The organism is Achromobacter veterisilvae, assembly GCF_037619525.1.
GTDB classification, from domain to species: domain Bacteria; phylum Pseudomonadota; class Gammaproteobacteria; order Burkholderiales; family Burkholderiaceae_B; genus Achromobacter; species Achromobacter veterisilvae.
The window spans coordinates 6493718-6549044 of record NZ_CP148753.1; the positions used below are offsets into that span (position 1 = coordinate 6493718).

The 55327-nt window shown below is 67.8% G+C and carries 48 protein-coding genes and 1 tRNA gene (1 of these 49 only partly in view); 18 read left to right on the forward strand and 31 right to left on the reverse strand.

What is annotated here, in order from left to right:
• Positions 1-660, reverse strand: the 5' portion of a protein-coding gene (locus WHX56_RS30235) for a LysR family transcriptional regulator (protein ID WP_287752995.1). 303 nt of this gene lie to the left of the window's left edge; the window shows 660 of its 963 coding nt (coding positions 1-660); the start codon lies at positions 658-660; the stop codon falls past the left edge of the window.
• Between the two features lie 88 nt (positions 661-748).
• Between WHX56_RS30235 and WHX56_RS30240 the strand changes: the two genes are divergently transcribed.
• The 3 genes from WHX56_RS30240 to WHX56_RS30250 are packed head-to-tail and all read left to right on the forward strand — an operon-like array spanning position 749 to position 3992.
• Positions 749-1963, forward strand: coding sequence for a CoA transferase (locus WHX56_RS30240; protein ID WP_338879831.1), 1215 nt, complete (start codon positions 749-751; stop codon positions 1961-1963).
• Positions 1963-3027 carry an NADPH:quinone oxidoreductase family protein gene (locus tag WHX56_RS30245; RefSeq protein WP_338879832.1) on the forward strand — a complete coding sequence of 355 codons (1065 nt, stop codon included), beginning with the start codon at positions 1963-1965 and terminating at the stop codon, positions 3025-3027. Before WHX56_RS30240 ends, WHX56_RS30245 begins: the two co-directional genes overlap by 1 nt.
• The gene (locus WHX56_RS30250; RefSeq protein WP_338879833.1) at positions 2976-3992 is read left to right on the forward strand and encodes a tripartite tricarboxylate transporter substrate binding protein; all 1017 of its coding nucleotides are present in this window, start codon (positions 2976-2978) and stop codon (positions 3990-3992) included. Before WHX56_RS30245 ends, WHX56_RS30250 begins: the two co-directional genes overlap by 52 nt.
• Here the strand turns inward: WHX56_RS30250 and WHX56_RS30255 are convergent.
• The gene (locus WHX56_RS30255) at positions 3979-4911 is read right to left on the reverse strand and encodes a LysR family transcriptional regulator (RefSeq protein ID WP_338879834.1); all 933 of its coding nucleotides are present in this window, start codon (positions 4909-4911) and stop codon (positions 3979-3981) included. The genes WHX56_RS30250 and WHX56_RS30255 overlap by 14 nt on opposite strands.
• A gap of 68 nt (positions 4912-4979) precedes the next feature.
• Between WHX56_RS30255 and WHX56_RS30260 the strand changes: the two genes are divergently transcribed.
• From WHX56_RS30260 to WHX56_RS30270, 3 genes are read left to right on the forward strand one after another with little or no spacing between them, the layout of a single operon-like run.
• Positions 4980-5705: an RraA family protein gene (locus WHX56_RS30260; RefSeq protein WP_338879835.1), complete on the forward strand. Its 726-nt coding sequence runs from the start codon at positions 4980-4982 to the stop codon at positions 5703-5705.
• Positions 5706-5744: 39 nt separating this feature from the next.
• Positions 5745-6725, forward strand: a complete 981-nt coding sequence (locus WHX56_RS30265; RefSeq protein ID WP_338879836.1) for a tripartite tricarboxylate transporter substrate binding protein — start codon at positions 5745-5747, stop codon at positions 6723-6725.
• 1 nt (position 6726) lies between these two features.
• Positions 6727-7359: a 4-carboxy-4-hydroxy-2-oxoadipate aldolase/oxaloacetate decarboxylase gene (locus WHX56_RS30270; RefSeq protein ID WP_338879837.1), complete on the forward strand. Its 633-nt coding sequence runs from the start codon at positions 6727-6729 to the stop codon at positions 7357-7359.
• Between the two features lie 83 nt (positions 7360-7442).
• On the opposite strand, the gene ychF is transcribed toward WHX56_RS30270, so the two are convergent.
• The 10 genes from ychF to WHX56_RS30320 all read right to left on the reverse strand — a co-directional run bounded on the left by ychF (position 7443) and on the right by WHX56_RS30320 (position 17325).
• The gene (gene ychF, locus WHX56_RS30275) at positions 7443-8534 is read right to left on the reverse strand and encodes a redox-regulated ATPase YchF (protein ID WP_129245382.1); all 1092 of its coding nucleotides are present in this window, start codon (positions 8532-8534) and stop codon (positions 7443-7445) included.
• A gap of 97 nt (positions 8535-8631) precedes the next feature.
• Complete coding sequence (locus WHX56_RS30280; RefSeq protein ID WP_338879838.1) at positions 8632-9417, reverse strand: type II CAAX prenyl endopeptidase Rce1 family protein; 786 nt, start codon at positions 9415-9417, stop codon at positions 8632-8634.
• Positions 9417-10013 (reverse strand): aminoacyl-tRNA hydrolase, encoded by a 597-nt coding sequence (gene pth / locus WHX56_RS30285; protein ID WP_287756326.1) that lies wholly within the window; start codon positions 10011-10013, stop codon positions 9417-9419. Before pth ends, WHX56_RS30280 begins: the two co-directional genes overlap by 1 nt.
• A 97-nt stretch (positions 10014-10110) precedes the next feature.
• Positions 10111-10728, reverse strand: coding sequence for a 50S ribosomal protein L25/general stress protein Ctc (locus tag WHX56_RS30290; RefSeq protein ID WP_129245376.1), 618 nt, complete (start codon positions 10726-10728; stop codon positions 10111-10113).
• A gap of 146 nt (positions 10729-10874) precedes the next feature.
• On the reverse strand, positions 10875-11825 hold the full coding sequence (locus WHX56_RS30295; protein ID WP_006227587.1) for a ribose-phosphate pyrophosphokinase: 951 nt from the start codon (positions 11823-11825) through the stop codon (positions 10875-10877).
• 140 nt (positions 11826-11965) lie between these two features.
• Positions 11966-12042: transfer RNA gene (locus WHX56_RS30300), tRNA-Gln, on the reverse strand.
• Position 12043: 1 nt separating this feature from the next.
• Entirely contained in the window at positions 12044-12955 is a 912-nt protein-coding gene (gene ispE, locus WHX56_RS30305) for a 4-(cytidine 5'-diphospho)-2-C-methyl-D-erythritol kinase (RefSeq protein ID WP_338879839.1), read from the reverse strand.
• 88 nt (positions 12956-13043) lie between these two features.
• A complete protein-coding gene (locus WHX56_RS30310; protein WP_338879840.1) occupies positions 13044-14642 on the reverse strand; it encodes a methyl-accepting chemotaxis protein in 1599 nt (532 codons plus the stop codon).
• Between the two features lie 200 nt (positions 14643-14842).
• Positions 14843-15385, reverse strand: coding sequence for a lipoprotein insertase outer membrane protein LolB (lolB, locus tag WHX56_RS30315; protein WP_338881854.1), 543 nt, complete (start codon positions 15383-15385; stop codon positions 14843-14845).
• Positions 15386-15438: 53 nt separating this feature from the next.
• On the reverse strand, positions 15439-17325 hold the full coding sequence (locus WHX56_RS30320) for a tetratricopeptide repeat protein (RefSeq protein WP_129245369.1): 1887 nt from the start codon (positions 17323-17325) through the stop codon (positions 15439-15441).
• Between WHX56_RS30320 and mutM the strand changes: the two genes are divergently transcribed.
• The 4 genes from mutM (at position 17324) to WHX56_RS30340 (ending at position 21253) form a co-directional block, all read left to right on the forward strand.
• Positions 17324-18151, forward strand: coding sequence for a bifunctional DNA-formamidopyrimidine glycosylase/DNA-(apurinic or apyrimidinic site) lyase (gene mutM / locus WHX56_RS30325; protein WP_338879841.1), 828 nt, complete (start codon positions 17324-17326; stop codon positions 18149-18151). The two genes, WHX56_RS30320 and mutM, sit on opposite strands and share 2 nt — an antisense overlap.
• Before the next feature lie 138 nt (positions 18152-18289).
• On the forward strand, positions 18290-19243 hold the full coding sequence (locus WHX56_RS30330) for an MBL fold metallo-hydrolase (protein WP_287753785.1): 954 nt from the start codon (positions 18290-18292) through the stop codon (positions 19241-19243).
• 117 nt (positions 19244-19360) lie between these two features.
• Entirely contained in the window at positions 19361-21040 is a 1680-nt protein-coding gene (locus WHX56_RS30335; RefSeq protein ID WP_129245363.1) for an FAD-dependent oxidoreductase, read from the forward strand.
• Between the two features lie 18 nt (positions 21041-21058).
• Positions 21059-21253, forward strand: a complete 195-nt coding sequence (locus WHX56_RS30340; protein ID WP_129245361.1) for a DUF2783 domain-containing protein — start codon at positions 21059-21061, stop codon at positions 21251-21253.
• A 176-nt stretch (positions 21254-21429) separates the two neighbouring features.
• Here the strand turns inward: WHX56_RS30340 and WHX56_RS30345 are convergent, their stop codons facing one another.
• On the reverse strand, positions 21430-22341 hold the full coding sequence (locus WHX56_RS30345; RefSeq protein WP_129245358.1) for a LysR family transcriptional regulator: 912 nt from the start codon (positions 22339-22341) through the stop codon (positions 21430-21432).
• A 166-nt stretch (positions 22342-22507) separates the two neighbouring features.
• On the opposite strand from WHX56_RS30345, the gene hmgA reads away from it, so the two are divergent.
• Together hmgA and fahA are read left to right on the forward strand one after the other, a co-directional pair.
• On the forward strand, positions 22508-23806 hold the full coding sequence (gene hmgA / locus WHX56_RS30350; protein WP_338879842.1) for a homogentisate 1,2-dioxygenase: 1299 nt from the start codon (positions 22508-22510) through the stop codon (positions 23804-23806).
• Positions 23807-23900: 94 nt separating this feature from the next.
• Positions 23901-25220 (forward strand): fumarylacetoacetase, encoded by a 1320-nt coding sequence (gene fahA, locus WHX56_RS30355; RefSeq protein ID WP_129245354.1) that lies wholly within the window; start codon positions 23901-23903, stop codon positions 25218-25220.
• Between the two features lie 25 nt (positions 25221-25245).
• Here the strand turns inward: fahA and WHX56_RS30360 are convergent, their stop codons facing one another.
• The 8 genes from WHX56_RS30360 to WHX56_RS30395 form a co-directional block, all read right to left on the reverse strand.
• Positions 25246-26148, reverse strand: coding sequence for an acyltransferase (locus tag WHX56_RS30360; protein ID WP_422393678.1), 903 nt, complete (start codon positions 26146-26148; stop codon positions 25246-25248).
• Between the two features lie 196 nt (positions 26149-26344).
• Positions 26345-28240: an LTA synthase family protein gene (locus WHX56_RS30365; protein ID WP_338879844.1), complete on the reverse strand. Its 1896-nt coding sequence runs from the start codon at positions 28238-28240 to the stop codon at positions 26345-26347.
• A 148-nt stretch (positions 28241-28388) separates the two neighbouring features.
• Positions 28389-29117, reverse strand: a complete 729-nt coding sequence (locus WHX56_RS30370; protein ID WP_129245350.1) for a FadR/GntR family transcriptional regulator — start codon at positions 29115-29117, stop codon at positions 28389-28391.
• Between the two features lie 89 nt (positions 29118-29206).
• Complete coding sequence (locus WHX56_RS30375) at positions 29207-29956, reverse strand: phosphatase PAP2 family protein (protein ID WP_287751508.1); 750 nt, start codon at positions 29954-29956, stop codon at positions 29207-29209.
• Between the two features lie 62 nt (positions 29957-30018).
• Positions 30019-31371, reverse strand: coding sequence for a sensor histidine kinase (locus tag WHX56_RS30380; protein WP_129245346.1), 1353 nt, complete (start codon positions 31369-31371; stop codon positions 30019-30021).
• The gene (locus tag WHX56_RS30385; protein ID WP_129245344.1) at positions 31368-32084 is read right to left on the reverse strand and encodes a response regulator transcription factor; all 717 of its coding nucleotides are present in this window, start codon (positions 32082-32084) and stop codon (positions 31368-31370) included. The genes WHX56_RS30380 and WHX56_RS30385 overlap by 4 nt, the downstream gene beginning before the upstream one ends.
• Positions 32085-32094: 10 nt before the next feature.
• Positions 32095-33510: an FAD-binding oxidoreductase gene (locus tag WHX56_RS30390; protein WP_338879845.1), complete on the reverse strand. Its 1416-nt coding sequence runs from the start codon at positions 33508-33510 to the stop codon at positions 32095-32097.
• A 79-nt stretch (positions 33511-33589) separates the two neighbouring features.
• The gene (locus WHX56_RS30395) at positions 33590-34219 is read right to left on the reverse strand and encodes a BPTD_3102 family carboxylase-like protein (RefSeq protein ID WP_129245340.1); all 630 of its coding nucleotides are present in this window, start codon (positions 34217-34219) and stop codon (positions 33590-33592) included.
• A 321-nt stretch (positions 34220-34540) separates the two neighbouring features.
• Between WHX56_RS30395 and WHX56_RS30400 the strand changes: the two genes are divergently transcribed.
• Positions 34541-35947 (forward strand): phosphomannomutase/phosphoglucomutase, encoded by a 1407-nt coding sequence (locus WHX56_RS30400; RefSeq protein WP_338879846.1) that lies wholly within the window; start codon positions 34541-34543, stop codon positions 35945-35947.
• Between the two features lie 7 nt (positions 35948-35954).
• Positions 35955-37517, forward strand: coding sequence for a glucose-6-phosphate isomerase (gene pgi, locus WHX56_RS30405; RefSeq protein ID WP_338879847.1), 1563 nt, complete (start codon positions 35955-35957; stop codon positions 37515-37517).
• A gap of 241 nt (positions 37518-37758) precedes the next feature.
• On the opposite strand, the gene WHX56_RS30410 is transcribed toward pgi, so the two are convergent.
• From WHX56_RS30410 to coq7, 10 genes are all read right to left on the reverse strand, one after another.
• The gene (locus tag WHX56_RS30410) at positions 37759-38919 is read right to left on the reverse strand and encodes a glycosyltransferase family 4 protein (protein WP_338879848.1); all 1161 of its coding nucleotides are present in this window, start codon (positions 38917-38919) and stop codon (positions 37759-37761) included.
• Positions 38916-40073: a glycosyltransferase family 4 protein gene (locus WHX56_RS30415; protein ID WP_287753560.1), complete on the reverse strand. Its 1158-nt coding sequence runs from the start codon at positions 40071-40073 to the stop codon at positions 38916-38918. The genes WHX56_RS30410 and WHX56_RS30415 overlap by 4 nt, the downstream gene beginning before the upstream one ends.
• Complete coding sequence (locus WHX56_RS30420; protein ID WP_287753561.1) at positions 40070-41182, reverse strand: glycosyltransferase family 4 protein; 1113 nt, start codon at positions 41180-41182, stop codon at positions 40070-40072. Before WHX56_RS30420 ends, WHX56_RS30415 begins: the two co-directional genes overlap by 4 nt.
• Before the next feature lie 3 nt (positions 41183-41185).
• Positions 41186-43117, reverse strand: coding sequence for an asparagine synthase (glutamine-hydrolyzing) (gene asnB / locus WHX56_RS30425; protein ID WP_338879849.1), 1932 nt, complete (start codon positions 43115-43117; stop codon positions 41186-41188).
• Positions 43118-43163: 46 nt separating this feature from the next.
• Positions 43164-44306: a glycosyltransferase family 4 protein gene (locus tag WHX56_RS30430; RefSeq protein ID WP_338879850.1), complete on the reverse strand. Its 1143-nt coding sequence runs from the start codon at positions 44304-44306 to the stop codon at positions 43164-43166.
• The gene (gene murJ / locus WHX56_RS30435) at positions 44307-45656 is read right to left on the reverse strand and encodes a murein biosynthesis integral membrane protein MurJ (RefSeq protein WP_338879851.1); all 1350 of its coding nucleotides are present in this window, start codon (positions 45654-45656) and stop codon (positions 44307-44309) included. It abuts the gene before it with no gap.
• A gap of 1 nt (position 45657) precedes the next feature.
• The gene (locus tag WHX56_RS30440; RefSeq protein WP_287756229.1) at positions 45658-46683 is read right to left on the reverse strand and encodes an SDR family oxidoreductase; all 1026 of its coding nucleotides are present in this window, start codon (positions 46681-46683) and stop codon (positions 45658-45660) included.
• Between the two features lie 12 nt (positions 46684-46695).
• On the reverse strand, positions 46696-47973 hold the full coding sequence (gene tviB / locus WHX56_RS30445; RefSeq protein WP_338879852.1) for a Vi polysaccharide biosynthesis UDP-N-acetylglucosamine C-6 dehydrogenase TviB: 1278 nt from the start codon (positions 47971-47973) through the stop codon (positions 46696-46698).
• A 98-nt stretch (positions 47974-48071) separates the two neighbouring features.
• The gene (locus tag WHX56_RS30450; protein WP_129239997.1) at positions 48072-49178 is read right to left on the reverse strand and encodes an MraY family glycosyltransferase; all 1107 of its coding nucleotides are present in this window, start codon (positions 49176-49178) and stop codon (positions 48072-48074) included.
• Positions 49179-49944: 766 nt separating this feature from the next.
• On the reverse strand, positions 49945-50622 hold the full coding sequence (coq7, locus tag WHX56_RS30455; RefSeq protein ID WP_129239998.1) for a 2-polyprenyl-3-methyl-6-methoxy-1,4-benzoquinone monooxygenase: 678 nt from the start codon (positions 50620-50622) through the stop codon (positions 49945-49947).
• 123 nt (positions 50623-50745) lie between these two features.
• Here coq7 and WHX56_RS30460 point away from each other — a divergent pair, with 123 nt between their 5' ends.
• From WHX56_RS30460 to WHX56_RS30475, 4 genes are all read left to right on the forward strand, one after another.
• Entirely contained in the window at positions 50746-51186 is a 441-nt protein-coding gene (locus tag WHX56_RS30460; protein WP_287754789.1) for an OsmC family protein, read from the forward strand.
• Between the two features lie 6 nt (positions 51187-51192).
• On the forward strand, positions 51193-52164 hold the full coding sequence (locus WHX56_RS30465) for a thymidylate synthase (protein WP_338879853.1): 972 nt from the start codon (positions 51193-51195) through the stop codon (positions 52162-52164).
• A 438-nt stretch (positions 52165-52602) separates the two neighbouring features.
• On the forward strand, positions 52603-54666 hold the full coding sequence (locus WHX56_RS30470; RefSeq protein WP_129240001.1) for a putative bifunctional diguanylate cyclase/phosphodiesterase: 2064 nt from the start codon (positions 52603-52605) through the stop codon (positions 54664-54666).
• A gap of 78 nt (positions 54667-54744) precedes the next feature.
• Positions 54745-55230, forward strand: coding sequence for a dihydrofolate reductase (locus WHX56_RS30475; RefSeq protein ID WP_338879854.1), 486 nt, complete (start codon positions 54745-54747; stop codon positions 55228-55230).
• The last annotated feature ends 97 nt before the right edge of the window (positions 55231-55327 follow it).

Sequence of the window (55327 nt, forward strand, 5' to 3'; positions counted from 1 at the left end):
CGCCACGCGCAGCAGCAGGGGATCGCCATGAGCGCGCTTGCAGCGCAGATCGAAGCGCCTGCCCAGCGATTGGGGCGCAATCAGCGTGCAGCGGCCCAGTTGCTCCAATTGCACGATGGGGCCGTAGTCGCCCAGGAAAGCAGGCGTGGCGCACAGACACCATTGCACGTCGCAGATGCGGCGCGCGACATGGTCTTCCGGCGGCGCGGAGGTGATCTTCAACGCCATGTCGACCTCGGCCGACACCAGGTCGCCGATGGCGTCATTGATGTGTACGCGCAATGAAATATCCGGATAGCGGCGCGTGAAATCGAGCAGCACGGGCGCCAGGTACAAATGGCCCAGGCCCGTCGGCAAGCGGATGCGGACATCGCCGCGCACGCTGCCGTCCAGGCTGTGGATGGAGGCCTGGGCCGCGCGCATTTCGTCCAGCAGGCGCACGCCGTGCTGGTAGAGCAACTGGCCAGCCTGCGTCAGTTCGACATGCCGGGTCGTGCGGCGCAGCAACTGCGACCCCATTGCCAGTTCCAGCCGTTTCAGCCGATGCGACATGTTCGAACGCGTCATGCCGCAGCGATCGGCGGCGGCGCTGAGATTGCGCGACTCGACCATTGCGACGAACAGCCTCACCAGATTCAGGTCCAGCTCTTTGTCAATCATGGTTCACCATTCAAGGCACAACTACGCAGATTGTCCAGCCGACGGGCCGAGTCTACCATCGGCTCATCGACTCTTTCCCCGGAATGCCATGGACTCCGCCGTTGCCGCCGAAGTGAACCACGGTCCTTTTTCCGGCCTGCGCGTGCTCGATATCAGCCAGGGCATCGCCGGCCCGTATTGCGCGCAGATGCTGTGGCAGCACGGGGCGGAGGTCGTCAAGGTGGAGCCTCCCGCCGGCGACTGGGGCCGCCACGTGGGCACCGTGGCCGGCGCGCACAGCGCGCTGTCCACGGCCTATAACGCAGGCAAACGCGGCGTCTGCCTGGACGCCCGCCACCCAGCAGGGCGCGAGGCGCTGCGCCGCCTGGCAGACAGTGCCGACGTATTGATCCAGAATTTCCGGCCGGGCGTGGCCGCCCGCATGGGCGTGGGTTACCAGGACCTGGCGCCCAGGGCGCCCGGCCTGGTGTACGTATCGATCAGCGGCTACGGCGAAGACGGCCCCTACGCCAACGCCCCCGCGTCCGATTCCGTCATGCAGGCCGACAGCGGCCTGATGTACGCCAACCAGGACGAGGCGGGCGTGCCGCGCCGCATCGGCGTGCTGATGGCCGATATCGCCACCGCGCTTTACGCCGCGCAGGCGGCCATGGCGGCGCTGTACCGGCAGGCCCGGACAGGGACGGGCGGACACGTCCAACTGAGCCTGTTCCAGGCTTGCGCCGCGCTGCAGGCCAACGACATCCTGGCTTACGGCATGGCGGGCGCGCGCCGCGCCGGACCGGTGAGCGCGCCCAACGGCGTGTTCGACACCACCGACGGACGCCTGTCGGTGCTGGCGCTGAACAACGACCAGTTCGCCCGGCTCTGCCGCGCCCTGGAACGCCCGGAATGGCTGCTCGACCCCGCCTATGCGGACAATGCCGGCCGCATGGAGCGGCGTGAGGAACTGCACCGGGAGCTGGCCGCGCAGCTCGCCACCCGGCCGTCCTCCCATTGGACCGAACGGCTGACGCGCGAGGACGTGCTGCATGCTCGCGTGCGCGACTACGACGATCTGGCCTCCCATGCGCAGGCCGCGCACGTGGGCCTCCTGCAAACGCTGGTCCAGCCCGGCGTGGGCAATCTACCTTACGCGCCGCTTCCAGGCCTGGCGCAACGCCGCCCGCTCGCCGCCTCGCCCGCGATAGGCCAGCACTCCCGCGAAGTCCTGGGCGATTGGGGCTGGAGCCCGCCCGAGATCCAGGCGCTGCTGGCGGCCGGCGCGCTGGTGCAGGGCTGCGCCCAGAAGGAGCCCCGCTGATGCGCGCCCTGCTCTGCGAACGATTCGGCCCGGTGCGGGACGTGGCGCTGCTCGACACGTCCGACGCGCCATCCCCCGGCCCCAGCGAAGTCACCATCGCGGTGCATTACGCCAGCGTCAGCCATGCCACCAAGCTACTGATAGAAGGCCGCTACCAGACACGCCCGCCGATGCCTTTCGTGCCAGGCACCGAAGCCGTCGGCCAGGTGCTTGCCTGCGGCAGCGCGGTGACGCGCCTGCGTCCCGGCGACAGGGTCGTGGCGCTGGCGCGCTGGGGCTGCTACGCCGAACGGCTGACGCTGCCCGAGCACACCGTCTACGCCGTGCCGGACGGCCTCGATCCGCTCCAGGCGTTGCCCGTTCCCATATCCTACGGCACGGCGTACTGCGGCCTGCTGTGGCGCGCGGCCATGCAGCCCGGCGAGACCGTGCTGGTACTGGGAGCGGGTTCGGGCGTCGGCCTGGCGGCGGTGGAACTGGCCGCCCTGCTGGGCGCGCGTGTCATCGCCTGCGCCAGCACCGAGGCAAAGCGCCAGGCCGCGCGTAACGCGGGCGCCTTCCACGCCATGGCGGCCGACGACGGCATGGCCGCCGCCGTCAAAGCGCTGACCGCCGGCCGCGGCGCCGACATCGTGTTCGATCCCGTGGGCGGCGCCGCGTTCGGCCGGGCAATCCGGGCCGCGGCGGCCAACGCGCGCATGCTGTCGGTGGGATTCGCCAGCGGCGACGTACCGCAGGCGCCATTGAACCTGCTGCTCGTGAAGAACATCGCGTTGCACGGATTCTTTTTCGGGCGCTATATCGGCTGGACCCCGGCAGACGAGCGCGTGGTCCACGCGCCCGCCATGCAGCGGGCCATGGCGACCCTGTTCGACTGGACGCGCAGTCAGCGCATCCATCCCGCAGTAACGGCGGTCTATCCGATCGCCGAACTCGCCGCCGCGCTCCAGGCATTGGAGAGCCGTCAGGTCGTGGGCAAAGTGGCGCTCAAAATAATATCGGAGACTAGCCCATGCAATCCATTACCGCCCATCGCGGCAGCAGCACGAGACGCAACATCCTGAATCTGCGCGCGGCGCTTGCCCTGGCCGTCGCATGCACTGGCGCGCTGGCCATCGCTCCCGCCTGCGCCGCGGACGACTATCCCAGCCGTCCGATCACGATGGTGGTGCCCTACCCCCCGGGCGGCCCCACCGACATCGTCTCCCGGTTGGTCGCGGCCGAGATGTCCAAGACCATCGGCCAGAACATCATCGTCGACAACAAGCCCGGCGCCAGCGGCATGATAGGCGCGGACCTGGTGGCCCGCGCCGCGCCGGACGGCTATACCTTCCTGGCGAACGCATCGCTCCACGTCATCAATCCGTATATCTACCGTTCCATGCGGTATGACGCGTTCAAGGACTTCACGCCGATCACGCAGCTAGCCGATGTACCGCTGGTGCTGGTGGTGCCGCAGACCAGCCCCGTGAAAACCCCGCAGGACCTGGTGGCGCTGGGGAAAGCCCAGCCATTGAATTTCGGCTCGGCCGGCAGCGCCTCGGCCCAGCAGCTTGCCGGAGAATCCTTCAAGGCGCGCACTGGCTTGCCAATGCAGCACGTGCCCTACAAGGGCAGCGCGCCGGCGCTGACGGACCTCGTCGGCGGACAGATCCAATTCATGTTCGACTCGATGCCGTCGGCCACCCCATTCATCAAATCGGGCAAGCTGCGCGCGGTGGCGGTCACGGTCGCGCAGCGGGTGGCGGAATTCCCGGATGTGCCGACCATGGCCGAATCGGGTTTCCCCGGCTTCGACATCAGCACCTGGTACGGCCTGTGGGCCCCCAAGGGCACGCCGCCGGCCATCGCCGCCAAGCTCGCGGAACACGCGGCGATGGCGTTGCGCCAGCCGAACGTGATCAGCCAGTACGCCTCCATGGGCGCCAAGCCCGTCGGATCCACGCCCGAGGCCTTCGCCCGGTTCAACGCGGCCGAAGGCGAGAAATGGCGGGGTATCGTGACGGCGGCGGGTATTACCCCGCAATAGCGGACCGGGTTGCCCCGGCCCGGTCCCGCGCGCCCGATTGCTCCACGATGATCTTCATGAAATCGTCGGCCAGGCGGTGCGAGACGCCTTTGGCGCGCACCGCGTAGACCTGGGCCGTCGCCGTCAGGCCCTGGACGGGTAGAAACAGGATATCGCTGCGGCTGTCGTCGGCAACCGACCTGCCGACCAGCGCATACCCCAGGCCGGCGGCGACCAGGCCCAGCGCGGTGTGGATCTCCTTCGCCTCGTATCCCACGCGCACCCTGGCGCCCGCCTGCTCCAGCGCCTGGATGGTGGAGCGGGCAAAGCTGCTTTCCGGATCCTTCGGATAGCTGATGAAAGGCATGCCGGCCAGATCGCCGGGCGTGAGGCGCTTGCGCTTTGAAAACGCCCCCGCGGAAGGCACCGCCGCAACCAGCGCATCATCGAACAGCGGGAAATAATCCAGGTCGTCCTCTTCGGTACGCGGCCCCATGGCGCGCGACAGCCCGACGTGGATGAGCCCGCTGCGCAAGGCCTCGCCCTGGTGTTCGCTGAGGATCTCGGTCAGGTCGATGCGCACCTTGGGCAGGTCCACCTTCATCCGGCGCACCGCATCGGGCAGCACCGAAAAAATAGTCGAACGCGTGAACCCGATGCTGAGCCAGCCGAAATGGCCCGAGGCCATGTCCTGGGCTTCGTCGAACAGCCGCTGGGCATCGGCCAGCAGCGCCTTGGCCTTGGGATAGAGGAAGCGCCCCAGCGGCGTCAGCGTCATGGGCCGCGTAGAACGGTCGAACACTTTCGCGCCCAGCATGGCCTCCAGTTGCCCAAGCTGCATGCTGACCGCCGTGGGCACCACATGCAAGCGCTGCGCCGCCAGATTGGCGTTGCGGGTCTCGACCACTTCGCAAAAGAATTGCAGGGATTTCAGGTTCATGGAAATTGATCTTACGCTCAAAAATGCTTGATTGCTTTCCACTTTTCATTAGCTGAACATGGGATCACATGCACGCATTCCTGCGCCGGAACCTGGAGACCCTGTTGATTCCCGATATGAACGAACCCGAATGGCTGCGCCTGAGCCGCGGGCTTTCCACCGCCGAAGTATCCGACGCCCTCGACTACTTCAACCTGCCCGGCAGCGCGCCAGGCATCCGGCCCGTCGCAGGGCCGGCCAAGCTCTTCGGCCGCGCCTACACCGTCCGCTTTGCGCCGATAGACCACGCCCAGCCCGGAACCGTGGGCGACTTCATCGACCGGCTTGCTCCCGGCACCGTCGCCGTGCTGGACAACGGCGGCAGAACGGACTGCACGGTATGGGGGGGAATTCTCAGCCGCCTGGCCGCGCACAAGAACATCGCCGGCACCGTCGTGCATGGCGTGTGCCGCGACACCGCCGAAGCCGATGAGGCCGGCTATCCCCTGTATGCCTGCGGCGCCTTTATGCGCACCGGCAAGGATCGGGTGCAAGTGCAGGCATACGAAGAACCCGTGAGCCTGGGCGACGTGCGGGTGTGTCCTGGAGACCTCGTGATCGGCGACGCCGACGGGGTGGTGGTGGTGCCGCAGGCCAGCATGCAGGAGGTCCTTGGCAAGGCCCTGGAAACGCACGCACTGGAAACCAGGATATTGGATGCCGCCCTGAACGGCATGCCGCTGGCCGAGGCGCGCAAGAAATTCGGCTACCACACGCTGCAGCGCTCGCCGGACAGGCTGATGGACCGATCCTGATCTTCAGGCGCCGACAACAACTACATAATCCAAGGAGACATGATGTCGATTACCCGTTTTGTGACTGCCGGAGCCCTCGGCCTGGCGGCGACCGCCGTCGCCGCCCCCGCGCTGGCGCAGGAGCCGTATCCCTGCCAGCTCGTGAAGATCATCTCGCCCTACCCTCCCGGAGGCACGACCGACATCCTGGCGCGCCTGATCGCGCCCGGCCTGGCCGACGAATTGGGCACCAACGTCATCGTGGAAAACAAGGGCGGCGCCAGCAGCAACATCGGGACCCAGTACGTGACCACCGCGGCGCCGGACGGCTGCACGCTGCTGCTGGGCAACAATACCGGCGTCGTGATCAACCGGAATCTGTACAAACTGCGCAACGACCCGGTCAGCGCGCTGGCGCCGGTCGCCGAAGTAGCCGCCGTCCCGCTGGTGCTCTACGTCAATGCCTCGGTGCCGGCCAAGACCGCCGACGAACTCTTCACGCTGATCCGGAGCAAGCCCGGCGAATTCAACTTCGCCTCGGGCGGCAGCGGCAGCCCGCAGCACTTGATGGGCGAAATGCTCAAACTGGACATGAAGCTGGACATGACGCACATCCCCTACCGGGGACAAGGGCCGGCGCTGGCCGACGTGATAGCCGGGCAGGTGCCCGTGGCCTTCGAAACCACCACCGCCATCGCCCCGCAGCTCGGCTCGGGCCGCATCCGCGCACTGGCCACAACCGGAGAAACCCGCTCCAAGAGCCTGCCGGACGTGCCCACCATGAAAGAACTCGGCCACGCAAAATTCGTGATCGAAAACTGGTACGGCATCTTCGCCCCCGCGCAGACGCCCCCGGCCCTGGTTCAACGCCTTAACCAAGGCCTGGTCAAAACGCTGAAGAGCCCGGCGGTGGCCAAAAATCTGGACGAAATGGGTTCCGACGACGTGACCGGCACACCCGAACAGTTCGCAAGCTTCATCGCCAAGGAACTGCCCTACTGGGAATCCCTGGTCAAACGCACTGGCGCAAAGGTCGACTGAGATGACCGATCTGCTTGCCACGCTGCGCCAGTTGGGCGCGGCCACCGTCTACGAAGCCCAGGGCGCCAAAGGCGCGCTGGACCACGGCATCAAACCCATCGACCCGGCGACGCGCCTGGCGGGCCCGGCCTTCACCGTCGACTGCCGACCCGCCGACAATCTCATGCTGCACTATGCCGTCCAGAAAGCGCGCCCCGGAGATGTGCTCGTGGTCGACGCCAAGGCGTTCATGGAGGCCGGCCCCTGGGGCGACGTGCTCACGCTGCAGGCCATGCAGGTCGGCATCGCCGGCCTGGTGATCAACGGCTGCGTGCGCGATGCGAACCTGATCATCGAGCTGGGCTTCCCGGTGTTCTGCCGCGGCCTGTCGATCAAGGGCACCGGCAAGTTCCAGCCAGGCCGGATCAACGTGCCGGTCACGATAGGCGATGCGCTCATCCACCCCGGCGACTACATCGTGGGCGACCGCGACGGGGTTGCCGTGATCCCCCAGGCCGAGCTTGAAGAAACCGTATCGCGGAGCCTGGCGCGCGAGGCAAAGGAAGCCGGACAGCGCAAGGCGATCGAACAGGGCGTCTTCACGACCGAGTTACTGGGGTTGACGGACACCCTGCACAGGCTCGGCCTGCGGTAGGGCCGCAGACGGTATGCCTCGCCGGCCTGTCGGTTCGACAGGCCGGGCCGGTCCGCTGGGTGTTCCCGGGGTCGGACGGGGCGTCAGACGTTGAACAAGAAGTTCATCACATCGCCATCCTGCACGATGTATTCCTTGCCTTCGGCGCGCATCTTGCCCGCTTCCTTGGCGCCCTGCTCGCCCTTGTAGGCGATGAAGTCTTCGTAGGCGATGGTCTGCGCGCGGATGAAGCCGCGTTCGAAGTCGGTGTGGATGACACCCGCGGCTTGCGGAGCGGTGGCGCCGATCGGCACGGTCCAGGCGCGCACTTCCTTCACGCCGGCGGTGAAGTAGGTTTGCAGGCCCAGCAGCTTGAAGGCGGCGCGGATCAGCCGGTTCAGGCCCGGTTCTTCCATGCCCATGTCCGACAGGAAGGCCTGGCGGTCGGCGTCGTCCAGGTCGACGATCTCGGATTCGATGGCGGCGCAGATGGCGACCACCGGCGCGTTGCGGGCGGCGGCGAATTCGGTCAGGCGGTCGAGCAGCGGGTTATTGGTGAAGCCGTCGTCGGCGACGTTGCCCACGTACATGGCGCGCTTGGCGGTGATGAAGCACAGTTGGGCGATGTCGGCCTTTTCCTCGGTCGACAAGTCCAGCGCGCGGATCGGCCTGGCTTCGTTCAACTGGGCCACGCATTTTTCCAGCACGGCGACGATGCGCTGCGATTCCTTGTCGCCGGAGCGCGCGGTCTTCTGGTGGCGCTGCAGGGCCTTTTCGGCGGTCTGCAGGTCGGCCAGGGCCAGTTCGGTCTCGATGACTTCGATGTCGGCGATGGGGTCGACCTTGCCGGCCACGTGGATCACGTTGGGGTCCTCGAAGCAACGCACCACGTTGACGATGGCGTCGGTTTCGCGGATGTGCGAGAGGAACTGGTTGCCCAGGCCTTCGCCTTTGCTTGCGCCAGCGACCAGGCCCGCGATGTCGACGAATTCGACGGTGGCGGACAGGATGCGCTCGGGCTTGACGATTTCAGCCAGCTTCTGCAACCGCGGATCCGGCACTTCCACCACGCCGACGTTGGGCTCGATGGTGCAGAACGGGTAGTTCTCGGCGGCGATGCCGGCGCGGGTCAGAGCGTTGAAGAGTGTCGATTTGCCGACGTTGGGCAGGCCGACGATGCCGCATTGCAGAGCCATGGGAATCCTGTGGTAATTACGGTATTGATCGTTAACGTTCTAGTTTACCCCGCCCGCCGGAATGGGTTTTCCGGAAACGGCGGGGCTTGCGGCCCCATTAGCTCGCGGCGGTGGGGGCCAGGCGCATGACGAGCCAGATCATCAAAATGGGGCCGGCGTTGAAGACCGAATGCAGGAGCATCGCCGCGCCGATGCCGCGCCGTATGCGCATCCAGCCCAGCGTCAGGCCGGTCAGCCATTGCGGCAGCACCAGCAGGGGCAGCAGCCAGTAAGGCGTCTTGGCGTACACGAAGTTGGTCAGGTGCACGGCGGCGAAGGCCAGCGCGACCAGGTGGAACACCAGGCCGAAGTGCTTCAGGTAGTAGCGGCGCCAGGTCGTGTCCCAGGCCTTGAGGGGCTCGGGGCGCTGGCGCGCGCCCCAGCACGCCAGGATCACGAACGCGGCCAGCAGGAGGCCTGTCCAGACCTTGGGGCCCCACAGCACCACGGGCAACATCGCGGGGATCAGCCACAAGGCCTGTTTCGGACGGCGCAAGCCGTAGCGGAACAGCATCTCCTCGACCAGCGGCGCCCATATCACGGCGGTCAGCCACGGGATGTTCGTGGGGTCGAGCCGGTGCGTGACGCCGCCCAGCCCGGCGGCGGCCACCGCCACCGGCCCCAGCGCGAAAAGGTTCACGGCCCACAGCAGCGCGGCCCAGGCCAGGAGGCGACCCGGCGAGATGCCCGGCCACCAGTCCGCCAGCAGCCCGCTGCCGGCCGCGCGTCCGGGCAGGCGCGCGACCGGGTGCGGCTGTCGCAGGAACCGCCAGAAATCCGCGACTTCGCTGCGGAAGCGCATCTTGCCGCGCGGCGTGGCGGCCCGGTCGCCGGTCTCGCTCATCAGGCGTCGTTGCCGCTATGGAGCTGGCGGGTCGCCAGCGGGAAATCGCCGGCCAGCATGGCGGGCACGACGGCGCGGCAGCGGTCGATGACGGCTTCGATCTGTTTCTGTTCTTCGCGGCGCGGCGGGTGCAGGACGAAGTCCGCCACCTGCTGCGCCAGGCCCAGCGTGCGCGGATGGCCGATGCCGATGCGCAGGCGCCAGAAATTGGGGCTGCCCAGCGCGGCCTGGATGTCCTTCAAACCGTTGTGGCCGGCATGGCCGCCCCCCTGCTTCAGCTTCACCTGTCCGGGCATCAGGTCCAGTTCGTCGTGCAGCACCAGCACCTCCTCCGGCGCCAGCTTGTAGAAGCGGGCCAGCGCGCCGACCGCCTGGCCGGACCGGTTCATGTAGGTGGTGGGCTTGAGCAGCAGGACGTTGTCCGCGCCCAGGCGGGCCTTGGCCACCATGCCGAAAAAGGACTTCTCCAGCGCGAAAGCCGCGCGCAGATCGTCCGCCAGATGGTCGGCCAGCCAGAAGCCGGCGTTGTGCCGGGTGGTTTCGTAGTCGGGACCTGGATTACCCAGTCCCACGATGAGGCGTATGGGAGTAGACATGATGGGGGGTGTTTAAACCAAAAAACCCTGCGCATGCAAATGCACACGCAGGGTTTCGGGCTCAAGCCGCCTGCGGACCCATGGGCCCGCGGCAGACTTAGGCGGCCGGAGCTTCGGCTTCGCCTTCCTCGGCGGCAGCGGCGCCGCCGCCCTTGACGACGGCCGAAGCCACCAGCGGGTTGGCGTCACCGCCGTGGGGGACGTAGGTCACGCCCCTGGGCAGCTTGATGTCGGCCAGGTGGACCGAAGCGCCAGGCAGCAGGTCCTTCAGGTCGACTTCGATGAACTGGGGCAGAGCGGCCGGCAGGCAGGTCACTTCCAGTTCGGTCAGGACGTGGCTGATGATGGCGCCGCCCAGCTTCACGGCCGGCGAGATTTCAGCGTTGACGAAGTGGAACGGGACCTTGGTGTGCAGGGCCTGGTTGGCGTCCACGCGCTGGAAGTCCACGTGCAGGACTTGCGGCTTGTAGGCGTGCCATTGAACCGAACGCAGCAGGACTTGTTCTTCCTTGGCCGCGCCTTCCACCGCCATTTGCAGGATCGACGCGTGGAATTCTTCCTTGCGCAGGGCGTGGTAGATCTCGTTGTGGTCGAGTTCGATGTTCAGCGGGGCAGCCGTACCGCCATAAACGATGGCGGGAACGCGGCCCGCGCGGCGCAGGCGGCGGCTCGCACTCGAACCCTGGACGCTACGCGCAGTGGCATTGAATTTCATGGATGACTCCAAAAACAATAAGGTGAAGAGACTTCACCGGTTAAATGCGCGGCGCGCAAAACGCGCGCCGCGTTTGTTGCGCCTTGCCGCGACCAGCAAGGCGCAAGAACTGAGTATTCGGGCTGTCCGTCCGATCGAGCCGGGCTTCAGTCGACGAACAGCGAGCTGACCGATTCCGCGTTGGAAATGCGCAGGATGGTCTCGCCCAGCAGCGCGGCGCACGACAACTGGCGGATCTTGCCGCTGGCCTGGCCTTGCTCGGAGAGCGGAATGGTGTCGGTGACGACCAGTTCGTCCAGTTCCGACGCTTCGATGCGGTCGATGGCGCCGCCCGACAGCACGGGGTGCGTGCAATAGGCGTAGACGGCGCCGGCGCCGCGGTCCTTCAGGGCCTGGGCCGCCTTGCACAGCGTGCCGGCGGTGTCGACCATGTCGTCCATGATGATGCAGGTGCGGCCGTCGACTTCACCGATGATGTTCATCACTTCCGACACGTTGGCGCGCGGACGGCGCTTGTCGATGATGGCCAGGTCGGCTTCCAGTTGCTTGGCCAGCGCGCGGGCCCGGACCACGCCGCCGATGTCCGGGGACACGACGACCAGGTTCGAGAAGTTGCGGCGCCAGATGTCGCCCAGCAGGATCGGGCCCGCGTAGATGTTGTCCACGGGGATGTCGAAGAAACCCTGGATCTGGTCGGCGTGCAGGTCCATCGTGAGGACGCGGTCGACACCGGCCACTTGCAGCATGTTGGCCACGACCTTCGCCGAAATGGCCACGCGCGCCGAGCGCGGGCGGCGGTCCTGGCGGGCATAGCCGAAATAGGGAATCGCGGCGGTGATGCGGCCGGCGGAAGCGCGGCGCAGCGCATCGACCATCACCATGATTTCCATCAGGTTGTCGTTGGTAGGCGCACAGGTGGGCTGCAGGACGAAGACATCCTTGCCGCGCACGTTCTCGTTGATCTCGACCATCACCTCGCCGTCCGAGAAGCGACCGACGGTCATCTTGCCCAGGGACATATCGAGGTGGTTGACTACGTCCACGGCCAGCCGAGTGTTGGCGGTGCCCGTGAAAATCATGAAGCTATCGTTTGCCATGATGGATGATGCGATGGTCGTTTAAGACACTGACGAGATGAGGCGGGGGTGATACACCAGCGGACCCGGAAAATAAAAAAGCTGCTGAACCCGGGCCAGTGTCTTACAGGCGTGTTCAACAGCTTTTTTATGTATTCGGTTGGCTGGGGAGGAAGGATTCGAACCTTCGCATGCCGGAATCAAAATCCGGTGCCTTAACCAGCTTGGCGACTCCCCAACTATCTTGCAATCCAATTCCGCAACGGATGTTCAGCTAATCCGGCACATGCCCGCACTAACCGAAACCGTGGATGCGTTTGGCTGATTGTTTTATCAGCGCCGCGCATTATAGCGGTAATTTCTGTTTTCGCCAAAACGGCTTCGGAAAGTTCGGAAAATTCGGCGTACAAACACGCACCAGATCCCGACATGCGAACCGCGACGCCGTAAGGCTTCAACTGTTCAGCAAGCCACCGCGATGCCCCAAGCACTTCCGGGTAAAGGCGGTAGACCACCGGCTCCAAGTCATTCCTGCCGAAGCAGAAAGTTGGCGAAGCAAGAAAGTCCGCTATTGTGATGTAAGAAGAATCTCTTGTCAAATCGGGCGCCGAAAAAATCTCGGGGGTCGGCACGCTGGCATCCGGCTGCGCCACCAGGTAGGCGCGCTCTGGCAGCGCGACCGCGGCAAGCTCTTCGCCCACGCCCTGCGCAAACGCAGACTGCCCGAACACGAACACGGGCACGTCGGCGCCCAGCGGCAAGGCCAGGGCCATCAGTTCGCGCCGGGTCAGCCCCGTTCCCCATAGCCGGTTCAGCGCGATCAGCACCGAAGCGGCATCGCTGGAACCGCCGCCCAGGCCGCCGCCCTGCGGAATGCGCTTTTCCAGCCCGATCTGCACGCCCTGCTTCGTGCCGGTGGCCCGCTGCAGGGCATGCGCCGCGCGCAATGTCAGGTCCTGCTCCGGCGGCACGCCCGGCAGTTCCGCGGCGCGGCTGATGACGCCGTCGACCCGCGCGTCGAAATGCAGCGTGTCGCACAGGTCGATGAACCGGAAGGCGGTCTGCAGCAGGTGATAACCGTCGGCGCGGCGGCCCACCACGTGCAGAAAGAGGTTCACCTTGGCGGGAGCGGGAACGTCGTAAAGGGTCACGAAAGACAACCGTTGCGAGGGAATACGACATTCTAGCCAGACTGCCCCGGCCGCCGCGCGCCACGAACGGCGGCGCGGCGGGCATGGCTCATGCGAGCCGCGGAGAGGCGCCCGGCGCCAGCCTGGCCGCCGCCGCGTCGATCACGCGGCCCTCGGGCAGTTTGAACACCGCCACCGAACCGGCAAGCTGGCGCGCCTGCTCTTCCAGCGCGCCGGCCGCCGCCGCGGCTTCTTCCACCAGCGCGGCGTTCTGCTGCGTCACGCTATCCATTTGCGACACGGCGCGATTGACCTGGTCGATGCCGGTGGCCTGCTCCTCGGACGCGACGGAGATCTCGCCCATCAGGCTGGTCACGCGCTGCACGGCTTCGACGATTTCGCGCATCGTGGCGCCCGCGCTCTCCACTTGCTCGGAACCCATGTCGACCTTTTGCGCGGAATCCTCGATGAGCTGCTTGATTTCCTTGGCGGCGGCGGCGCTGCGCTGCGCCAGCGTCCGCACCTCGCTCGCCACGACCGCGAAACCCTTGCCCTGTTCGCCGGCGCGCGCCGCTTCCACCGCCGCATTGAGCGCCAGGATGTTGGTCTGGAAGGCGATGCCGTCGATCACGCCGACGATATCGGCGATGCGCGACGAACTGCCGGAAATGGCGCGCATGGTTTCCACCACGCCGGACACGGCCTCTCCGCCGCGTTGCGCGACCGCCGCCGACGCGGCCACCATGCGGTTTGCCTCAAGCGCGGTATCCGCGTTCTGCCTCACCGTCGTGGCCAGTTCTTCCATGCTGGCCGCGGTTTCCTCGAGCGACGCGGCCTGCTCTTCCGTGCGGCTGGAAAGATCGGCGTTGCCGGACGAAATCTCGCGCGCGCCGACGTTGATCTCATCGACGCCGCGGCGCACGGCCGACACGGTGCGCACCAGGCTGTCCTGCATGCTCTTGAGCGCGGCCAGCAGCACCCCGATCTCGTTCCTGCCGCGGTCCGCCACGCGGCGCGTCAGGTCGCCTTCGGCGATGCGGCGGAAGATCTCGCCGGCCTCCAGTAGCGGACGCAGGATCATGCGGCGGATCAGCACGTGCGCGCCCACGGCCATCAGCAGGCCCAGCGCCAGGATCCCGGCCAGCAGGGACGTGAACAGGGTGTGGAAAACGGAGATCTCGTCCATGACGCCTTGGCCCGTGCCCTCGGCGCGCAGGATGAAGGTGTCGCGCTCGCTCATGAGCCGTTCCTGCACCTGCTGGGTGCCCTGCTTGAAATAGGCATCCATATCGCCGGCCTCGAGCACCCGGCTTACGTTCTGAAGATTGGCGCTGAACTTGCCGTAGGCATCGATCAGGCTGGCCGACTCGGTTTTTTCCTCGGCGGACAGTCCGCCGGAAAAGCCCTGGAACGCGCGGTCGGCCGAAACGATGCGCTGGCGCGCCTGCTGCAGCGACGTCGCATCGCTGGCGTTGCCCTGCGCGACACGGGTCGCGTAGCGGCTCAGGTCGGTGCGCGCCGCCACCAGGGACAGCGCGGCGGAATTCACCGCATTGACCTGCTGAGAGGAAAGGCGATAGAGCTGCGCGACGTCCTGGTTGGTTTGCCACAAGGCGGCAAAGCCCATGCCTCCCACCAGCAACTGGAAGGTGAAAAATATCGCGATGATTCCCAATAGCATCGTCGCGATGCGCGTGTTCCTGAACATAGCCATTCTCCATAAGGGCGGCGGCAACGATCGTCGGCGCCGCATTGCAGCCCTCGGCACGAACCGCGGACGGGGGCAGGGAGAATTATTCAGTCAAGACAATATATTTCAATTAGTAACGAAAGCGAATTTGCGACGCCTGTTTCTTCGATTGAAACTCACGCGATGTGATAAGGGTTAACCCGAATAAGACCGTGAATTCAGGGCTGATTGACGACCAGCCGCAGCAGGATGCGGCGGCCCGGCTCCTGGCGTTCCAGGACCAGCAACTGCGGCCCCAGCGCGTCGTAGCGCGACAGCCGCGCGCGCCAGCCGCCCTGCTCGAAGGCCGCGGGGCGGCCCAGTTCGTCGCGGGACACCTCGGTGGCTTCCGGTTGCGCGGCCAGCTTGCCCCGCAGCCAATCGCGCAGGCCGGACACCGGCACGCTGCTGCCCAGCGCTTCCTCGGCCAGCGAATCGGGATTGTCGGCGACCAGGCGCGTGCCGTCGGACTTGGTGAGGCTGGCCGCGCCGGGCCGCCCTTCCACGCGCGCCTCGGTCGAACCCAGCGGATTGGTCAGGTCCAGCACGTAGCGGCGGCCGTCGTCCGACCACGAAAAGCCGCCCTGCACGGCGTTCTGCTTGCCGCTTTCTTCGTTGACGGTGAGCGCGAAGCGGCCGATGCGGGAAAACGCGCCGGCGCCGGCGCCTTCGATAGGTTTGGGCGTGGTGCAGGCGGCCAGCGCGGCGGCCAGCATCGCCATCAGCGCCCAGCGCAACAGCGCCGCGGCGCCGCGCGGGCGCGGAATGCCAAGGGTCACAGGCCGACCCCCAGGCGCTTGATCACGTCCTGGACGGTCTTGTTCTTCGGATCCTTCTGCAGCGCGGCGCGCAGCAGTTCGGTGGCCTGGTCGCGCTTGCCCTGGCTCCAGAGGACTTCCGCCAGGTGGGCCGCGATGTCGGCTTCCGGACGCACGCTGTAGGCGCGGCGCAGGTAATCGGCGGCGGCCGTGGAATCGCCCATCCGGTACTTGACCCAGCCCATGCTGTCCAGGATGAAGGGATCGTTGGGCGCCAGTTCCAGCGCCTGGGTGATCAGGTCCAGGGCCTCGGGCAGCCGCTGGTTGTGGTCGGCCAGCGTGTAGCCCAGCGCGTTGTAGGCGTGCGCGTGGTCCGGGTCCAGCGCGATGACCTGGCGCAGCATGCGCTCCAGGTCGGCGAGACGGTCCTGGCGTTCATAGAGCATGGCCAGTTCGTACTTGATCTCGACCGTGTCCGGCATCGCCTGGTCGGCCGCTTCCAGCACCGAGACCGCCTGCGGCACGCGGTCGGCGTCGCGCAGGATCTGGGCCTTGGTCAGCACGCCCAGCGTGCGTTCCTCGTCGTCCTGGGGGCCGGCGGCGTCGATCAGGGCCAGCGCGCCGTCCACGTTGCCGCTCTTGGCGCGCAGCGCGGCCTGGCGCATGCGCACGGAATAACGCAGGGTCTGGTCTTCGATGCGGCCGAGTTCCGCGATGGCTTCGTCGTAGTGCCCCTGGTCCTCGGCGATCCGGGCCAGCAGCACGTGGGCGTCGGCGGCCGCGGCGCCGGCGTCGGTCGCGCCCGGCACGGTGGCGCGCTGGCGCTGGTTCTGCACGTCCAGGTATTGCTGGAGCAGCGTCTTGGCTTGCGGCAGTTGCCCGGCCTTGTAGGCCAGTTGGGCCTGCATGAAAAGCAGGTCGAAATCCTCCGGGGAACGGCGCGACATGGCCTGCAATTCGGCCAGGGCGCCGTTGTAGTCGCCGCTGTCGGCCAATTGGCCGGCCAGCATCAGGCGCACCTTGCGGGCATTGGGATTGCGGGCGACGTAGGCGCGGGCCTCGGCCTGCGCGCGCTGCGGATCCACCTTGGAGCCGTATTCCAGCACGCGCTGGGCGGCGGCCTCGGACCTGGGGTCGGCGGCCAGGGCCGCGCGGGATTCCTGGGCGGCGCGTTCGTAATCGCCCGAGGCGGAGGCCACGTCCGCCAGCGCCAGGTGCGCGGCGGGCAGCTTGCGCACGCTGTCGCTCAGGGATTCGTCCAGGATGCGCAGGGCCAGGCGGCGGTCGTTGAGCCGGCTCAGCACGGCCAGGGCCTGGCCGATGGCGGCGGGTTTGTCGCGGGAGGCGTCGATGCGGTTGCGCAGCGCCTGGGACAGGCCCTTGGTCTGGCCGTTGGCGGCCGCCAGCGCCAGCTCGGTGGAACTGGCCTCGATATCGTTGGGAGACAGGCGCGCCCACACGCGGGCGGCTTCCAGCGCGCCGGGCAGGTTGCCTCCGGCCAGTTGGAATTCCAGGGCGCGGCGGGCCAGGCGGGGATCTCCGGTGTCCCGGGCCAGGCCGAGCATGGTGGTCGCCGCCGAGCCGTACATGCCCCGCTGCGCGGCGATTTCGGATGCCAGCACGCGATAGAAGATGTCGGCGGTCAGCGATACGTAGGGCAGTTGGCCTGGACGCAGGCGGATCACCTCGGTTTCCGGCTGGCGGCTCTGGGGCGCCATGCGGGGCCCGGTGGCATCGCGGGTCCGGCTGTCGGCGGCCTGCGCCGGCGGGGTCAGTATTGCTGCCAGCGCAAGCGCCAGCGCGGCAATCCCGATGTTCATTGGTTTGAAAGACGACTTCACGCGGCCCGTCCGGTTGATGGCACAATCTTCGTACACGCAATTGATGATCTTACACTGGCTCATGCCGGAACTGCCTGAAGTCGAAACTACGCGTCGAGGAATCGACGCCGTCATCACCGGCCGGACGCTGACGCGGCTGGTCGTCCACGAATCCCGCATGCGCTGGCCCATCCCGCCCGACCTGCCGGCGCTGGTCGGCGGCCGCGCCGTGCTGGAGTGCGCGCGCCGCGGCAAGTATCTGCTGCTGCGCTTCGAACACGGCACCCAGATCGTGCACCTGGGCATGTCGGGATCGCTGCGCAGCGTCGCCCCGGGCGAATTCCTGCGCAAGCACGACCACGTCGAGTGGATCTTCGAGCAGGCGGTGCTGCGCCTGCACGATCCGCGGCGCTTCGGCGCGGTGCTGTGGCATCCCGAATCCGGCGGCCCCATCGAAGACCACCCGCTGCTGGCCAAGCTGGGCATCGAGCCCTTCGACCCGCGTTTCGACGGCGCGTGGCTGCACCGCCACTTCAAGAACCACGGCGCCGCCGTCAAGCAGGTGCTGCTGGCGGGCACGGCGGTGGTGGGCGTGGGCAATATCTACGCGTCGGAAAGCCTGTTCCGGGCCCGGATCAACCCCAAGACCCCGGCAAACAAGCTGTCGCCGGCCCGCTGCGACCGGCTGGCGGACATGGTGCGCGCCACCCTGGCCGACGCCCTGACCTCGGGCGGCAGCACCCTGCGCGACTATGTCGGGGCGACGGGCGAGCCCGGGGCCTACTTCGAGATCCACGCGGCGGTCTACGAACGGGAAGGCCTGCCCTGCCGCGTCTGCGCCACCCCGATCCGGCGCTTCGTGCAGGGCCAGCGAGCCACCTACTACTGCCCGAAATGCCAAAGGAATTGACCCTCCGCCCCGGGGAAACTCGCGGGAAACCCCTGTAAAAACAAGGGCATTCGTTTATAGCAAACGTATTGCACAAATACTAACGCCGCGCTATATTCCTTCCATTCCCCTATTCCTATAACAGTGGAAGGAGCCTCCATGAGCAAGCAATTCGCCTCGCACGCCGACCTGGAAGACAAGGTCGTCTCGTTCGAAAAACTGTCCGACAACGCCTACGCCTACACCGCCGAAGGCGACCCCAACACCGGTGTGATCATCGGCGACGAGGCCGTCATGGTGATCGACACCCAGGCCACTCCCGTCATGGCGCAGGACGTGATCCGCCGCATCCGCGAAGTCACCGACAAGCCCATCAAGTACATCCTGCTGTCGCACTACCACGCCGTGCGCGTGTTCGGCGCATCCGCCTACAACGCCCAGGAAATCCTGGCCAGCCGCGACACCTACGACCTGATCGCCGAGCGCGGCGAGCAGGACAAGGCCAGCGAGATCGGCCGCTTCCCGCGCCTGTTCCGCAACGCCGAATCGATTCCGCCCGGCCTGGTCTGGCCGACGATGACGTTCAAGGGCGAAATGACCGTCAACCTGGGCAACCTGGAAGTCAAGCTGCTGCAGGTGGGCCGCGGCCACACCAAGGGCGACACCATCGCCTGGCTGCCCGAGCAGAAGATCCTGTTCGCCGGCGACCTGGTCGAATACCAGTCCACCCCGTATTGCGGCGACGCCTACTTCCGCGACTGGCCGACGACGCTGGACGCGCTGTCGGGTTTCGAGGCCGAGAAAATGGTTCCCGGCCGCGGCCCCGCGCTGAAGAACGCCACCGAAGTCCGCCAGGGCCTGGCCGGCACCCGCGCCTTCCTGACCGACCTGTACGGCGCCGTGAACCGCGGCGTGGCCGAAGGCAAGGACCTGAAGACCATCTACCGCGAGGTCTACGACTTCATGAAGCCGCGCTACAGCGACTGGGTGATCTTCGACCACTGCATGCCGTTCGACGTGTCGCGCGCCTATGACGAGGCCACCGGCTACACCGACCCGCGCATCTGGACGGACAAGCGCGACCTGGAAATGTGGGCGCAACTGGAAAGCTGATCCCGCAGGGGCAGCCCATGGCGGCTCCGCCCCGCCGAGCAGGGACCGGAATCGCGCGCCGCACTGGCTGCGCGGCTTCGGCACATAAAAGCAAAATGACCCACACAGGAGACAACCGTGGGAGACATCGACTTTCAGGCGATGGAGTTCGCCTATGAGAAGCACGCCGACCAGGCCGCCAGCGCGCTCGCGCGGCACCAGGTCGTGGTCGTGGGAGCCGGCCCGGTCGGGCTGAGCGCCGCGCTGGACCTCGCCCGGCAGGGCGTGCGCGTGGTCGTGCTGGACGACGACTTCCGCCTGTCCACCGGATCGCGCGCCATCTGTTTTTCCAAGCGCACGCTGGAGATCTGGGACCGCCTGGGCGTCGGCCAGCGCATGATCGACAAGGGCGTGTCGTGGAACGTGGGCAAGGTGTTCTTCCGCGAACAGGAAGTGTGGCGCTTCGACCTGCTGCCCGAACCCGGCCATCGCCGCCCCGCCTTCATCAACCTGCAGCAGTACTACGCCGAAGGCTATCTGTACGAGCAGGCGCGCCAGGAACCCAACATCGATCTGCGCTGGAAGAACAAGGTCGTCGCCGTGGCCCAGGCGGACGACGGCGTGACGCTGACCGTGGAAACGCCCGACGGCTCGTATCCGCTGCACGCGGACTGGCTGATCGCCTGCGACGGCGCGCGTTCGCCGGTGCGCAAGCTGATCGGCCAGGAAAGCCATGGCCGCATCTTCCGCGACCGCTTCCTGATCGCCGACGTCAAGATGCATGCGGACTTCCCGACCGAACGCTGGTTCTGGTTCGATCCGCCGTTCCATCCCAACCAGTCCGTGCTGCTGCACCGGCAGCCGGACAATGTCTGGCGCATCGACTTCCAGCTAGGCTGGAACGCCGACCCGGCCGAGGCCGTCAAGCCGGAAAACGTGCTGCCGCGCATCCGCGCCCTGCTCGGCCCCGACGCGCGCTTCGAACTGGAATGGGTCAGCGTCTACACCTTCGCGTGCGAACGCATGGACAAGTTCCGCCACGGACGCATCGTGTTCGCAGGCGATGCCGCGCACCGCGTTTCGCCGTTCGGCGCGCGCGGCGCCAACAGCGGCGTGCAGGACGCGGAAAACCTGGCATGGAAGCTCAGGCTGGTGCTGGCCGGCCAGGCGCCCGAAACGCTGATCGACAGCTACGGCACCGAACGCGAATACGCCGCCGACGAGAACATCCTGAATTCGTCGCGCGCCACCGACTTCATCACGCCCAAGAGCGACATCAGCCGCAGTTTCCGCAACGCGGTCCTGAACCTGGCCAAGACCCACCCCTTCGCGCGGTCGCTGGTCAACAGCGGCCGCCTGTCGCTGCCCGCTACGTATGCGGGCTCGCCGTTGAACACGCCCGACGAGGACGCCTTCGCGGGCCGCATGGTGCCTGGCGCCGTCGCCCTGGACGCGCCGGTGGAAACGCGGGGCGCGCCGGACTGGTGGCTGTCGCAACTGGACGGCGAATTCTCGCTGGCGCTGTTCTGCGGCGACGCCCTGCCCGGCCGCGACACGCTGCTCGCCCTGCAGGCGCTGCGCATGGCGCCCGTTCCGGTCAAGGCCGTCCTGGTGGCCAGCCCGCAATGCGATCTGTCCGCGCTGCCCGGGGAGCTGGCCGCGGTGACGGACCGCGAAGGCTGCCTGGGCAAGCGCTACGACGCGCAGGCCGGCACGGCCTACCTGATCCGCCCCGACCAGCACATCGCCGCGCGCTGGCGCGCCTTCGACGCCGCGGCCATTGCCGCGGCGGTCAACCGCGCCACGGGCCGCGCCTGAATTCCGAGGTCACTCACCATGCTGATTACCGAAACCAACCTGGTCTCGCCGGACGACTTCTACGAAGCCCTGATCGACACCCACCGCGACCTGAGCAACGAGCAAAGCCAGGAACTGAACGCGGCGCTGATCCTGCTGCTGGCCAACCACCTCGGCGACATGGACGTGCTGCGCGAAGCCCTGCGCCAGGCACGCGCCTCGGTGGCGCCGTAGGATGGGTGAAGCGCGAGAGTTCTTAAGCTAGAACCCAGGCGCCCAACGCGCGGAACCCATGCGGCCGCAATCGATTGTTTTCCGGCCGATGCCAGGCACAATCTGCCCACGGCCGCATGGGTTCCGCGCGCTGGGCAGTTGCGTTCTTGTGCCGAAATTCTCGCGCTCCACCCATCCTACGCCCCCCCGACCGCGAACGTATTGACGATCAGCGCGCGCAGCCACTGGTTGCCGCCATCGCGGTCCACCCTGCGCTGCCAGTACATATTGGTCTGTAGCGCGGGAACCCTCACCGGCGGCGTCATGAAGCGCAGGCCGAACGGCGGCGCGGCGCTGGCGGCCAGTTTCTCGGGCACCGTGGCCAGCAGATCGGTGGCGCTCACGATGTACGGCACGGCCGAGAAATGCGGCACGCTGAAGTGTTCGGCCAGGTCCACGCCCGCGCGCTCCATGGACTGGTTGACCTGTCCGTAGGGCGCGGCCCGCGACACGATCAAGTGCCGTTCGGCGCGGAACGCCTTGATGCCCATGCCCGCATGCGCGGTCGGATGCGCCTGCCGGAACAAGGTCGCGTAGCCCTGGCGGAACAGCATGCGCTGCAGGGTGCCCGCCCCCATTTCATCGAAGGCGCCGATCGCCAGGTCGACGCGCCCCGATTCCATTTCCCGCGGCAGGTCCGGCCCCTGGACGCGCACGGAATCGATGCGCACCTGCGGCGCGACCTGCACGCACACCTCCATCAGCCGGGGCATGAAATGGATTTCGCCCACGTCCGTCATCGCGACCCGGAACCGGCGGCTGCTGGTGGCGGCGTCGAACGCGTCCTGGTCCCGCAGCGCCTGCGACAGCATGGTCAGCGCTTCGCTGACGGGGCCCGCCAGGCGCTGCGCGCGCGGCGTGGGCAGCATGCCCTGCCCCGTGCGCACGAACAGATCGTCGCCGAAGGCTTCGCGCAGGCGGCGCAGCGCATTGCTGACGGCCGGCTGCGACAGGTCCATCCGCCGCGCCACGGCCGACAGGTTGCGGTCTTCGAGCAGGTGCTGGAACAGCAGCAGCAGATTCAGGTCGACGTCGCGCAGCTCTGCCATGGGGCCTCCTACTATTCATAAAATTTATAGTCTCTATTTTTGCATTCCCGTAGCCGCAACGGGGTTTTTTTCCGACAATGGCATATCGCCCTGCGGACCCCGTCCGGACGGGCCATCTGAACCAGGCCGCGCGGCCAAGCACCGCGCCGCCGCCCAGGAGGATTCCATGGAACTGCAATACCAGACCGGTTTCGGCAACGATTGCGCCACCGAGGCCCTGCCCGGCGCGCTGCCGCTGGGCCGCAATTCGCCCCAGCAATGTCCCTATGGCCTGTATGCCGAACAATTGTCCGGCACCGCCTTCACCGCGCCGCGCAGCGAAAATCGCCGCTCCTGGCTGTACCGCATCCGCCCGGGCGCCCAGCACAAGCCCTTCGAGCCCTTCGAGGGCGCCTCCGGCTGGCTCAGCGCGTTCGGCCACGGCCCCGTGACGCCCAACCAGTTGCGCTGGAGCCCGCTGCCGATCCCCACGGCCCCCACCGATTTCCTGGAAGGGATGAAGACCTGGGGCGGCAACGGCGGCCCCGACGAGCAGGGCGGCGTGGGCATCCATCTGTACGCGGCCAACCGGTCGATGCAGGGCCGCTACTTCTACAACGCCGATGGCGAACTGATGCTGGTTCCCCAGCAGGGCCGCCTGCGGCTGGCCACGGAACTCGGCCTGATCGACCTGGAGCCCCTGGAAATCGCCGTCATCCCGCGCGGCGTGCGTTTCCGCGTGGAACTGCTGGACGGCTCCGCCCGCGGCTACATGCTGGAGAACTTCGGCGCGGCGCTGCGCCTGCCGGAACTGGGCCCGATCGGCTCGAACTGTCTGGCCAACGCGCGCGACTTCAAGACGCCGGTAGCCTGGTATGAAGACGTGGAAGGCGATTTCGAGCTGATCGCCAAGTTCACTGGCGGATTCTGGCGCGCCTCCATCGGCCATTCCCCGCTGAACGTCGTCGCCTGGCACGGCACGCACGCGCCCTACAAGTACGATCTGCGCAACTTCAACACCATCGGCTCGATCAGCTACGACCACCCGGATCCCTCGATCTTCACCGTGCTGACCGCACCCTCGGACACCCCGGGAACGGCCAACATGGACTTCGCGATCTTCCCGCCGCGTATCCTGTCCATGGAAAACACCTTCCGTCCGCCCTGGTTCCACCGCAACATCGCCAGCGAATTCATGGGCCTGATCCAGGGCGTCTACGACGCCAAGGCCGACGGCTTCGCCCCCGGCGGCGCCAGCCTGCACAACTGCATGAGCGGCCACGGCCCCGACGCCGAAACCTTCGAAAAGGCCTCCCACGCCGACACCAGCGCCGCCCACTACATCCGCGACACGATGGCGTTCATGTTCGAAACGCGGCGCGTCATCCGCCCGACGGAACAGGCGCTGGCCTCGGTAGAATTGCAGGGCGACTATTACCGGTGCTGGCAGGGCCTCGCCAAGCATTTCGATCCCAAGAAGGCGTGACGCGAAAGCCCCGGCTTTCCCCACCCGCGGCGATGCGCGCAAGCGCATCGCCGTTTGGCGTTACGAATCACTAAACCCAAAGAGACACGCAGCCATGACTCCCTCCATCAATGAAACCCACGATCCGTCCCTGAAGAGCTGGGTCGCCAGCGCCAACACGGGCGCGTCGGACTTTCCGGTGCAGAACCTGCCCTACGCCTCGTTCCGCCGCAAGGGCGCTTCCGAGCCGTTCCGGGTGGGCGTCGCCATCGGCGACCAGATCCTGGACCTGGCCGCGCTGGCCGCCAAGCAGCCGTTCGAAGGCCTGGCCGCCGAAGCCCTGGCCGCCTGCGCCGCCGACAGCCTGAACGGCCTGATGGCGCTGGGCCAGGCCCACTGGAGCGCGCTGCGCCTGGCGCTGTCCCGCGCGCTGCGCGAAGGCGCCGCGCTGCGCGACACCATCGCCCCGCTGCTGGCGGCCCAGGCCGACGCGGAATACGCCACGCCGGCGCGTATCGGGGACTACACCGACTTCTATATCTCGGTGCACCACGCCACCGCGGTGGGCAAGCAGTTCCGCCCCGACAATCCCCTGCTGCCGAACTACAAGTGGGTGCCCATCGGCTACCACGGCCGCGCGTCCAGCATCGGCGTGGACCAGAAGTTCCCCCGCCCCGTCGGCCAGACCCGCCCCGCCAACGAGGGCGAAGCGCCGCAATTCGGCCCCTGCGCCCGCCTGGACTACGAACTGGAACTGGGCATCTTCGTGGGCACCGGCAACGCGCAGGGCGACCGGATCGCCCTGGCCGACGCCGAATCGCACGTGTTCGGCCTGTGCATCCTGAACGACTGGTCGGCCCGCGACATCCAGGCCTGGGAATACCAGCCCCTCGGCCCCTTCCTGGCCAAGAACTTCGCCTCCACGATCTCCCCCTGGGTCGTCACCCTGGAAGCGCTGGAACCGTTCCGCACGCAATGGAACCGCGGCCCGTCCGAGCCGCAGCCGATGCCCTACCTGGCATCCGACGCCAACCGCGCCAAGGGCGCCTTCGACGTGCAGATGGAAGTGCTGCTGACCACCGAGAAGTCGCGCGCCGAAAAGCAGCCGCCCGCCTTCCTGTCGCGCAGCAACTTCCGCGACGCCTACTGGAACGTGGCGCAATTGATCACGCATCACACGGTCAACGGCTGCAACCTGCAACCGGGCGACATGCTGGGCACCGGCACGCTGTCCGGTCCGCAGGCATCCGAAGCCGGCTCGCTGCTCGAACTGAGCAACGGCGGAAAGAGCCCGATCGAACTGCCCTGGGGCGAGAAGCGCACCTTCCTGCAGGATGGCGATCAGGTCATCATGCGGGCCGAATGCGTGAAGGCGGGATACCCGCGGATCGGATTCGGGGAAAGTTCGGGCACGGTGCTGCCGGCGCGCGTTTGATTTCCCAGGCTGCCGGCGCCCGCGCTCAGTTGGAGCGGCGCGCCATCAGCCTCTCGACCTCCTCGTCCTTGGCTTGCCACTGCCGGCCCAGCCAATGGTGGAATTCCGTGCGGAAGGCCTTGTCCCGGGTGTAATCGGCGCCGCAGAACTCGGGCGGCACCGGCAGTTGCCGCATGCGCACGGCCACCGGGCCGGCGCGGCCGCAGGCCAGGTCCCAGAAGCTGGGTATCCCTTCCGGGTACGCGATGGTGGCGTCTATCATCGAACGAAAGCGCGTGCCCATCGCGTTCAGCGCCACCGCCAGCCCGCCCGCCTTGGGCTTGAGCAGATGGCGGTACGGCGAAGACTGCGAGGCGCGCTTGGCCTCGGTAAAGCGCGTGCCCTCGACGAACACCATCACGCTGGTCGGCACCAGCGAGAACTTCGCGCAGGCGCGCCGCGCGGCCTCCTGGTCCTCGCGCCCCAGGGCCGGATTGCGGCGCAGCTCGGCCTTGCCGTGGCGTTTCATGAACGGGAAGTCCAGCGCCCACCAGGCCAGGCCGATCACCGGCACGTAGATCAACTGCTGCTTCAGGAAAAACTTCAGCAGCGGGATCCGCCGGTTCAGGGAGTACTGCAGCACGAAGATGTCCGCCCAGGACTGGTGATTGCAGTTGACCAGATACCAGTCCGCGTAGCGCAGCCCGGCGTTGCCCTGGATGTCCCATGGCGCCTGCTGGATCAGCGCGAACCATCCGGCGTTGCTGGACACCCAGGCCGTCGCAATGGCGTTGAGCACCGGGTCGACCCGCCGCCTGACCGCGGCGAAGGGCAGCAGCAGCTTCAGCAGCGCGACGGGGAACAGCAGCAGGCACCAGAACAGCGTGCTGGCACCCAGCAGAACGACGCTGACCGCGCCGGTTATCCATGCGAACCGGCCGCGCGGCATGGGGAACGCGCGGCGCCGCTGAACGGGATTGCCGGGCTCGTCCGCGCCGCGTTGCGCGGCAGCGGCGGCACGGATCGCTTCCGGGGACTGATCTGGAAAAGTCATGGCCGCCAGTTTGCGACGGCCCGGTGCAAAATGGCTTGCGCAGGATCAAAGCGGCCGCATGCGGCGATCCCCGCCTGGCGGGACGGGAACCTCAGGGCAAGCGGTACTTCTCCTCGCGGTATGCCCAGCTTGCCCACAGCGCGTGCGCCAGGGCTTCGTCCATCAGCTTCGGATCCGCGGACGGCGCCGGCTCGTAGACTTCGTCCCGGCCCACCGGCGCCGCCTCGTACCGGAATTCCCTGGGCGGCTTGGAGGGCTCCAGCACCAGCAGCTTGTCGCCTTCCAGGTATCCGAAGTTGTCCGCGTACTGCATCATCGCCCGGTTCGGGTCGCGCTGGGTCAGGTCCGCCCCCAGCATGGGATTCACGTTGTCCAGGCCGATCAGCGACAGCAAGGTGGGCGCCATGTCGATCTGGCTGACCAGGCGGTCGTCCTGGCGGGGCGCGATTCCGGCCCCGAGGATCAGCGCCGGGATCTGGAAATGCCGCACCGGCACCGGGATCGAGCCGTAGACCCGCGAATCGTGGTCGGCGATCACCAGGAACACCGTGTTGTCCCAGTAGGGCGCCTTCCTGGCCTTGTCGAAGAACTGGCCCAGCGCCCAATCCGCGTAGCGCACCGTGTTGTCCACCGAGGCGGGATCCCCGACCGGCGCGATGCGTCCGGCCGGATACTCCCAGGGCGAATGGTTGGTGACCGAGAACGCCAGCGTGAATACCGGCTTACCGCCGTCGGCGCGCAGCAGGCGGTCCACCTGGTTGAACATGTCTTCGTCCGACGCGCCCCACGATCCTTCGAACACCGGATCCACGAACTTGGGCCGGTCCACGATCTCGTTGAAGCCGTTGCCCAGGAAGAAGGCCCGCATGTTGTCGAAGTGCGATTCGCCGCCGTACACGAAGCGCGAATGGTAGCCGTGCCTGCCCAGCAACTGCGCCAGCGTGAAGAAGCCGGTCTGCGAACGCGGCAGCTTCACGACCGCGTCGGCCACGCTGGGCGGAAAGCCCGCGGTGACGGCCTCGATGCCCCGCACCGACCGCGTGCCCGTCGCGTAGGCGCGATGGAACATCCAGCCTTCCTTGGCCAGCCTGTCGATATTGGGCGTCAGGTCGCGCCCGCCCAGGCTGCCCACATACTGCGCGCCCAGGCTTTCCTGCAGGATGATCACCAGGTTCAGGGGCTTGTCCCGCCGCACCGTGGCCTTTTGCTCGTGCAGGCTGGGGTAGCGCGGGTCCAGCGGCGCGCCCGCCATGCCGGCCTCTTGGCGCACGATGGCGTTCATCTTGTCCACCGCCATCTTGGGATACATCGCGGCCGACGAGCGTTCGTCGCGCATGCGATAGGCCGCGTCGAACACGCTGTACAGCGAATTCAGCGCCAGCGCGTTGACCATGGCGTCGGAGCTGAACGCGACCTTGGCCGGATTGATCGGGCGGTGCTCCAGCGTGCCGCGCGCGCTCAGGAACACCAGCGCCAGGATCACGAGCGTGGCCAGCGGCCGCTTCCACCACGCCATGAACGGGTCGCGCGCTCGGGCCGGGAACAGCTTGACCGCCATCCATGCCGCAAGCGCCAACGCCACGAAGGCGGCCAGCAGCACGCCCTTGTAGCCCTGCCACAGCATGGACCCGACTTCCTTCGGGTTGAGCAGGTAGATGAAGTACAGCCGGTTGGGCCGCGTGTCGTATTCCGCGATGAACTGGGGCGTGGAGACTTCCAGCAGCGCGTACAGCATCCACCACGCGCGGAACCACCAGGCGGTGATGCGCACGGCCAGCGGACGGTGTCCGAACCAGGGCGAGAGTACCGCCGGCAGCGCGATCACCATGGACATCAGGCAGACGTCGATGCGCAAGCCGCCCCACAGCAGCGGCGCCAGGCCGCCGGCGGCCTGCACGCGGTCCCACATCCAGAAGGCCAGGCCCAGGCGGGAAAGCGTGAGCAGCGCCAGGACGGCGATGATGAACCGTAGCGTCAGCCGGCGCATGAATCCGCCCTCCGCCGGCCCGGGGATGCCGGCTCAATGAAAATAACGCTGCTTTGTATGCCGAGCAGAACCATGCCGCCTCGTCGTCGAAAAAATAGGAAAACGGGCAAGATTAACGCGGTTTGGCGCGGCCCACCCGGCGGCCGCCCTATTGCGCGCGCCGCAGGCGCTCGCGGCTGTTGCTCAGGTGGGTGCGCATGGCGGCGCGCGCGCCTTCGGCGTCCTGGCGCACGATGGCGCTGTAGATGTCCTCGTGCTCGAGGTTCACCCGCGCCAGGTAGGCGGCCCGGTCTTCATGCGCGAACTTCGCGGAATTGATGCGGGTGCGCGGAATGATGGCCGATCCCAGGTGCGACATGAGGTCCGCGAAATAGCGGTTGTCGGTGGATTGCGCGACCAGCAGGTGGAACTGGAAGTCCGGCGTGACCGTGTCGCCGCCGCTTTCCAGCGCGCGCTTGAACGCGTCCAGCGCGCGCCGCATCTCCTGCAATTGCGCGTCGGTGCGCCGGGCCGCGGCCAGGCTCGCGGCCTCGCTTTCCAGGCAGATGCGCAGCTCCAGCAGCACCAGCACGTCGCGCACCGTCGCGATGTCGGCCGGGTCCACCCGGAAGTCGCCGCCGCCGCTGGGCTCCAGCGCGTACGTGCCCACCCCGTGATGCGTTTCGACCAGGCCCGAGGCCTGCAGCCGGGACAGCGCCTCGCGCACGACGGTGCGGCTAACGCCGAACTGGCGCATGATTTCGGATTCGGTCGGCAGCTTGTCGCCCGGCCGGATGTCGCCGCCGCGTATGCGCCCGGAGATGCTTTCCACCAGGCCCTGGGCCAGGCTCCGGGGACGGCGCCGCGGCAGGACGGAGGGTTCGGCGGGAGCGGTCATCGGGGAGGTCCGGAATCGGTTGCACAAAGCGAGACACTGAAAACTCGCGCCTGCCGATTATACGTGGGAGGTTGTACGACAACGTACCGTCATGCGCGCTTCCCGCCGTTGCCGCCGCGACAGGCGGGGATGCCGCCCGCGATGAGCGGATAGAAGAACACCGCCGCCAGGAACCACAGCAGCGCCGCCGACCAGAGCGTCTGGCTCAGGAAATGGGCGCCTTGCAGGATGCGGACGGCGGAGAAGCTCGCGCCGGCCGCCACGCCGATGGCCAGGCCCCACCAGCGCCACGCCGGCCGCCCCAGCGCCCAGCCCGCGAAATACAGGGTCAGCATCGAATAGCCCGCGCCGGCATGGCCGCTGGGCAGGGCGCCGCCCGCCTTCGCGCGCGCCCAGGTCCACCAGTGCTGGGGATAGGGGGTATATCCGCCCAGCGTATCCAGATCGTAGGGACGGGGCAGCGTCGTATGGTGCTTCAACTGGTTCACCAGGAGCTGCCCGGCCAGACAGGTCGCCGCCACGGCCAGCGCCGGCCCGCGCCACGGCCTCCATGCCGGGATGCGGTAACTGGCCGCCGCCACCCCGACGGAAGCCAGCGCGACGCTCACCGGCAAGGCCAGCACCATGCGATGGCCGATCAGGTCGAGCCAGCGGTTGGCGCGCAGCGGAAAATCGTCCAGGGCCGGGTTGAACAGCGCCTGCGCGATGCGCAGGTCCAGCCCGGAGGCATTGGTCCACCAGGCCAGACAGGCCAGGGCGAGCGTGACCGCGATGACGTGGCTGAACAGGTACGGGGCGGCCGCCGGCTTGCGTAGCGCGGGCAGCGATAGGAACGGCATGGTCGATGGGGCGGGCGCGTCGGGAAAACGCAGAGACTACGGCGCCCGCAGTCGAAATTTCGTCAAATCCGGCTTTGCGCGCCGGCCGCCGCCGGCAGGTCCGCCCCGCCCTCGAAGCGCAGCGTGAAACGGGTTCCCCGCGCCTCGCCTTGCCGCGAGGATTCGACGGTCAGGGACCACCCCTGCATGTCGCAGACGCGCTTGGCGATCGCCAGCCCCAGCCCGCGCGCCGTTTCGTCGGCCGCCGCCGTGCCGGAATCCCGCATGCGGCCGCTGTAGTAGCGGCGGAACAGGAACGGCAGGTCGTCGGCGGCGATGCCCTTGCCGTCGTCGCCCAGTTCCAGCCCGCCGTCGGCGGCCAGGCGGACGGTCAGCGTCGCCGGCGCGGCGTGTTCCACCGCGTTGCGGACCAGGTTGCGCAATACCGTCAGCAGAGCGTAGCGATCCAGCGTGCGGGCCTGCCCGGCGGGGATCTGGTTGTCGAGCCGCAGCTTCGCCAGTTCCGCCTGGGCCTCGTAGCCTCGCCAGGCGTCTTCCATGCAGGCGGAAAGGTCCACGGGCTCCGGCGGGCGCAACTGGTCCCGCGCCATGGCGCGGGCGCTCTCCAGGCTCACGATGACGTCGTCCACGTTGTCCACCACGCGGGTCAGGCGCAGGCGCTGGTCCGGGGTCAGCGCCTGGGTCAGCAGCATCAATTCGCTGTCCGAACGGATCGCGGCCAGGGGCGTGCGCACCTCGTGGCTCAGGTTGCCCGCGAATTCGCGCTCGCGGGCGATCGACCTGTCCACCTGATTCTGCACCCGGTTGAAGGCTTCGATCAGCCGGCCCGCCTCGTCGTCGCGCGTCACGGCCATGTCGGGCGACCCGGGCGCCCAGGTCGCCAGCCGGTCCGTCAGGTCCAGCAGCGGGCCGACCGCCACGGCGGCGACGCGCCGCGACAGCGCATAGGCTCCCACCACGCAGATGGCGCCCACGCCCAGCACGATCAGGCCGAAGTCATGGACCCGCTCTTCGTTGTCGGTGGCGTCATACAGCAGGTACACCTTGCCGCGGCTGGTTTCGGCCACCATGACGTGCCAGGTGTACGCGCCCGGCTCGATCAGGTGCAGGCCGCTGTCCAGGGACAGGATTTCCTCGGGGATGCCGGTAGGCCGGTTGCCGTCCACGCTTACCCAGGCGCGCATGGAGCCGCCCAGTTCGCGCACGCCTTCGCGCGGCAGGAAACCGTCGCTGTCGCGCGCGTGCTGGACGAGCCGGTCCATTTCGGTGTTCAGGATGTCGTTGACCAGATCGTCTTCCATCTGGTCGAAGGTCAGGTAGGCCAGCAGGGCGAGCGCGGTCACGAACAGCGCCACCGTTCCCGTCAGCGCCCACACCACGCGCTGGGTCAGGGTGCCGCCCGAGGCGACCGTCATGGCGCCGTCCCGCCGTCCAGGGACAGGCGCCACCCCGTCCCGTGCACGGTCTCGATGCCATCGAAACCGGCGTCGGCCAGCGCGCGGCGCAACAGGTGCACCTGGCTGCGCAGCGCATCCGAGGAAGGCGGCTCATTGCCCCAGAGCACGGATTCCAGTTCTTCGCGCGACACCACCCGGCCCGGATCACGCAGCAAGGCGTCGATGATGAGGGCGGCCTTGCGCGTCAGGTGGACGGGATTGCCGTTGACGGACACGGCGCGGCTGCGGGTGTCGTACTGCAGGGGGCCGAAGACGCGCACGGAATCCACGGTCGCCCCCTTGGCGCGCTGGATCAGCGCAAGCAGGCGCGCCTCGACCTCGAGCAGCGCGAACGGTTTGGTCAGGTAGTCGTCGGCGCCATGCGAGAACCCGGCCAGCTTGTCCTCCAGGCTGTCGCGCGCGGTCAGCATCAGCACCGGCACGTCCAGCCGCCTGTCGTTGCGCAGCGTGTGCAGCACGGCGTTGCCGTCCATGCCCGGCAGGCCGATATCCAGGATCAGGGCATCGAAACGCTGCTCCGCCAGCCGCTGCAGCGCGGCCGGCCCGGAGTAGGCCGTATCGGGCAGGAAGCCTCGCGCCTCGAGGAAGGTATACAGATTGCCGGCGATGATCGCGTCGTCCTCGACGATCAGGATTCTGCAATTCGCGCCCGCCGCGGGACTGGCTGCCATGGTTCGGGCCCTATGCCTGCAGGACCTTGCCGGGGTTCATGAGCCCCTGCGGATCCAGCGCGCGCTTGATCCTGCGCATCAACGCCAGTTCCACGGGGCTCTTGTAGCGCGGCAGTTCGTCGCGCTTGAGCTGGCCCACGCCGTGTTCGGCGCTGATGGAGCCGTCGTGGGCGTGCACGCTGTCGTGCACCACGCCGTAGATTTCGCTTTGCAGCGCCAGCAGCTCGGCCTCGGTCTGCCCCGGCGCATTGGCCACGTTGTAGTGGAGATTGCCGTCGCCCAGGTGGCCGAAGATCACGTGGCGCACGCCCGGAAAGCGGGCTTGCAGCAAGGCGTTGGTCTTGTGCACGAAGCCGGCGATGGAAGAAATGGGGATGGACACGTCATGCTTGACGGACTTGCCCAGTTCGGCCTCGGCCAGCGGGATGCTCTCGCGCAGGTGCCACAGCGCCCTGCTTTGCGCCACGTTGGCGGCGATGGCCGCGTCGTTCACCAGCCCGCTGTCGATGGCGGATCCCAGCACGGCCTCGAAGCGTTCCCGCGCATGCGCCTCGCTTTCGCTGTCGGACAGTTCGAGCAGGGCGAACCACGGGGAAGCCGCGGACTCGCCTTCGAACGGCAGGCGCTGCTGCGGGAACAGCCGCACGACCGCCTGCAGGCAGGCGCCGCTCATGAGTTCGAAGCCGGTCAGCGCGGCGCCGAAGCCCGAACGCGCGCGCGACAGCAGTTCCACCGCGCCGTCGATGCTGTCCAGCGTCAAGAGCGCGGTGCAGGAGGCCACCGGCCGCGGAAACAGTTTCAGCGTGGCCGCGGTGATGATGCCCAGCGTGCCTTCGCTGCCGATGTAGAGGTCGCGCAGGTCGTAGCCGGTGTTGTCCTTGCGCAGGCCGCGCAAGCCGTTCCAGATCTCGCCTTCCGCGGTCACGACCTCCAGGCCCAGCGTCAGGTCGCGCGTGTTGCCGTAGCGCAGCACCTGCGTGCCGCCGGCGTTGGTCGCGAGATTGCCGCCGATGGTGCAACTGCCTTCCGCGGCCAGGCTCAGGGGAAACAGCCGGTCCGCCGCGGCGGCCGCTTCCTGCACGGCCTGCAGGACGCAGCCCGCTTCCACGGTGATGGTGTCGTTGTCGGTATCCAGGGCGCGCACCGCGGTCAGGCGGGCGGTGGACAGGACGACCGCCGTGCCGGAATCGTCGGGCGTCGCGCCGCCGCACAGCCCGGTGTTGCCGCCTTGCGGCACCATGGGCACGCCGTGCCTGGCGCACAGCCTTACCGCCGCCGCCACTTCCTCGGTGGAGCCCGGGCGGATCACCGCCAGCGCCGCGCCGCGGTAGCGGCGGCGCCAGTCCAGCGTGTAGGACTCGGCGTCGGCGCCGGTCAGCACGTGGGAAAAACCCAGGAGGGATTGCAGATCGCTCAGCAAATTCATATGCGCCGCACAAGAAAGGCCTGGTCGCGCCCAGGCGCTGGATCGGGGAATGTGCGGACTATTGTAGGGCGGAAGCGACCTAGCCGACCGCCTGGTCCAGCCGCGTTCCCGTGAGGCCGGAGCAGAAGGCCCGCGACGCGATGCGGTTCATCAGGAAAGCGCGGTCGATGCCCGCGGGGCCGGGCATTTCGGACAGGGCGCGGTAGGCGCGGCGCAGGGCCTCGCCCCGGGTCGCCCCGCACACCAGCAGCCGCGTGCACGGCAGGCGGCGGTCGACGCAGCCGTCGATGCGCACTTCCAGCGCATGCGCGGCGACGGGTTCGAAGTCGGCAACGGCCTCGCCCGAATGCGCCCGCGCCTCGGCGTCGATCACGCGGAACACGCCGCTGCGGTCGTCCAGCGCGAAAGCGACCGTGCCCATGCCCTGCCAGCCGCGGTCCCGCGCCACGTCGGCGGCGACGGTGCGCAATGCGTTCTCGACGGAAGACGGCAGGTGCGGCGCCGGGCATTCGGCGATCAGGACCCGGGCGTCGCGCCAGACGCAGCGTTCCCAGGCGCGGCCCGTGGCCAGGCCGCCCGATTCGGAGACGAACACATGGATGTCGAGCCGGCGCTCGCGGCCCGCGGCAGGCCCGGCATAGTCCGTGGGGGGACCCCGCCGGCTGGTGGCGCCTCCCGATGACATGACAGTAGAAACTTTGGCTCCCATGGCCCCTCCGGTCTTTCTGCTTGCATAGCAAGCGTATCACCTTCGAGCATCGAGCAAGTTTTATGCCATGCGCCGCCCCCCTGGAAGCGCCTTCCGGCGGCGCTGGCGACTTGCACCGGAACAAGGCGGAATCGCCCCCGTCCGCGCACCAGACCGGGGCGCGCGGGCCGCCCGGGCGGCCCGGCGGCAAATGCCCTACGCCATCCGCCGGATGAAGGGCGACCTCCAATGGGGGATAATTCCGCCTTGGCCCTTTGCCAGGCGCGTTCTGACTCGCGGGTTTACCATTAAACCTAGCCAGGACCCGCGCTGTAACCCCTTATGGAAGGAACCGCCGTGGGCAACAACACGCAATTTCCCGCCGCAGTTTTCAAGGCCTACGACATCCGCGGCACCGTGCCGGACCTGATCGACGCCCGCTTCGCCCGCGCGCTCGGCGCGGCGCTGGCCGTCCGCGCGCGCGAACAAGGCGTGCAGACGCTGGTCGTCGGCCGCGACGGCCGCCTGAGCAGCGAAATGCTGTCGGTGGCGCTGCAGGAAGGCATGCTGGAAGGCGGCGTGGATACCCTGGACATCGGAATGGTGCCCACGCCCCTGGTCTACTTCGCCGCCAACGTCATGCAGACCGGCTCGGGCGTGGCCATCACCGGCAGCCACAATCCGCCCAAGTACAACGGTTTCAAGATGATGATGGGCGGGCGCGCCCTCTATGGCGATGACGTGCAGTCGCTGGCCGCGGCCATGAACGGCCCCGCCCCCGCCGCGGCCGCGCCCGCCGGAACGCGCCGCCAACTGGACCTAGTGGCGGCCTATGTCGCCCGCGTGGCCTCGGGCGTCAAGCTGGCGCGGCCCATGAAGATCGCGATCGATTGCGGCAACGGCGTGGCCGGCGCCGTCGCGCCCGCGCTCTTCCGCGCGCTGGGCTGCGAAGTCACCGAACTGTTCTGCGAGGTGGACGGCAACTTCCCCAACCACCATCCCGACCCGGCCGAACCCAAGAACCTGCAGGACCTGATCAAGTGCGTGGCCGAGACCGACTGCGAACTGGGCCTGGCGTTCGACGGCGACGGCGACCGCCTGGGCGTGGTCACGAAATCCGGCCAGATCGTCTGGCCCGACCGCCAACTGGTGCTGTTCGCCCGCGACGTGCTGGAACGCAATCCTGGCGCCACCATCATCTACGACGTGAAGTGCAGCCGCCACGTCGGCCTGTCGGTCGAAGCGGCGGGCGGCGTCCCGCTCATGTGGAAGACGGGCCATTCGCTGGTGAAGGCCAAGCTGGCCGAGACCGGCGCGCCGCTGGCCGGCGAAATGAGCGGCCACATCTTCTTCAAGGAACGCTGGTACGGTTTCGACGACGGGCTCTACACGGGCGCCCGCCTGCTGGAGATCGTGTCGCGCGCCGCCGATCCCTGCGCCGTGCTGGAAGCCCTGCCGCAGGACGTCTCGACCCCCGAGCTCAAGCTCGAAATGGAAGAAGGCCAGCCCTTCACCCTGGTCCAGGCCCTGCAGGACCAGGGACAATTCCCCGGCGCCCAGCGTGTCATCACCATCGACGGCGTGCGCGCGGAGTACCCGGACGGCTTCGGCCTGGCGCGCCCGTCGAACACCACGCCCGTCGTCGTACTGCGATTCGAAGCGCAGACGGCCGCGGCGCTGGAACGCATCCAAGCCGACTTCCGCCGCGAACTGAGCAAGCTCGCGCCGCAAGCCAACCTGCCCTTCTAGACCGCCCATGCCCTTATCGAACAGCCCCGCGTGGCAAGAGTTCATCGCCGCGACGCGTTCCGCCCCGAAACGGGGCGAACAATTGCGCCTCATCAGCGCTCCGGGGCTGCGCCTGGACCTGAGCGCGCAGGCCTATTCGCCCGCCCTGCAGAAGGCCGAAGCGGCGCTGCTGGCGCAGCAGGGATTCGACGCGGCCCGCGCCCGGCTGTTCGACGGCGGCAACGCCAACTGGACCGAAGAACGCGCCGCCTGGCATACCGCCTTGCGCGCGCCCGAACCGCCGGCCATGGTGGCCAAGGCCGTGCTGGCCGAACGCGAACGCCTGCGGGAATTCGTCCGGAAGGCCGACGCGGCGGGCCGCTACGGCTGCGTGCTGCACCTGGGCATCGGCGGCAGCGACTGGGGGCCGAGGCTGGTCACGCGCGCGCTGCGCCACGGCGGCGCCCGCCGCGAGGTGCGCTTCGCCTCGAACGTGGACTCGCATTCCGTCGCCGACGCCATGAGCTGGCTGGATCCGCACGACACGCTGGTCATCGTCGCGTCCAAGTCGTTCACCACCACCGAACCCCTGGCCAACGCCGAAGTGGCGATGAACTGGCTGCGCGACGCCGGCGTGGCGGACCCGATCAAGCAGGTCGTGGCCGTCACGGCCAACGTCGAGGCCGCGCTCAATCTGGGGATCCTGCCCGACCACATCTTCCAGATCTGGGATTGGGTGGGCGGCCGCTATTCACTGTGGTCGGCGATCGGCCTTCCGATCGCGCTGGCGCTGGGCAACGACGTCTTCGACCAGTTGCTGGCCGGCGCCGCCGCGATGGACGAGCATTTCCGCACCGCGCCCATCGAAGAAAACGCGCCGGTCCAACTGGCGCTGGCCGGCGTGGTCAACCGCAGCGTGCTGGGCTACGACTCGCTGGTGATCGCCCCGTACGATTCGCGGCTCTACCACATCGTTCCGTGGGCCCAGCAACTGGAGATGGAATCGCTGGGCAAGGTCGCCACCGCGGACGGCAGCCCCGCCGGCGTGCCCACCGGCCCCGCGGTATGGGGCATGTCGGGCACCGACTGCCAGCACACCTTTTTCCAATGGCTGCACCAGGACACGGCGGGAGCGCCCGTCGATTTCATCCTGTGCGAACAGCCCGCCCATGCCTATGCGCGGCATCATGAACTGCTGATCGCGAACTGCCTGGCGCAGCGCTCCGCGCTGCTGCGCGGCAAGACCTACGAGGAAGCGCTGGCCGAAACCTCGGCAACCGAAAGCGACCCGGAACGCGCGCGGCTGCTGGCCCGGCATCGCGTCCACCCGGGCGGACGCCCGTCCTCGCTCATCGTCCTGCCGCGGCTGGAAGCCTACACGCTGGGCGCGCTGCTCGCCCTGTACGAACACAAAGTGTTCACCCAGGGCGTGATCTGGGGCATCAATCCCTTCGATCAATGGGGCGTCGAGTTCGGCAAGGCCCTGGCCAAGAGCATCATGCACGAACTGGATTCGCCGCAGGCGACCGAACAGGACCCGTCCACGCGGTACTGGATCGACGCGATTGCGCGGCGCAGTTCTGCTTCCTGAGTGTCTGACACCCGGGAAGACAATCTCGTGTTCGCGGCAGCTTCTCGTACGGGTGTCAGACACGTGGGAGGATCCGCCGCAGCTTCTCGTACGGGCGTCAGACACCAGCCGCAAAGTGTCTGACACCCGTATGGGATGGCCGCGCGGCCTGTAGCGGTCTTCCCGGGTGTCTGACACCAACGAAACGAAGACGCCGCTGCCGCGGAGGAGTGTCAGACACCCGCGAAGGCTGCCTCGCGTTTCAAGACCGTCCCGTACGGGTGTCTGACACTCGGGAAAGCTCGTCATAGAGTTCCACCTGGATGCGCGCAACCCGCTCGACGTCGAACTCGCGTTCGGCCAGCGCCCTGCCCGCCGCGCCCATCGCCTGCCGCAGCGGGGCGTCCTCGGCCAAACGGGCGATGGCGTCGGCCAGCGCCCGCGCATCGCGCACCGGCACCAGCACGCCGGTCTCGCCCGGTTCGATGGCGTCGCGGCAGCCGGGCACGTCGGTGGTCACGACCGGCCGCGCGCAGGCCGCGGCTTCGATCAGGGACTTGGGCAGCCCTTCGCGGTAGGACGGCAGCACGGCGATGTGCGAGGCCGCGTACAGTTCGGCCACGTCCGAACGTTCGCCCAGCGCGCGGACGGAACCTTCGCGCTGCCATGCGTCCACGTCCTCCTGGGTCGCCGAAGCGGGATTCCCGGCGTCCACGCCGCCCACCAGTTGCATCGTCACGGGGACCCCGCGCTCCCGCAGCAGCCGGGCCGCCTGGACGAACTCCTGCACGCCCTTGTCGCGCAGCAGGCGCGCCACCATGGTGACGACGACGGGCGGCGCCGGCGGCTCGGGCGAGGCCCGATAGGCGTCCAGATCGACCCCGGCCCCTCGGATCATCACGACCTGGGCGTCGCGCACGGCGCCCAGCGACTTGAGTAGATCGCGGTCGCTGGCGTTCTGGAAGATCACGCGGCTGTTGGGATGGCCGAGCGCCAGCCGGTACAGCCGCGCCACCACCGCCCGCACCAGGCGCATCTTGAGCGAATTGGACAGGAACACGAAGCCCAGCCCGGAGATCGCCGCGACCATGCCCGGCACGCCGGTCAGGCGCGCGGCGATGCCGCCGTAGAGCACGGGCTTGATCGTGACCAGGTGCACGATCCGCGGCCGCACGCGGCGGAACAGCCGTATCAAGGCAAGCAGCGTACCCAGTTCCTGCAAGGGATGCTTGCCGCTGCGCGTCATCGGGATGGCGTGATGCGTCATGCCCAGCGCCTGGATGTCGGCGACGGCGGGCCCGTCCATCGTGGCGACGTGGACCTCGTAGCCGGCCCGTTGCGCCGCCAGCGCCACCGGCACGCGATGCGACAGGAAGAACGCCGGGTTGTTGACGACGAACAGCAGGCGGCGCCCGGCGCTCATGCTTGCACTCCCGAAATCCGGCGCCACACGGCGATATAGCCCTGCACCATGCGCGCGAGGCCGAAATGCTCCAGCACCCGGGCGCGACCCGGTTCGCCCGCGCGTTCGCGGCCGCGCGCGGCCACCTCGCGCAGGGCGGTTTCGATGCCGCGCGCCAATGCCTCGGCCTGCTCGGGCGGCACCACCACGCCGGTATCGCCCACGATATAGGCGGCGTCGCCGACGTCCGTCACGACGCAATAGACGCCGCAGGCCATGGCCTCGGCGACCACGTTGGGAAAGCCTTCCGCGCAACTGGACAGGACGTGCAGGTCCAGGCCGTTCATCGCCGCGGGCACGTCGTCGCTGGGACCCGCCAGCACCAGCCGGTCGCGCAGGCCGAGGCGGTCGATCAAGGCGCCCAGTTCGGGATTGTCCGCCGTCATGCCCCGGCCGATCAGCACGCAGCGCAGGCCGGCGTCGCGGCCGTCGCGCACCAGCGCGGCGACGGCCCGCAACAGGTTGGCGTGGTCCTTGAGCGGATCCCAGCGGGCCACGCAGCCGATAGCCGGCGCGTCCCCCTCCAGGCCCCACTGCGCGCGCATGCGCGCGCGCGCCGCGTTGTCGGGCGCGTAGCGCGACAGGTCGTAGCCATTGGATATCACCACCAGCCGCTCGCGCCGGTAGCCCTTGTCCGCGTGGCGTTCCGCCGCCTTCTGCGCGGCGCACACGATGGCCTTGGGCACGCTGCCCGACAGCAGCGCGCACGCGCGCAGCACCAGGCGCGCCGAGCGGCTGCTGCGTTCGAGATGCTCGCCCGAATTGCGGATGCCCCAGGCGATGGCGCGCACGCCCGCCAGCCGGGCCGCCAGGCCGCCGATCAGGTCGGCGTGGTACATCCAAGTCTGCACCGCGTCGGGGCGGATCCGGGAGATCAGCCCGCGCAGGGCCATGAAGCCCCCCAGGCCGACCCGCCCGCGCTTCATGCCCAGCGCATGCACCGCCACGCCGGCGGCGCGCAGGCGCTCGCCATAAATGCCTTCGTCGGTCAGCGATACGACGGTGTGCTCCACGCCCGCGTCCGGATACGTGGCCAGGCGGAACAGCACCGACTCCGCGCCCCCCTGCCCCAGGCCGGTGATGACGTGCAGGACACGCAGCGCGCGGGCGCTCATCGCCCTTCCCTCACCGCTTCGAACAGTTCGTCCCATTCCGACAGCACGCTGGCCAGCGCATAGCGCTGCCGCACGGCGATCGAGCCGCGCATGCCCAGTTGCTCGCGCAGGGCAATGTCGCCCATGACCCGGCGCAGCGCGTCCCGCAGGGCGTCGCGGTTGCCGGCGGGCGCCAACAGCGCGTCCTGGCCGTCGCGCGTCATTTCGCGCGGGCCGCTGGGGCAGTCGAACGCCACGCAGGGCAGGCCCAGCGACATGGCTTCCAGCAGCACGTTGGGGAAACCTTCCACCAGCGAACTCAGCACGAAGGCCTGGCCGCGCGCCAGCTCGTCCCAGGGCGTCTCGGTGCGGCCCGGCAGGCTGACCCGCGACTGCAGGCCCAGGCGCTCGATCCGCTGCTCCAGCGCGCCGCGCTCCGGGCCTTCGCCCCAGATGCGCAGGTTCCAGTCCGGGAAGTCGGGCGCCAACTGCGCGAACACGTCGATCAGCAGGTCGAACTGCTTGTCCGTGACCAGCCGCCCCATCGCGAGCAATTCGAGGGGCCCGTCGTCGCGCTGCCGCACGCGCGGCGCGTCCAGCAAAGGCGCGGGCAGGGGATTGGGAATGACCGCCAGGCGCTTGATGCCGGGCACCTGGCGCGAAAACGGGCCCGCGGTGTCCTCGGCCTGCACCGTCACCATGTCGGCGAACGGGTACAGGAAGCTGCGCAGCTTGCGCCACACCGTGCCCGTGGTGGTCTCGGCCACCGGGTTCGTGCGCTCGCAGACGATGAGCGGGACGCCCAGGCCCCGCGTGGCCAGGATGGCGGCCACGTTGACGTTGGTCAGGAACGACACCACGACGTCCGGCCGGGTGTCGCGGATATGCCGGCGCAGCGTCAGAAGGCGCTTGAACGCGGCCATGGCGCCCGAGGCGCGCGTGCCCGACAGATCCGCCAGCCACGCCAGCTCGACCTTGTCCGAGAGCGGGTAGAAGCAGGTGCCCTTGGAGGAATAGGTCGGCGTCAAGGTGACGGTGTCGCCGCGCTCCGCCCATGCGTTGACCAGCGTCGCGGCGACGCGCTCGGCGCCGCCCGCATGCATGGAACTGACCAGCATCAGTATTTTCATTCGTCAAAGGCTCCCAACCGTTCCTCCCTGGTCCTTGCCGTTGCGATAGCGGTCCAGCCAGGCCTGCATCATCAGCACGCCCCAGAGATGGCTGTCCCAGTTGCGGTGCCCCGACGTGTGCTCGCGCCATTTGCGCAGGATGGGCTCGGGTTCGAACCAGCCCTCCTGGCGCAGGCGCGCCGGATCCAGCAGCGAGTCGGCCCATTCGCGCAGGGGGCCGCGCAGCCAGGCCGCCAGCGGCACGGCGAACCCGCGCTTGGGCCGGTCCACCAGAGACTGCGGCACGTGGCGGTGCAGCACCTGGCGCAGCAGCCACTTGCCCGTGCCGCCGCGCACCTTGTACTGGTGCGGCAGGCTCCAGGCGAACTCGTACACGCGATGGTCGATCAGCGGTACGCGCGTCTCCAGGCTGACCGCCATGGCGGCGCGGTCCACCTTGACCAGGATGTCGTCCGGCAGGTAGGTCACGGTATCGAGCTTCATCATGGATTCGAAGGTGGACCCCTGCATGGCGCGCGCGAACTCCGAGACAGGTTCCGCGCCGCCCTTCACCACGCTGGACGGATCGGCCCAGTACGACACGAAACGGCGGTAGAACTCGCCGCGCGTGTCGGCGCGCAGGAGCTCTCCCAGCTTGCCGACCTTGCCGCGCCAGGCGCCGCGTCCGGGCAGCAGCGCCGACGCGCTGAGCAAGGCGCCGGCCGGCTTGCGCAGCACGGCGGGGACGCGTTCGCACTGGTGCCACCAGTTGTTCACGCGGAAATAGCGCGAATAGCCGCCGAAGAGCTCGTCGCCGCCGTCGCCGGAAAGCGCCACCGTGACGTGCTGGCGAGCCATGCGCGTGACCAGGGAGGTCGGGATCTGCGACGAATCCGCGAACGGCTCGTCGTACGTGTCGGCAAGCGAGGGGACCACGGCCAGCGCGTCTTCCGCCGTCACGTACAGTTCGGTGTGGTCGGTGCCCAGATGCGTGGCCACCGCCTTGGCATGCTGCGCCTCGTCGTAGCCCTTTTCATGGAAGCCGATGGCGAAGGTGCGCACCGGCTGCGAACTCTGCGCCTGCATCAGGGCGACGATGGTCGACGAATCGATGCCGCCGGACAGGAACGCGCCCAGGCTCACGTCCGCCAGCATCTGGCCGCCGACCGCCTTGGACAGCACGCCTTCCAGCGCGTCCGCGGCCTGCGCGTCCGTCTCGAACGACAGCGGCGACTGCGCGGCGGTGTCGGCGGCTTCGCGGGCGGACCAGTACACGCGCGGCTCCGGCATGCGGCGGCTGCGGGTATCGTCGGCCGTGAACTCGACCCAGGTGCCCGGCGGCAGCTTGGCGATGCCTTCGTAGATCGATTGCGGCGCGGGAATGTAGTTGTGCCGCATGAACGACGCCAGGGCGTTGCGGTTCAGCGCGCGCCCGAAACCCGGAATGGGCATCAGGCCCTTGAGTTCGGAGGCGAAGACCAGTTCGGCGCCCGAATAGCCGTAATACAGCGGCTTCTCGCCCATGCGGTCGCGCGCCAGCACCAGCTTGCGCGAGGCGCGGTCCCAGAGCGCGATGGCGAACATGCCCACCGCGGCCTGCAGCGTGGCCTCGATGCCCAGCGCGGTGAACCCGGCCAGCAGCGTCTCGGTATCGGAATGGCCGCGCCAGGACGGCGCCAGCGCCGATTGTTCGAGTTGCTTGCGGATGTCCAGGTGGTTGTAGATCTCGCCGTTGAACACCATGACGTAGCGGCCGCAGGCGGACGTCATGGGCTGATGGCCGGCTTCGGTCAGGTCCAGGATCGCCAGGCGGACGTGGGCCAGCGCCAGCTCGGCGCCGGCGTCTTCCCAGAAGCCATTGCTGTCGGGCCCGCGGTGGCGGATGCGGCGGCAGCTTTCCGCCAGCACTTGCGCCTTGTTCCCGATGGGGCCCCAGATACCGACTATTCCGCACATGATGATGTTCTCGTGGTCACCGTAGCAACGGCGCGCCGAACGGGCCCTAGCGGCCCTGTCCGCGCACGCCGTCAAAAAGTTCTTGCCATTTCCGCAGCACGCGCGCGGCCGAAAAACGGTCGCGCACGCCGATTGCCGCCTGCGCCATGCGGCGGCGCAGTTCCTCGTCGCCCATGACGGCGTCCAGCGCCTTGCCGAGCGCGGACACGTCGCCGTTGGGCCGGACCAGCACGCCGTCGACCCCTTCGCGCACGATTTCGCGCGGGCCGGTGTCGCAATCGAAAGAGACCGCGGCGAGTCCGCTGGCCATGGATTCCAGCAAGGTATTGGACAGGCCTTCGAAGCGCGAGGTCAACACGTACAGATCGGCGCTTTCATACCAGTCCCCGACGTTGCCCGCGCGCCCGGGCATGAAGACGCGGGACTCCAGCCCGGCCTCGCGCACCTGCGCCTCGAGCGCGCGGCGCTCGTCGCCCTCGCCCAGGATGACCAGGTCCCAATCGGGATGCGATGCCGCCAGTTGCGCGTAGGCCAGGATCAGCAGGTCGAAACCTTTGTCGGCATGCAGCCGGCCGACCGCCAGCAGGCGCTTGCGGCCGCCGCCCGCGATCGGGGGCAGGATGGGCTCGGCGCGCGGCAGGGGGTAGTGCACCGGATTGGGGATGACGGCCAGCCGGCAGCCCGGCACGTGGCGCTCCAGCCAGTCCGCGGTGCCCCGGGTCAGGGCCACGACGCTCGCCGCGCGCGGATAGGTCAGGCGCCGCAGGCGCTGCCAGAAACCCGACAGGGTCTGCGAGGGCGGATGCGTGTGTTCCGTCGCGATCACCCGGCAGGACAGGCCCGCGCAGGCCAGGACGGACAGCACCGACGCCGTCGTCATCATGCCCAGCACGATGTCGGGACGGAACGACCGGACCACGCGGCGCAGCGCGCGCACGCGCTGCACATTGCTCCAGATGCCGCGCAGGCCGCCGCCTTCGCCCGCCGTGTGCAGCACTTCGCGGCGCACCTTCGGATGCAGCGCGTAAACATCGCCCTCGGCGCTTTCCTGCGTCACCACCATGACGTCGCGCCCCATCCCGGCCCAGTGCGCGCTCAGGTCGGCCGCCACCCGTTCAGCGCCGCCGCCGTGCAGCGAATGGATGAACAGCAGCACGCGCAAGGGCCGGCCAGAGTCGGTCAGGGACATTCAATCGGCCTCCTTGGGTTCGGCCTTGCGCAACGCCACCGCCAGGTAGCACGCAAAGGACAGCACATACATGAGGCTGGTCGCCAGCATGATGCCGGCCGCGCCCATCTTGGGCGCCAGCACGGTGTTCAGCACGGCTTTCAGCGCAAAATTGGCCACCGCGATGGCCGCCATGACACGGTAGCGGTTCTGGCTGGCCAGCAACTGCACCAGGATCAGCACGCCGAAATAGAACGGCAACTGCAACAGGCCCCAGCGCAGCACGTGCGCGACGGCCTGGGTATTTTCGGCCGTGAAGGCGCCGCGCTGGAACAGCACCGACACGCCCCAGGGCGCCAGCGCCCAGCCCACGGCCACCGCGACGCCCCCCGCGGCCAGCATCAGCACCGACCATTTCAACGCCATGGCGCGGGCGCGTCCGGTATCGCCGCGAGCCTGCACGTCGGCCAGCACGGGCAATGCCGCGCGGCCCACCGATACCGCGCCGATGCCCAGCAGCAGGGACAGCAGCCTGCTGGCGTAGCCCAGCGTGGCGTTGGCGTTCGCGCCCAGGTTGGCGGCGGCGTACTGGTCCAGCGGCCCGACGAAACTCATGGCAACCTGTCCGATCAGCATGACGCCGGCGGCGCTCATCAATTCGGGCCAGTGCGGCGAGCGCAGCGACAGGCGCGGCGCTCCCCAGAATCCGCCGTCGGCGCGCGCCGCCAGCCACGCGAGCCAGACGGTCTGGATGGCGTAGCCCACCAGCGTGCCCCACAGCAGCGGCCCCACGCCGTCGGCGCTGGCCGCCAGCATGACCCAGGCCAGCGTGGCCACGGCCGGCACGCTGTCCAGCAAGGTGTTGACATGCCGCTCCTGCGCGCGCAGGCGGGCGGCGCTGATGCCGGCCACGAGCAACAGCGCCGACACGGGCGCGAACGCGACGAGCAACTGGCCGGTCATCCCGCCCACGCGGGCCGACAGGCCCTGCCCCAGCATGCCCAGCACCTGCGGCCAGGCAAGCCAGGTCAACAGGGCCAGCGCGAGGCCGGCGGCGGCGACCCAGCCCTGCAGTTCGCCGATGAACAGATTTCTTTCGGCTTCGTCGGCGCGGCGCAGGCGCACCAGCACCGGAATCAGGACCACCGACAGCACGCCCACAATCGTGACGGGCAGCCAGGTGGCCATCGTCATCGTGAACTGGTAGGCGTCCACGGCGTCGCTGACGCCGTAGCGGTACGCCACCGCCATCTCCTTGATGGCGCCGGCGGCCTTGCCCAACAGCAGGAACACGGCCACCCGGAACGCGCCCTTGAAAATGCGCTGATGGTCCGGGTGGATGTTGCCGAGTTTTCTGACGAGTGCTTTCAAATCAACGCAGGAATTGCGTGTACCAGGGCATTGCCACTTCCAGGCCCTGCAGCACGGTGTGCGTCGGCGCGTAGCCCAGCAAACGGCTTGCCTTGCCGACATCGGCCTGCGAATGGCGCACGTCGCCCGGACGGAAATCGGCATAGACCGGCTTCTTGGCGTAGGGCACGCCCTGCTTGCCCAGGGCCTGCACCAGGAAGCCGAACAACTGGTTCAGCGTGCTGCGGCCGCTGACCGCCACGTTGTAGACCTGGTTGCGCCCTTCCGCCGGTGCCAGGGCCGCGAGGATGTTGGCCTGCACCGCGTTGTCCACGAAGCAGAAGTCGCGGCTGGTCTCGCCGTCGCCGTTGATGGTGACGTCTTCGCCCTGGATCATCGCGGCCGTCCACTTGGGGATCACCGCCGCGTAGGCGCCGTTGGGATCCTGGCGCTTGCCGAACACGTTGAAGTAGCGCAGGCCCACGGTCTCGAAGCCGTACGAGCGCGCGAACACGTCCGCGTACAACTCGTTGACGTACTTGGTCACCGCGTATGGCGACAAGGGCTTGCCGATATTCTCTTCGACCTTGGGCAGCGCGGGATGGTCGCCGTAGGTGGAGCTGGACGCCGCGTAGACGAAGGACTTCACTTCGGCGTCGCGCGCCGCCACCAGCATGTTGAGGAAACCGCCGATGTTCACCTCGTTGGTGGTGATCGGGTCTTTCAGCGAACGCGGCACCGAGCCCAGCGCCGCCTGGTGCAGCACGAAATCCGCGCCCTGCACGGCCCGGCGGCAAGCCTCCAGGTCCCGGATGTCGCCTTCGATGAAGGTGAAGCGCGCCCATTGCTCGGGCGTGACCGCGCCGCGGACTTCATCCAGGTTGTGCTGGTGGCCCGTGGCGAAGTTGTCCAGGCCGGTCACGGTCTGGCCCAGCTTCAGCAGGGTCTCCAGCAGGTTCGAACCGATGAATCCGGCGCAGCCGGTCACCAGCCACTTGCGCGGCGTCGCGGCAAGTTCCAGCATCAGGGTCTCGAAGCGCGTGCTCATGCAGCATCCTCCTTACAGGCGCAGATCGGATTCGGCGGGCGACAACACGTACTTCAAGTCATAAAGAATGTGTTCCGGCTTGCCCAGCTTGCGGATTCCGGCCGCGCCCATTTCCGTGAATTGGTGATGGGCCACGCCCAGGATCACGGCGTCGTACTTGCCTTCCTCGAGTTCGGCCACGGGCGTGATGCCGTATTCGTGCACGGCCTCTTCGCCGTCCACCCACGGGTCATAGACGTCGACCGCCACGTTGTAATCGCCCAGTTCGCGCACGATGTCCACGATACGGGTGTTGCGCAGGTCCGGGCAGTTCTCCTTGAACGTCAGGCCCATCACCAGCACGCGGGCGCCCTGCACATGGATGCGGCGCTTGGTCATCGCCTTGACCAGTTGCGACACCACGTAGCCGCCCATCGAGTCGTTCAGGCGGCGGCCCGCCAGGATGATCTCGGGGTGGTAGCCGATGGATTGCGCCTTGTGGGTCAGGTAGTACGGATCCACGCCGATGCAGTGGCCGCCCACCAGGCCCGGACGGAACGGCAGGAAGTTCCACTTGGTGCCGGCGGCCTGCAGCACGGCCTCGGTGTCGATGCCCATCTTGTTGAAGATCAGGGCCAGTTCATTGATCAGCGCGATGTTCACGTCGCGCTGCGTGTTCTCGATCACCTTGGCGGCCTCGGCCACGCGGATGCTGGACGCCTTGTGCGTGCCGGCCGTGATGATCTCCCGGTACAGTTCGTCGACCAGGTCGGCCACTTCGGGCGTGGAGCCGGAGGTGACCTTCTTGATGGTGCTGACGCGATGGGCCTTGTCGCCCGGGTTGATGCGCTCGGGGCTGTAGCCGGCGTAGAAGTCCACGTTGAACTTCAGGCCCGACACGCGTTCCAGCACCGGCACGCAGTCTTCTTCGGTGGCGCCCGGATAGACGGTGGATTCGTAGATGACGATGTCGCCGCGCTTGAGCACCGCGCCGATGGTTTCGCTGGCCTTGACCAGCGGGGTCAGGTCCGGCTGCTTGTACTCGTCGATGGGAGTCGGCACGGTCACGATGAACACGTTGGCCTGGCCCAGCTCCGCGCGGTCGGCGGTGTACGTCAGTTGGGCGGCTTCGGCCAGTTCGGCGTCGCTGACTTCGAGCGTATGGTCGTGGCCCGCCTTCAGCGCCTCGATGCGGCGCGTATTGATATCGAAGCCGATGACCGGACGCTTCTTGCCGAACTCCACGGCCAGCGGCAAGCCCACATAGCCCAGGCCGACGACAGCGAGTTTCACATCCTGGATTCGCAACATAACTCTCCCTTCACCGTAGAACGATTACGGCATTTTAAATATGGTCGGGTAATAGACAGATAACGGAGCCTCGGCGGAGAACGCCGAGGCGTTCAACACTAATCGGTGGTCCGCAAGACCGAAGGCAGCAGCAGCCAGCCAGGGCGGCGCCACGATACCAGGCGCGCGTAGAGCCAGATGTAGACGCTGGCGAACACCACCAGGCTGGCGCTCAGCGCCCAGGGGTTGTCCCACCAGATGGTGGCCGGCACCAGTCCGATCAAGGCCAGCACCCACATGTACGGCGACGCCAGCGCATTGCACAGCGCCGGCACGGCGTGGCGGCGGCCGCGGCTGAACGTGACGCGGACCAGCCGGCGGAACACCAGTTGGTGCAGGTGCAGGGCATCCGGCTGGTCCACCGGAACGCCGCGCTTGAAGCGGCGGCGCCAGATCGAGAAGCCGGTTTCGAATACGGGGTAGAACAGCACGGCCAGCGCGTAGAACGGCGACACCGAAGGATTGCGCACCACCAGCAGAACGGCCAGTTCCGCCAGCATGAAGCCCAGGAAATACGCGCCGCCATCGCCCAGGAACACGCGTCCGAACGGGAAATTCCAGACCAGGAAGCCCAGCGTCGCCGACGCCAGGGCCGCGGCCACCAGGAAGATCGGCACGTCGCCCACCTGCAGCGCCACCAGGCTGATGGATACCGCCATCAAGGTGGCGACCATGCCGGCCAGGCCGTTCATGCCATCGACGATATTCAGCGCATGGGTACAGCCGCCCACCGCGAACATGGTGAACAGCAGCGACACCGGCCAGAACGACAGCACGTAGTCCACCGGCGCCATGCCGACGCGGCTGACGCCGCCCAGCAGCCACCAGGCGATCGCCGCCGACAGGAAGGCGGCCAGCAGGCGCTTGCTGGCGCCGATGTCCTTGGTGATGTCCTCGAGCAGGCCGGCCACGAAAACGGGCAGCGCCGCGACGAACAGCGCGGGCCACAGCCAGGTCAGCGTCATGTTGCTGGGGCCGAGCACCAGCAGGCCGGCCAGCGTGCCCGCGAGCACCGCCAAGCCGCCGACCCGGGGCGTGGCCCGGGAATGGTTGGCTTGCGGTTTGTTGAGATCGCTATCGCCAGTGAAAGCGCCATGCCAGCGCTCCGACGCCACGATGAGTCCCCCCACCATGAATGCGACCACGCAGATGTACAGCCAGGTCACAGAATCACCTCTGGTTGGTCTATCGAGACAGGCCCGCCATTATCGGAGGCAGGTGTAACGCCCATATATGGGAGGAATAAGGAAGTGCAATTCACCGGCACAGAACGTAACGCCCCGTGGCGCGCCCCGGGCCGCCGGTCGGGACGGGCCGCTGCGGCTGAACCGCGGACGCGCGGAAATACGGATTTCATAGAGCGATTGTAGAGCTTTCCGCCCAGGCGCACCCGAAATATCCAAGGGAAAACGCGGGCATCGCCCTGGGCGGAAACCGCCGCCGCCCCTCGCGAGGGGGAAATTTTTCCAATCAAACAGGGACGCACCACTTCCGGACAAAAAAAAGCCCGAGATCGTGAGATCTCGGGCTAAATCCACCAAAGGAGGAGGGTGGAGGAGACAACCGTGGCATGTTGGGAGCTAGGCTTCTGCTCGCTGCGCTGCCGGGGTTTTGCACCGCGCCGACTGCGTTTCAACATCCGATGAGTGAATAGTACCGATGTTTTTTGTGCGATGCAAGATTTTTTTTAGGCTGCCGCCCAGGCTTTTTTTTCCGTTGCGTTTTTGCCGCACAACCGCCGCCCTCCCCCTGGAAAGCCGCGCCAATCAATGGCCTTGCCCAAAAAAGGGTTTTTGCCGAATGGGTAAACCCGTTTCGGACTAACCCTAGATCCCATCGGGTAATCCCGCGAAACTTTTTGCACCATTTCGGTGCGCCATGGCACCAGGATGCAGCTTTTTTGCGCATTGCAACATTTCGCGGCCGGCGGCCTCAGATCCGGTAGGCCGTGGTCGTCATGACCTTGGACATGGCCTTCATGGCCGTTCTCACGGGCAGGGACAGGGGCACGCCCCCCGCCGCCTCCGCGCTGGCGCGGTGCTGCGCCTCGTCTTCCTTCATCTTCTGGACGATCTGGCGGGAACGTTCGTCCTGCACCGGCAAGGTGCGCAAGTGGCTTTCGAGGTGGGCTTCCACCTGCTTTTCGGTTTCGGCCATGAACCCCAGGTTGCGGGGCACGCCCGCATAGCTGGCCAGCACGCCCAGCGCGAACGAGCCGGCGTACCAGATCGGATTCAGCAGGCTGGCGCGGCTGCCGAGTTCGGCCAGGCGCTGGTTGCACCAGACCAGGTGGTCCACTTCCTCGGACGCGGCATTCAGCAGCAGCGCCCGGGGTCCGGGTTCGCGGCAGACCGATGCCTGGCCGCGATACAGCGCCTGGGCGCAGACTTCCCCGACGTGGTTGACGCGCATCAGCCCCGCCGCGTGGCGCTTCTCCTGCGCCGACAGGGCCTGGGGCGCTTCGTCGGCCGTGGCCGGATAGGGCCGGCCGGCGGTGGCGCTGCCGCTCAATACCCGCAGCGCGCGGTCCGCTTCGGCCAGCAGGGCGTCCAGGGGATTGGTGCGGCGCAGGAAGGAAACAGGGCCGGTTCTAGACAGGGCGGTGGACATAAGCGACTCCTCGGCAAGGCAGACGCCCACACCCCTGATGCGGGGCGGGGTTCTCGTGCCTGGAATTGTACGCAACAGGTATCATCGACCATTGACTGCGCTCAAGCTCAAGGACACGACAACATGGAATGCACGATCGACTGGGGCGGCCCGAACGGCATGCTCTTCACCGCCAGCACCGGCAGCGGCCACGTGGCCGTCATGGACGGCGCCGTGGACGGCGGCGGCCACAATCTGGCCCCCCGCCCGATGGAAATGCTGCTGGCCGGCACCGGCGGCTGCACCGCGTACGACGTGGTGCTGATCCTCAAGCGCGGGCGCCACGCGGTCAGCGGCTGCAGCGTCAAGCTGCAGGCCGACCGCGCCGACAGCGACCCCAAGGTCTTCACGCGCATCCATTTCGCCTTCACCGTCACCGGCCGGAACCTGCCGCGCGCCGCGGTCGAGCGCGCCGTGCAGCTCTCGCACGAAAAGTACTGCTCGGCCTCGGCCATGCTGGAAAAGACGGCGGCGCTGACGTTCTCGGTCGATATCGTCGACACGCAGGAAACCGCCGCCGCCTGAACCGCCATGAAACAATACCTGGACCTCGTTCAAACCATCCTGGACACCGGCGCGTGGCAGGAAAACCGCACCGGCATCCGCACCCTGAGCATGCCCGGCGCCTCGTTGCGCTTCGACCTGCAACAAGGCTTCCCGGCGGTGACCACCAAGAAACTGGCGTTCAAGTCCGCCATCGGCGAAATGGTCGGGTTCATGCGCGCGTCTCGCAGCGCGGCGGAATTCCGCGAACTCGGCTGCAAGGTCTGGGACCAGAACGCCAACGAGAACAGCCAGTGGCTGGCCAACCCGTACCGTGAAGGCGCCGACGACCTCGGTCCGGTGTACGGCGTGCAATGGCGCCAATGGCCGGCCTACAAGGTGCTGGACGCCGGCCGCGACGCCCAGATCGCCGATGCCCTGTCGCGCGGTTACGCCAAGGTGGCCGACCTGGAAGAAGGCGGCCAGCCCAAGGTGCTGCTGTACAAGGCGGTGGACCAGTTGCGGCAATGCCTGGACACCATCCACGAGCGCCCCGGCGACCGCCGCATCCTGTTCCACGGCTGGAACTGGGCGCAGATCGAGGAAATGGCGCTGCCGCCCTGCCACCTGCTGTACCAGTTCCTGCCGAACGCGACGACCCGCGAAATTTCCCTGTGCCTGTACATCCGGTCCAACGACGTGGGCCTGGGCACGCCGTTCAACCTGACCGAAGGCGCCGCGCTGCTGCACCTGGTCGGCCGCCTGACGGGCTACACGCCGCGCTGGTTCTCCTACTTCATCGGCGACGCCCACATCTACGAAAACCATCTGCCGATGCTGCGCGAACAACTGACGCGCGAACCCTACGAAGCGCCCCGGCTGGTCTTGTCGGACCGCATCCCCGATTTCGCCGCCACCGGGCGCTACGAACCCGAATGGCTGGAAAAAGTGGAACCGTCGGACTTCTCGCTGTCCGGCTACCGGCACCACGCCCCGCTGACGGCGGCGATGGCCGTGTAGTCTCTCGCCGGGCCGCGCCGCCGCGGCCCTTCGGAACGGATCGGGCGGCCGATGCCCCGGGCGCCAGCCCGGGGCGGAACCCCCGCCGCGCCCCCCGCCTGGCCTCTCTGGTGAAGATTGGTGAGCTTCTGGAAGCGCGATTTCGGTATAACCCATCCCTTAGCCACGGACGCGCGTCCAGCATGCGTCGCGCGCCGTTGCTTCCGACCGGCCCATGCCGCGCCATGCCCGTCGCTCGCCGCGCACCCGGGCAATCCGCCCGGCAGCGCCGACCGCCGGCGTCGCCCAGCCGCCTTCCCCTTCCCGACCAGAGAGTACGCGAATCGCCAAACTCGGCAGCAGGATTTGCCCTGCGATCGAATTGCAACTGTTGACTACCAATTGAATTGAGTTGAAGCCCGCGCGGCGGCTGTATGCGCTAAGGACAGGACCCCACAAATGCTCGTTGGAACTTATAACCCTTCGCTCGTCCTCGTATCTTTAGGGGTCGCCATCCTGGCGTCGTACACAGCGCTGGGCATGGCCAACCGCGTCAGGGCCGCGAACGGACTGCCTGCCGCGCGCTATTGGCTGGCGGGCGGCGCCTTCGCGATGGGCGTCGGCATCTGGTCCATGCATTTCGTGGGCATGCTGGCCTTCAGCCTGCCCATCCCCATGGGCTACGACCTGCCCCTGACCATCCTGTCGCTGGGCATCGCCATCGGCTGCTCCGCATTCGCGCTGTGGATCGTGAGCAAGGACGAACTGCCCGGCCGGCGGCTGGCGGTCGGCGCCCTGCTGATGGGCGCCGGCATCGCGGCGATGCATTACGTCGGCATGGGCGCAATGCGCATGGCGCCCGGCATCCACTACGACACGGCCTGGTTCGCGCTGTCCGTCCTCATCGCCGTGGCCGCGTCCGGCGCGGCGCTGTGGATCACCTACCGGCTGCGCCAGGACGGCCCCCGCGTGGCCCTGTCGCGCCCTCTGGCGGCGGTGATCATGGGCGTCGCCATCGTGGGCATGCACTACACCGGCATGGAAGCCGCCGGCTTCCCGGAGGGCAGCATCTGCATGGCGGCCGACGGCGGCATCTCGGCCGGCTGGCTGGCCATCGCCGTCACCGCCGTGACCTTGAGCGTGCTCGCCATCGCCTTGCTGGTCGCGGTGCTGGACAACCGGCTGGAGGCGCGCACCTCGGCCCTCGCCTCTTCGCTGGCCGAGGCCAACGAAGAGCTGGTGCAACTGGCGCTGCACGACACCCTGACCAAGCTGCCCAACCGCATCCTGCTGGAAGACCGGATGGAGCAGGCCATCGAAAGCGCCAGCCGGCGCCACGGCTATTTCGCGGTCCTGTTCTTCGACCTGGACGGCTTCAAGGCGGTCAACGACGCCTATGGGCACCACACGGGCGACGCCCTGCTGATCGACCTGGCGCAGCGCATCCGCCAGACGCTGCGCACCCAGGACACGGTCGCCCGCCTGGGCGGAGACGAGTTCATCGTGCTCAGCGAAGTGATCGAACCCACCGACGCCGCCAACGTGGCCGACCGCCTGGTCGACGCCATCGCCCGCCCGGTCATGGTCTACGGGCACGAAGTGCTGGTGACCTCCAGCGTCGGCATCGCCATCTACCCGAACGATGGCGAAGACACCCACTCCCTGCTGACCAATGCCGACGCCGCGATGTACCACGCCAAGCGTCTGGGCGGCACCGGATACAGTTTCTTCGAGCCGTCCATGAACGCGGACGCGCACGAGCAGATCGAACTGCTGCACGACCTGCGCCTGGCCCAGGAGCGCGACCAGTTCGTCCTGCACTACCAGCCCAAGTACGAAGCGCCCGCCGGCCCCATCGTCGGCGCCGAGGCGCTGCTGCGCTGGAACCACCCCACCCGCGGCCTGGTCGGCCCGGACCAGTTCATCCCCACCGCCGAGAAGACCGGCCTGATCCTGTCCATCGGGGAATGGGTCATCAACGAAGCCTGCCGCCAGATGCGGGAATGGATCGACGCCGGCCAGGGCCATTGGACCATCGCCGTCAATATCTCGGCGCTGCAATTCGCCCATGCCAGCCTGGTGGAGACGGTGCGCACCGCCCTGCTGCGGCACGACGTGCCGCCGGCCTGCCTGACCCTGGAGGTGACGGAATCCACCGCCATGCGCGACGCCGAAGCCAGCCTGGCCGTGCTCAAGCGCCTGTCCACCCTGGGCGTGACGATCTCCATCGACGACTTCGGCACCGGCTATTCCAGCCTGCTCTACCTGAAACGCCTGCCCGCGACCGAACTGAAAATCGACCGGGGCTTCGTGAACCAACTGGAAAACGACAACGAGGACGCCGCCATCGTGTCGGCCATCGTCGCGCTGGCGCAGCAGCTCAATCTGCGCATCGTGGCCGAAGGCGTCGAAACGGCCGCGCAGCAGAAATTCCTGACCGGCCTGGGCTGCGATTCCCTGCAAGGCTTCCTGCTGGGCAAGCCCATGCCCGCTACCGAATTCCTGGAACACGCCGCGGACTGAGGCGCGGGCGCGGCGCCGGGCCGCGCAAATTTGCTACGCTAGGCGTGTCCGAACGAACCTCCTACACCGCCCATCCGCATGCCCGCCAGCCTCACCCTGATCGTCGCCTATTCCACCAACCGCGCCATCGGGCGCGACAACGCCCTGCCCTGGAAACTGCCGGGCGACCTGGCGCACTTCAAGCGCAGCACGCTGGGCAGCCCCATCATCATGGGCCGCAAGACCTGGGACTCCCTGGGCCGTCCCCTGCCCGGCCGCAGCAATATCGTGATCAGCCGCAACCCGGGATTCAGCGCCGAAGGCGCCGTCCTCGTCCCCTCGCTGGAAGCCGCCATCGACGCCTGCGGCGACGTGGCCGAAGCCTTCGTGATCGGCGGCGCGCAGATCTACGCGCAGGCCTTGCCGCTGGCGCAACGCGTGCTGGCCACCGAAGTCCACGCCGAGGTCGAGGGCGACGCCTTCTTCCCGCTGCTGCCGTCCTTCCAATGGAAGGAAACGGCGCGCGAACCCCAGCCCGCGGAAAACGGCTACGACTACGACTTCGTCACGTACGAACGTCCGTAGGATGGGTAAAGCGCGAGACCATCGACGCAAGAACGCAACTGCCCAGCGCGCGAAACCCATGCGGCCGCAATCGATTGTTTTCCGGCCGATGCCAGGC

Excerpts from the sequence above, each read along its gene's own strand:
- WHX56_RS30255 (WP_338879834.1), bottom strand. The coding sequence starts at position 4,911 with ATGAACCTGAAATCCCTGCAATTCTTTTGCGAAGTGGTCGAGACCCGC.
- WHX56_RS30375 (WP_287751508.1), bottom strand. The coding sequence starts at position 29,956 with ATGCCGTTCCTATCGCTGCCCGCGCTACGCAAGCCGGCGGCCGCCCCG.
- WHX56_RS30245 (WP_338879832.1), top strand. The coding sequence starts at position 1,963 with ATGCGCGCCCTGCTCTGCGAACGATTCGGCCCGGTGCGGGACGTGGCG.
- WHX56_RS30400 (WP_338879846.1), top strand. The coding sequence starts at position 34,541 with ATGGAAGGAACCGCCGTGGGCAACAACACGCAATTTCCCGCCGCAGTT.
- WHX56_RS30290 (WP_129245376.1), bottom strand. The coding sequence starts at position 10,728 with ATGAAATTCAATGCCACTGCGCGTAGCGTCCAGGGTTCGAGTGCGAGC.
- WHX56_RS30340 (WP_129245361.1), top strand. The coding sequence starts at position 21,059 with ATGCTGATTACCGAAACCAACCTGGTCTCGCCGGACGACTTCTACGAA.
- WHX56_RS30330 (WP_287753785.1), top strand. The coding sequence starts at position 18,290 with ATGAGCAAGCAATTCGCCTCGCACGCCGACCTGGAAGACAAGGTCGTC.
- tviB (WP_338879852.1), bottom strand. The coding sequence starts at position 47,973 with ATGTTGCGAATCCAGGATGTGAAACTCGCTGTCGTCGGCCTGGGCTAT.
- WHX56_RS30370 (WP_129245350.1), bottom strand. The coding sequence starts at position 29,117 with ATGACCGCTCCCGCCGAACCCTCCGTCCTGCCGCGGCGCCGTCCCCGG.
- WHX56_RS30380 (WP_129245346.1), bottom strand. The coding sequence starts at position 31,371 with ATGACGGTCGCCTCGGGCGGCACCCTGACCCAGCGCGTGGTGTGGGCG.
- WHX56_RS30345 (WP_129245358.1), bottom strand. The coding sequence starts at position 22,341 with ATGGCAGAGCTGCGCGACGTCGACCTGAATCTGCTGCTGCTGTTCCAG.
- mutM (WP_338879841.1), top strand. The coding sequence starts at position 17,324 with ATGCCGGAACTGCCTGAAGTCGAAACTACGCGTCGAGGAATCGACGCC.
- WHX56_RS30280 (WP_338879838.1), bottom strand. The coding sequence starts at position 9,417 with ATGAGCGAGACCGGCGACCGGGCCGCCACGCCGCGCGGCAAGATGCGC.
- WHX56_RS30420 (WP_287753561.1), bottom strand. The coding sequence starts at position 41,182 with ATGAAAATACTGATGCTGGTCAGTTCCATGCATGCGGGCGGCGCCGAG.
- WHX56_RS30365 (WP_338879844.1), bottom strand. The coding sequence starts at position 28,240 with ATGCGCCGGCTGACGCTACGGTTCATCATCGCCGTCCTGGCGCTGCTC.
- WHX56_RS30270 (WP_338879837.1), top strand. The coding sequence starts at position 6,727 with ATGACCGATCTGCTTGCCACGCTGCGCCAGTTGGGCGCGGCCACCGTC.
- WHX56_RS30250 (WP_338879833.1), top strand. The coding sequence starts at position 2,976 with ATGCAATCCATTACCGCCCATCGCGGCAGCAGCACGAGACGCAACATC.
- pgi (WP_338879847.1), top strand. The coding sequence starts at position 35,955 with ATGCCCTTATCGAACAGCCCCGCGTGGCAAGAGTTCATCGCCGCGACG.
- coq7 (WP_129239998.1), bottom strand. The coding sequence starts at position 50,622 with ATGTCCACCGCCCTGTCTAGAACCGGCCCTGTTTCCTTCCTGCGCCGC.
- WHX56_RS30385 (WP_129245344.1), bottom strand. The coding sequence starts at position 32,084 with ATGGCAGCCAGTCCCGCGGCGGGCGCGAATTGCAGAATCCTGATCGTC.
- fahA (WP_129245354.1), top strand. The coding sequence starts at position 23,901 with ATGACTCCCTCCATCAATGAAACCCACGATCCGTCCCTGAAGAGCTGG.
- WHX56_RS30260 (WP_338879835.1), top strand. The coding sequence starts at position 4,980 with ATGCACGCATTCCTGCGCCGGAACCTGGAGACCCTGTTGATTCCCGAT.
- WHX56_RS30430 (WP_338879850.1), bottom strand. The coding sequence starts at position 44,306 with ATGTCCCTGACCGACTCTGGCCGGCCCTTGCGCGTGCTGCTGTTCATC.
- WHX56_RS30240 (WP_338879831.1), top strand. The coding sequence starts at position 749 with ATGGACTCCGCCGTTGCCGCCGAAGTGAACCACGGTCCTTTTTCCGGC.
- WHX56_RS30460 (WP_287754789.1), top strand. The coding sequence starts at position 50,746 with ATGGAATGCACGATCGACTGGGGCGGCCCGAACGGCATGCTCTTCACC.
- WHX56_RS30320 (WP_129245369.1), bottom strand. The coding sequence starts at position 17,325 with ATGAGCCAGTGTAAGATCATCAATTGCGTGTACGAAGATTGTGCCATC.
- hmgA (WP_338879842.1), top strand. The coding sequence starts at position 22,508 with ATGGAACTGCAATACCAGACCGGTTTCGGCAACGATTGCGCCACCGAG.
- WHX56_RS30310 (WP_338879840.1), bottom strand. The coding sequence starts at position 14,642 with ATGTTCAGGAACACGCGCATCGCGACGATGCTATTGGGAATCATCGCG.
- WHX56_RS30410 (WP_338879848.1), bottom strand. The coding sequence starts at position 38,919 with ATGAGCGCCGGGCGCCGCCTGCTGTTCGTCGTCAACAACCCGGCGTTC.
- WHX56_RS30475 (WP_338879854.1), top strand. The coding sequence starts at position 54,745 with ATGCCCGCCAGCCTCACCCTGATCGTCGCCTATTCCACCAACCGCGCC.
- ychF (WP_129245382.1), bottom strand. The coding sequence starts at position 8,534 with ATGGCTCTGCAATGCGGCATCGTCGGCCTGCCCAACGTCGGCAAATCG.
- WHX56_RS30415 (WP_287753560.1), bottom strand. The coding sequence starts at position 40,073 with ATGAGCGCCCGCGCGCTGCGTGTCCTGCACGTCATCACCGGCCTGGGG.
- WHX56_RS30295 (WP_006227587.1), bottom strand. The coding sequence starts at position 11,825 with ATGGCAAACGATAGCTTCATGATTTTCACGGGCACCGCCAACACTCGG.
- WHX56_RS30265 (WP_338879836.1), top strand. The coding sequence starts at position 5,745 with ATGATGTCGATTACCCGTTTTGTGACTGCCGGAGCCCTCGGCCTGGCG.
- WHX56_RS30360 (WP_422393678.1), bottom strand. The coding sequence starts at position 26,148 with ATGCCGCGCGGCCGGTTCGCATGGATAACCGGCGCGGTCAGCGTCGTT.
- WHX56_RS30390 (WP_338879845.1), bottom strand. The coding sequence starts at position 33,510 with ATGAATTTGCTGAGCGATCTGCAATCCCTCCTGGGTTTTTCCCACGTG.
- pth (WP_287756326.1), bottom strand. The coding sequence starts at position 10,013 with ATGTCTACTCCCATACGCCTCATCGTGGGACTGGGTAATCCAGGTCCC.
- lolB (WP_338881854.1), bottom strand. The coding sequence starts at position 15,385 with ATGGCGATGCTGGCCGCCGCGCTGGCCGCCTGCACCACGCCCAAACCT.
- WHX56_RS30470 (WP_129240001.1), top strand. The coding sequence starts at position 52,603 with ATGCTCGTTGGAACTTATAACCCTTCGCTCGTCCTCGTATCTTTAGGG.
- WHX56_RS30440 (WP_287756229.1), bottom strand. The coding sequence starts at position 46,683 with ATGAGCACGCGCTTCGAGACCCTGATGCTGGAACTTGCCGCGACGCCG.
- asnB (WP_338879849.1), bottom strand. The coding sequence starts at position 43,117 with ATGTGCGGAATAGTCGGTATCTGGGGCCCCATCGGGAACAAGGCGCAA.
- WHX56_RS30465 (WP_338879853.1), top strand. The coding sequence starts at position 51,193 with ATGAAACAATACCTGGACCTCGTTCAAACCATCCTGGACACCGGCGCG.
- WHX56_RS30395 (WP_129245340.1), bottom strand. The coding sequence starts at position 34,219 with ATGGGAGCCAAAGTTTCTACTGTCATGTCATCGGGAGGCGCCACCAGC.